The 42,708-nt window shown below is 65.8% G+C and carries 37 protein-coding genes, 1 other RNA gene and 1 pseudogene (1 of these 39 cut by a window edge); 16 read left to right on the forward strand and 23 right to left on the reverse strand.

What is annotated here, in order from left to right:
- From GM672_RS02205 to GM672_RS02285, 17 genes are all read right to left on the reverse strand, one after another.
- Window positions 1-461: the beginning of a D-alanine--D-alanine ligase gene (locus GM672_RS02205; protein WP_155468896.1), read on the reverse strand. The gene continues 502 nt to the left of window position 1, outside the view; 461 of the gene's 963 nt are visible here — the first part of the coding sequence; its start codon is at window positions 459-461; the stop codon falls past the left edge of the window.
- On the reverse strand, window positions 458-1,861 hold the full coding sequence (gene murC / locus GM672_RS02210) for a UDP-N-acetylmuramate--L-alanine ligase (protein WP_155468897.1): 1,404 nt from the start codon (window positions 1,859-1,861) through the stop codon (window positions 458-460). The genes GM672_RS02205 and murC overlap by 4 nt, the downstream gene beginning before the upstream one ends.
- The gene (gene murG / locus GM672_RS02215) at window positions 1,851-2,954 is read right to left on the reverse strand and encodes an undecaprenyldiphospho-muramoylpentapeptide beta-N-acetylglucosaminyltransferase (RefSeq protein ID WP_229417511.1); all 1,104 of its coding nucleotides are present in this window, start codon (window positions 2,952-2,954) and stop codon (window positions 1,851-1,853) included. Before murG ends, murC begins: the two co-directional genes overlap by 11 nt.
- Window positions 2,951-4,156, reverse strand: coding sequence for a putative lipid II flippase FtsW (gene ftsW / locus GM672_RS02220; protein ID WP_155468898.1), 1,206 nt, complete (start codon window positions 4,154-4,156; stop codon window positions 2,951-2,953). Before ftsW ends, murG begins: the two co-directional genes overlap by 4 nt.
- Complete coding sequence (gene murD / locus GM672_RS02225; protein ID WP_155468899.1) at window positions 4,156-5,655, reverse strand: UDP-N-acetylmuramoyl-L-alanine--D-glutamate ligase; 1,500 nt, start codon at window positions 5,653-5,655, stop codon at window positions 4,156-4,158. Before murD ends, ftsW begins: the two co-directional genes overlap by 1 nt.
- 26 nt (window positions 5,656-5,681) lie before the next feature.
- Window positions 5,682-6,851: a phospho-N-acetylmuramoyl-pentapeptide-transferase gene (gene mraY, locus GM672_RS02230; RefSeq protein ID WP_155468900.1), complete on the reverse strand. Its 1,170-nt coding sequence runs from the start codon at window positions 6,849-6,851 to the stop codon at window positions 5,682-5,684.
- Between the two features lie 2 nt (window positions 6,852-6,853).
- The gene (locus GM672_RS02235; RefSeq protein ID WP_155468901.1) at window positions 6,854-8,254 is read right to left on the reverse strand and encodes a UDP-N-acetylmuramoyl-tripeptide--D-alanyl-D-alanine ligase; all 1,401 of its coding nucleotides are present in this window, start codon (window positions 8,252-8,254) and stop codon (window positions 6,854-6,856) included.
- Complete coding sequence (locus GM672_RS02240; protein WP_155468902.1) at window positions 8,254-9,792, reverse strand: UDP-N-acetylmuramoyl-L-alanyl-D-glutamate--2,6-diaminopimelate ligase; 1,539 nt, start codon at window positions 9,790-9,792, stop codon at window positions 8,254-8,256. Before GM672_RS02240 ends, GM672_RS02235 begins: the two co-directional genes overlap by 1 nt.
- Entirely contained in the window at window positions 9,792-11,558 is a 1,767-nt protein-coding gene (locus GM672_RS02245) for a peptidoglycan D,D-transpeptidase FtsI family protein (protein ID WP_229417513.1), read from the reverse strand. Before GM672_RS02245 ends, GM672_RS02240 begins: the two co-directional genes overlap by 1 nt.
- A gap of 35 nt (window positions 11,559-11,593) precedes the next feature.
- Window positions 11,594-11,866, reverse strand: a complete 273-nt coding sequence (ftsL, locus tag GM672_RS02250; protein ID WP_155468904.1) for a cell division protein FtsL — start codon at window positions 11,864-11,866, stop codon at window positions 11,594-11,596.
- Window positions 11,863-12,846 carry a 16S rRNA (cytosine(1402)-N(4))-methyltransferase RsmH gene (gene rsmH, locus GM672_RS02255; protein WP_155468905.1) on the reverse strand — a complete coding sequence of 328 codons (984 nt, stop codon included), beginning with the start codon at window positions 12,844-12,846 and terminating at the stop codon, window positions 11,863-11,865. Before rsmH ends, ftsL begins: the two co-directional genes overlap by 4 nt.
- An 11-nt stretch (window positions 12,847-12,857) precedes the next feature.
- Window positions 12,858-13,286, reverse strand: coding sequence for a division/cell wall cluster transcriptional repressor MraZ (gene mraZ / locus GM672_RS02260; RefSeq protein WP_170299895.1), 429 nt, complete (start codon window positions 13,284-13,286; stop codon window positions 12,858-12,860).
- 696 nt (window positions 13,287-13,982) lie between these two features.
- Entirely contained in the window at window positions 13,983-15,473 is a 1,491-nt protein-coding gene (gene glpK / locus GM672_RS02265; protein ID WP_155468906.1) for a glycerol kinase GlpK, read from the reverse strand.
- A gap of 60 nt (window positions 15,474-15,533) precedes the next feature.
- Window positions 15,534-15,880: RNase P RNA component class A (gene rnpB / locus GM672_RS02270), an RNA gene on the reverse strand.
- 5 nt (window positions 15,881-15,885) lie between these two features.
- Window positions 15,886-16,323 (reverse strand): hypothetical protein, encoded by a 438-nt coding sequence (locus tag GM672_RS02275; RefSeq protein WP_155468907.1) that lies wholly within the window; start codon window positions 16,321-16,323, stop codon window positions 15,886-15,888.
- Between the two features lie 23 nt (window positions 16,324-16,346).
- Window positions 16,347-16,604, reverse strand: a complete 258-nt coding sequence (locus GM672_RS02280) for a hypothetical protein (protein WP_155468908.1) — start codon at window positions 16,602-16,604, stop codon at window positions 16,347-16,349.
- Between the two features lie 9 nt (window positions 16,605-16,613).
- Window positions 16,614-16,910: an ArsR/SmtB family transcription factor gene (locus GM672_RS02285; protein ID WP_229417514.1), complete on the reverse strand. Its 297-nt coding sequence runs from the start codon at window positions 16,908-16,910 to the stop codon at window positions 16,614-16,616.
- Between the two features lie 179 nt (window positions 16,911-17,089).
- Between GM672_RS02285 and GM672_RS02290 the strand changes: the two genes are divergently transcribed.
- The 5 genes from GM672_RS02290 (at window position 17,090) to GM672_RS02310 (ending at window position 22,725) form a co-directional block, all read left to right on the forward strand.
- A complete protein-coding gene (locus GM672_RS02290) occupies window positions 17,090-18,790 on the forward strand; it encodes a thiamine pyrophosphate-binding protein (protein ID WP_155468910.1) in 1,701 nt (566 codons plus the stop codon).
- A 200-nt stretch (window positions 18,791-18,990) separates the two neighbouring features.
- Window positions 18,991-19,791, forward strand: coding sequence for an HDOD domain-containing protein (locus tag GM672_RS02295; RefSeq protein WP_155468911.1), 801 nt, complete (start codon window positions 18,991-18,993; stop codon window positions 19,789-19,791).
- 249 nt (window positions 19,792-20,040) lie between these two features.
- Complete coding sequence (locus GM672_RS02300; RefSeq protein ID WP_155468912.1) at window positions 20,041-21,204, forward strand: sialidase family protein; 1,164 nt, start codon at window positions 20,041-20,043, stop codon at window positions 21,202-21,204.
- Window positions 21,204-21,929: a hypothetical protein gene (locus tag GM672_RS02305; RefSeq protein WP_155468913.1), complete on the forward strand. Its 726-nt coding sequence runs from the start codon at window positions 21,204-21,206 to the stop codon at window positions 21,927-21,929. The genes GM672_RS02300 and GM672_RS02305 overlap by 1 nt, the downstream gene beginning before the upstream one ends.
- A complete protein-coding gene (locus GM672_RS02310) occupies window positions 21,919-22,725 on the forward strand; it encodes a hypothetical protein (RefSeq protein WP_170299896.1) in 807 nt (268 codons plus the stop codon). The genes GM672_RS02305 and GM672_RS02310 overlap by 11 nt, the downstream gene beginning before the upstream one ends.
- A gap of 21 nt (window positions 22,726-22,746) precedes the next feature.
- Here the strand turns inward: GM672_RS02310 and GM672_RS02315 are convergent, their stop codons facing one another.
- Complete coding sequence (locus GM672_RS02315) at window positions 22,747-23,367, reverse strand: hypothetical protein (protein WP_229417515.1); 621 nt, start codon at window positions 23,365-23,367, stop codon at window positions 22,747-22,749.
- Between the two features lie 134 nt (window positions 23,368-23,501).
- On the opposite strand from GM672_RS02315, the gene GM672_RS02320 reads away from it, so the two are divergent.
- Window positions 23,502-24,470 carry an IS1595 family transposase gene (locus tag GM672_RS02320; protein WP_155468914.1) on the forward strand — a complete coding sequence of 323 codons (969 nt, stop codon included), beginning with the start codon at window positions 23,502-23,504 and terminating at the stop codon, window positions 24,468-24,470.
- A 92-nt stretch (window positions 24,471-24,562) separates the two neighbouring features.
- Here GM672_RS02320 and GM672_RS02325 read toward each other — a convergent pair whose 3' ends face one another.
- A complete protein-coding gene (locus GM672_RS02325; RefSeq protein ID WP_155468915.1) occupies window positions 24,563-25,642 on the reverse strand; it encodes a porin in 1,080 nt (359 codons plus the stop codon).
- Window positions 25,643-25,793: 151 nt separating this feature from the next.
- Complete coding sequence (locus GM672_RS29700) at window positions 25,794-27,434, reverse strand: methyl-accepting chemotaxis protein (RefSeq protein ID WP_155468916.1); 1,641 nt, start codon at window positions 27,432-27,434, stop codon at window positions 25,794-25,796.
- Window positions 27,435-27,783: 349 nt separating this feature from the next.
- Here GM672_RS29700 and GM672_RS02335 point away from each other — a divergent pair, with 349 nt between their 5' ends.
- The 9 genes from GM672_RS02335 (at window position 27,784) to ggt (ending at window position 37,432) form a co-directional block, all read left to right on the forward strand.
- Entirely contained in the window at window positions 27,784-28,758 is a 975-nt protein-coding gene (locus GM672_RS02335) for a TauD/TfdA family dioxygenase (RefSeq protein ID WP_155468917.1), read from the forward strand.
- A gap of 46 nt (window positions 28,759-28,804) precedes the next feature.
- Window positions 28,805-29,722, forward strand: a complete 918-nt coding sequence (locus GM672_RS02340; RefSeq protein ID WP_155468918.1) for an AEC family transporter — start codon at window positions 28,805-28,807, stop codon at window positions 29,720-29,722.
- Between the two features lie 211 nt (window positions 29,723-29,933).
- Window positions 29,934-30,884 carry a MerR family transcriptional regulator gene (locus tag GM672_RS02345; protein ID WP_155468919.1) on the forward strand — a complete coding sequence of 317 codons (951 nt, stop codon included), beginning with the start codon at window positions 29,934-29,936 and terminating at the stop codon, window positions 30,882-30,884.
- Between the two features lie 106 nt (window positions 30,885-30,990).
- Entirely contained in the window at window positions 30,991-32,061 is a 1,071-nt protein-coding gene (ftsY, locus tag GM672_RS02350) for a signal recognition particle-docking protein FtsY (protein ID WP_155468940.1), read from the forward strand.
- A gap of 6 nt (window positions 32,062-32,067) precedes the next feature.
- Window positions 32,068-32,727 carry a cell division ATP-binding protein FtsE gene (locus GM672_RS02355; protein WP_155468920.1) on the forward strand — a complete coding sequence of 220 codons (660 nt, stop codon included), beginning with the start codon at window positions 32,068-32,070 and terminating at the stop codon, window positions 32,725-32,727.
- Window positions 32,724-33,638 carry a permease-like cell division protein FtsX gene (gene ftsX, locus GM672_RS02360; RefSeq protein WP_155468921.1) on the forward strand — a complete coding sequence of 305 codons (915 nt, stop codon included), beginning with the start codon at window positions 32,724-32,726 and terminating at the stop codon, window positions 33,636-33,638. Before GM672_RS02355 ends, ftsX begins: the two co-directional genes overlap by 4 nt.
- A gap of 462 nt (window positions 33,639-34,100) precedes the next feature.
- The gene (gene rpoH, locus GM672_RS02365; RefSeq protein WP_188915897.1) at window positions 34,101-35,000 is read left to right on the forward strand and encodes an RNA polymerase sigma factor RpoH; all 900 of its coding nucleotides are present in this window, start codon (window positions 34,101-34,103) and stop codon (window positions 34,998-35,000) included.
- A 283-nt stretch (window positions 35,001-35,283) separates the two neighbouring features.
- Window positions 35,284-35,679: a hypothetical protein gene (locus GM672_RS02370; protein WP_155468922.1), complete on the forward strand. Its 396-nt coding sequence runs from the start codon at window positions 35,284-35,286 to the stop codon at window positions 35,677-35,679.
- 1 nt (window position 35,680) lies between these two features.
- The gene (ggt, locus tag GM672_RS02375; protein ID WP_155468923.1) at window positions 35,681-37,432 is read left to right on the forward strand and encodes a gamma-glutamyltransferase; all 1,752 of its coding nucleotides are present in this window, start codon (window positions 35,681-35,683) and stop codon (window positions 37,430-37,432) included.
- A 7-nt stretch (window positions 37,433-37,439) separates the two neighbouring features.
- Here ggt and GM672_RS02380 read toward each other — a convergent pair whose 3' ends face one another.
- A complete protein-coding gene (locus tag GM672_RS02380; RefSeq protein ID WP_170299897.1) occupies window positions 37,440-39,560 on the reverse strand; it encodes a 3'-5' exonuclease in 2,121 nt (706 codons plus the stop codon).
- A gap of 147 nt (window positions 39,561-39,707) precedes the next feature.
- On the opposite strand from GM672_RS02380, the gene GM672_RS02385 reads away from it, so the two are divergent.
- Complete coding sequence (locus GM672_RS02385) at window positions 39,708-41,849, forward strand: TonB-dependent siderophore receptor (protein ID WP_155468925.1); 2,142 nt, start codon at window positions 39,708-39,710, stop codon at window positions 41,847-41,849.
- Window positions 41,850-41,859: 10 nt separating this feature from the next.
- Here GM672_RS02385 and GM672_RS02390 read toward each other — a convergent pair whose 3' ends face one another.
- Together GM672_RS02390 and GM672_RS28210 are read right to left on the reverse strand one after the other, a co-directional pair.
- Window positions 41,860-42,216, reverse strand: coding sequence for an antibiotic biosynthesis monooxygenase family protein (locus tag GM672_RS02390; RefSeq protein WP_155468926.1), 357 nt, complete (start codon window positions 42,214-42,216; stop codon window positions 41,860-41,862).
- Window positions 42,213-42,708, reverse strand: a pseudogene (locus GM672_RS28210) (cytochrome P450); the annotation flags it as partial. The pseudogene GM672_RS28210 and the gene GM672_RS02390, both read right to left, overlap by 4 nt.

The raw sequence follows: 42,708 nt of genomic DNA on the forward strand, positions 1-42,708 counted from the left end.
GAACCCTCGTGGGGCGGCTTGACGATCAGGGGCAGGCCCAGTTGCGCCGCCGCCGCACCCAGGTCGGTATCGGCGTGCAGCACGGCATAGGCCGGCGTCGGGATGCCGTCGTCGAGCCACAGGATCTTCGTCGTGATCTTGTCCATCGCAATGGCGCTGGCCATCACGCCGCTGCCCGTGTACGGAATGCCGAGCAGTTCCAGGGCGCCCTGCAGGCTGCCGTCCTCGCCGAAGCGGCCGTGCAGCGCGATGAAGACGCGGTCGAACTTCTCGGCCGCCAGTTCGGCCAGCGAGCGCTCGCCCGTGTCGAAGGCGTGGGCGTCGATGCCCTGGCTTTGCAGCGCGGCCAGCACGCCCGTGCCGGACATGATCGAGACGTCGCGTTCGGCCGAGCGGCCGCCCAGCAGCACGCCGACCTTGCCGAATGCCTTGGCTTCCTGTGCGGAGATGGTGTCGTTCATTGAGAGACCTTCTGGTAGCTTGTCAGTTTCGCGGGGACGGCGCTGATCGCGCCCGCCCCCATGGTCAGCACGACGTCGCCGTCGCGCACCACGTTCATGATGGTTTCCGGCACGTCGGCGATGTTCTCCACGAACACCGGTTCGGTCTTTCCGCGCGCCCGGATCGCCCGCACCAGCGCGCGGCCGTCGGCGCCGACGATGGGCGCTTCACCGGCCGGGTAGACTTCCGTCAGCACCAGCACGTCCACCGTCGACAGCACCTTGGCGAAGTCCTCGAACAGGTCGCGCGTGCGGCTGTAGCGGTGCGGCTGGAAGGCCAGTACGAGGCGGCGTCCCGGGTAGGCGGCGCGCGCGGCGGCCAAGGTCACTTCCGTTTCGACCGGGTGGTGGCCGAAGTCGTCGACCAGCGCGAACGTTCCGGTGTGGCCGTTGACGATGGCGACATCGCCATGGCGCGTGAAGCGGCGGCCGACGCCGGCGAAACCGGCCAGGCCGGCCTGCGTATCCTTGTCCTCGATGCCGATCTCGCGCGCAATGGCGATGGCCGAGCAGGCGTTCTGCACATTGTGCAGGCCGGGCTGGTTCAGCACAAAGTCCGTGTCCGGATAACCTTCCTGCAGCACGGTGAAGTGCATCTGCGTGCCGACCGCGTGGGCATTGATGGCGCGCACTTCGGCTTCTTCCGAAAAGCCGTAGGTGGTGACGGGTTTCGTCACCTGGGGCAGGATGCTGCGCACGTGCGGATCGTCGATGCACAGCATGGCGCGGCCGTAGAACGGCAGCCGGTGCGTGAAGTGCACGAACGCCGCCTTCAGCTTCTCGAAGTCGTGCTCGTAGGTCTCCATGTGGTCGGCATCGATATTGGTGATGACTTCGATCATCGGCGCCAGGTTCAGGAACGAGGCATCCGATTCGTCGGCCTCGGCCACCAGGTATTCGCCCGAGCCCAGCCTGGCGTTGGCGCCGGCCGCCGTCAGGCGTCCGCCGATGACGAAGGTGGGATCGAGCCCGCCCTGGGCCAGCACGGAGGCCACCAGCGACGTCGTCGTCGTCTTGCCGTGGGTGCCGGCAATGGCGATGCCGCGCTTCAGGCGCATCAGTTCGCCCAGCATGACGGCGCGGGGCACGACGGGAATCTTGCGGGCGCGCGCGGCCAGCACTTCCGGATTGTCGGACTTGACGGCCGTGGACGTGACGACGGCATCGGCCTGTCCGATGTATTCGGCGGCGTGGCCCTGGTGCACCGTGGCGCCCATGGCGGCCAGGCGCTGCGTCACCGCATTGCTGCCCAGGTCCGAGCCGGACACGTTGTAGCCCAGGGTCACCAGCACTTCGGCGATGCCGCTCATGCCGCTGCCGCCGATGCCGACGAAGTGAATGTTCTTGACTTTATGCTTCATGACTGTTGTTCTTTTTCGATACCCGGTTCAATACATCGGCAATGGCGTCGTTGGCATCGCGCTTGCCTACCGCGCGCGCCGCCGCCGCCATGTTCTCGCAGGCGCTCCGGCCCAGGCTTTGCAGCAGCGCCGCCAGGCTTTGCGCGCTCAGTTCCGTTTGCGGCAGGTGGATTGCCGCATTCTGTTTCGCCATCCACTGCGCGTTGTCGCGCTGGTGGCTGGTGGTCGACGCCACCAGCGGCACCAGCACGCTGGCCACGCCCGCCGCCGTCAGTTCCGACACGGTAATCGCGCCGGCGCGGCAGATGACGACGTCCGCCTCCGCATAGGCGGCGGCCATGTCGTCGATGAAGTCGACCACGTTGGCCGTCACGCCGGCACCCTGGTAGGCGGCCCGCAGCGCGTCGATATTCTTCTTGCCCGACTGGTGCGTCACCAGCGGACGCTCGCCGGCCGGCAGCAGGGCCAGTGCGGCCGGCAGCGCGTCGTTCAACGCCCTGGCACCCAGGCTGCCGCCGACGACGAGGATGCGCAACGGACCCGTGCGGCCGGCGAAGCGCTCGGGCGGCGCCGGCAGGTCGAGGATCTGCTGGCGCACCGGGTTGCCCGTGACGGTGGCCTTGCCGGCGGCGCTGCCGAAATCGGCCGGGAAGCCGAAGCAGACCTGCGATGCCAGCGGCGCCAGGGTCTTGTTCGACAGCAGCAGGGCCGCGTCGGCGTTGACCAGCACCAGCGGCACGCCGCGCAATCTGGCCATCATGCCGCCCGGCACGGTGACGTAGCCGCCCATGCCGAGCACGACGTCGGGCTTGCGCCGGCCCAGGTAGCCGAAGCAGTCGGCAAAGGCCTTGACCATCTTGAAGGCTCCGGACACCGTATGCCCCAGGCCCTTGCCGCGCATGCCGCTGAAATGGATCACATCCATCGGCACGCCCTGCTTCGGCACCAGTTCCTGCTCCATGCCGTGGGAGGTGCCCAGCCACGTGACGGTCCAGCCGCGCGCGCGCATCGTGTGCGCGATGGCCAGGCCGGGGAAGATATGGCCGCCCGTGCCGGCCGCCATGATCATCAGGTGCTTGCCGGGGGCGCTCATACGCGGCCTCCCCGCATCAGCACGCGGTTTTCATAGTCGATGCGCAAGAGGATGGCCAGGCCCACGCAGTTGATGACGACGCCGGAGCCGCCATAGCTCATCAGGGGCAAGGTCAGGCCCTTGGTGGGCAAGAGGCCCAGGTTTACGCCCATATTGATAAAGCACTGCACGCCGATCCAGATGCCGATGCCCTTGGCCACGAGGCCGGCGAAGGTCTGGTCGATGGCGATGGCCTGGCGGCCGATGTCGAAGGCGCGCTTGACGATCCAGTAGAACAGCGCGATGACGACCAGCACGCCCACCAGGCCCAGTTCCTCGCCGATGACGGCCAGCAGGAAGTCCGTGTGGGCTTCGGGCAGGTAGTGCAGCTTTTCCACGCTGCCGCCCAGGCCCACGCCGAACAGCTCCCCGCGGCCGAAGGCGATCAGGGAGTGGGTCAGCTGGTAGGCCTTGTTCAGCGCATTTTCTTCTTCCCACGGATTGAGGTAGGCAAAGAAGCGGTCGCGACGGAATTTCGACAGGGCGATGATGGTCACGAAGATCGTCACCAGCATCGAAGCGATGCCGCCGAACCAGATGGCATTGACGCCGCCCAGGAACAGGATGCCCATGGCGATGCAGACGATGACGCCGAAGGCGCCCAGGTCGGGTTCGAGCAGCAGCAGCAGGCCCACAAAGCTGACGGCCAGCGCCATCGGCAGGAAGCCCTTGGTCAGCTTGTGCATGTATTCCTGCTTGCGCACCGTGTAATCGGCCGCGTACAGCACCATGATCAGCTTCATTACCTCGGACGGCTGGCCCAGGCCGAAAGGCAGCCAGCGGCGCCCGCCGTTGACGACGATGCCGATGCCGGGAATAAGCACCAGCACCAGCAGCACCAGCGTGGCGATGAACAGGTACGGCGACGCCGCCTGCAAGGTGGCGATGGGAATACGGAACGTAAACGCCGCGATCAGTGCCGCGATCAGGATGAAAGTGCCCTGGCGCTGCAGGAAATAGGTATTCGAGTAGGCCGAGAACTTGGGCGAATCGGGCAGCGCGATCGAGGCCGAATACACCATCACCATCCCCAGCAGCATCAAGAGGATGACGACCCACACGAGCGGCTGGTCGTATTCCATCATGCGCGACTGGCGCGCACGGATGTCGATCGGCGTGGTGGTGGCGTCGCCCAGGAATTTGAATGGGAGCTGGAAGGCCATCAGAGCTCCTGTCCCGCGTCCAGCGCCAGTTCGCGCACGGTGTCGACGAACACCTGCGCGCGGTGCGCATAGTTCTTGAACATGTCCAGGCTGGCGCATGCGGGCGACAGCAGTACCGCGTCGCCCGCGTGGGCCAGTGCGGCGGCACGCTTCGTTGCTTCTTCCAGGCTGGCGCAATCTTCCAGGCGCACATTGGTATCGGCCAGCGCGGCGCGGATGGCCGGCGCATCGCGGCCGATCAGCAGCACGGCGCGCACGTAGCGGGCTACGGGACCGGCCAGCGGATCGAACTGCTGGCCCTTGCCGTCGCCGCCGGCGATCAGCACGAGGCGCTGGTGCTCGCCGCCGAAACTCTTGCCAAGCCCGTCGATGGCGGCCACGGTAGCGCCCACGTTGGTGCCCTTGCTGTCGTCATAGAATTCGACGCCTTCGATGGCTGCCACCAGCTCCACGCGGTGCGGCTGGCCACGATAGTCGCGCAGGCCGTGCAGCAGCGGCGCGAACGGCAGGCCGATGGCACGGCACAGGGCAAGCGCGGCCAGCGCGTTCGACGCATTATGGGTGCCGCGGATCTGCAGCGCGTCGGCCGGCATCAGCTTCTTGACAGCCCATTCAACTTCGGGCGCCGGCTCGTTCTTGCGGCGCTTCTTCGGTTCAGGCTCTCCCAGCGCTTCGCCCGTGGCCAGCCAGAAGATGCCCCGTTCGTTGACGAGACCGAAACTGCCCGGACCCGCCGGCGCATCCGTGCCGAAGGTGACGTTCTCGCCCGCGGGGTCCTGCATGCGCAGGGTGACCGCATCATTGCGGTTCAGCACGCGCACCGTGCCGGCACCGAAGATGCGGGCCTTGTCGCCGGCATAGGCATCCATCGTGCCGTGCCAGTCCAGGTGATCCTGCGTCACGTTCAATACCGTGGCCGCATCGGCCTGCAGGCTGTACGTCGTGTGCAGCTGGAAGCTGGACAGCTCGAGCACCCATGCCTGCGGCAAGGTGTCGCTTTCCATCGCACCGCGCAGCACGTCCAGCGCGGCCGGGCTGATATTGCCGGCCACGCAGGTCGAAAGGCCGGTGCGCTCGCACAGCTGGCCCGTCAGGGTGGTGACGGTGGTCTTGCCGTTGGTGCCCGTGATGGCGATGACCTTCGGCGCATAGGCCCGGTCCTGCTTCAGCCAGGCCAGGGCCTGGGCAAAGATTTCGATCTCGCCCCAGACGGGAATATTCTTTTCCAGCGCGGCCGGCATGATGTCGGCCAGTTCGCGGTTCGGCGCCAGGCCGGGGCTGACGGCGACGAAATCGACGCCATCGAGCAGTGCGGCATTGAACGATCCGGACACGAACTGGGTGCCCGGCAGTGTTTCGCGCAGCACGGGCAGGCGCTCGGGCACGGGACGCGTGTCGGCCACGCGCAGCAGCGCGCCGCAGCGGGCCAGCCACTGCGCCATCGCCAGGCCGGATTCTCCCAGGCCCAGTACCAGTGCGATTTTGCCGTTGTAGATCATGTTCCGCTATTCCAGTTCGATACGGTTCAACGCAGTTTCAAGGTCGACAGGCCAAGCAGCACCAGCATCATCGTGATGATCCAGAAGCGCACGACGACCTGGGTTTCCTTCCAGCCCTTCTGTTCGAAGTGGTGGTGCAGGGGTGCCATCAGGAACACGCGGCGGCCCACGCCGTAGCGCTTCTTCGTGTACTTGAACCAGCCCACCTGGATAATGACTGACACCGTTTCGGCGACAAAGATCCCGCCCATGATGAACAGGACGATTTCCTGGCGCACGACGACGGCGATGGTGCCCAGCGCGCCGCCCAGCGCCAGCGCGCCGACGTCGCCCATGAACACTTGCGCGGGGTGCGTGTTGTACCAGAGGAAGGCCAGGCCGGCACCGGCCATCGCGCCGACAAAGATGATCAATTCACCGGCACCGGGAATGTGCGGGATGAACAGGTATTTCGAGTACGTTGCGCTGCCGGTCAGGTAGGCGAACAGGCCCAGGCCGGAACCGACCATCACGGTGGGCATGATGGCCAGGCCATCGAGGCCGTCGGTGAAATTGACGGCGTTGGACGTGCCGACGATGACGCAGTAGGTCAGCGCGATGAAGCCCCACACGCCCAGCGGGTAGCTGATGGTCTTGAAGAACGGGACGATCAGGTCGGCCTTCGGCGGCAGGTCCATCGAGAAGCCGGACTGCACCCAGGCGAAGAACAGGCGGAACACTTCGGCCGGCGTCGGCGCCGATACGGAGAAGGCCAGGTACAGCGCGGCGGCCACGCCCACCAGCGACTGCCAGAAGTATTTTTCGGCCGAACGCATGCCTTCCGGGTCCTGGCGCACCACCTTGCGGTAATCGTCGACCCAGCCGACGATGCCGAAGCCGATCGTGACCACCATCACGGGCCAGATCAGGCGGTTCGACCAGTCGCACCACAGCAGGGTGGAAATGCCGATGGCGATCAGGAGCAGCACGCCGCCCATGGTGGGGGTGCCGTGTTTTTTCAGGTGCGTCTGCGGACCGTCCGTGCGCACGGCCTGGCCGTACTTCATCAAGGTCAGCTTGCGGATGACGGCGGGACCGGCCAACAGGCCGATCAGGAGCGCCGTGATCGTCGCGAAGACGGCCCGGAAGGTGATGAAGTTAAAGACGCGGAAGGCGCCGATATCGTCCTGCAGGTACTGTGCGAGCCAGAGCAGCATGATTAGTGTTTGTCCTTGTTATCTTGTTGCGAACCAATCAAATGCTGCACGACCCGTTCCATCTTCATGAAGCGGGAGCCCTTGATCAATACGGTGGTGCTTGGGGTGACGGCAGCCGTCACGGCGGCCAGCAGCGCGTCGAACTGCTCGAAGTGCCGAATCCGGCCAGCACCTTGGGCCTGCATGTGCAGGGCCAGCTCGCCCGTGACGAACACCTGTTCGATGCCCCGGCTTGCCGCGTAGGCGGCAATCTCTTCGTGGAACTCGCGTCCCTGCGTGCCCACTTCGCCCATGTCGCCCAGCACCAGCACGCGCGGCGCCGGCGCGCTGGCCAGCACGTCGATGGCGGCGCGCACGGAATCGGGATTGGCGTTGTAGGTGTCGTCGACGACGACGGCGCCGTTGGCGGCCTGCTTGCGCTGCAGCCGGCCGCTGACGGGGGCGAAAGTATCCAGCCCTGCCTTGATATGTTCCAAGGCGATGCCGGCCGCAAAGGTGCAGGCAATCGCCGCCAGGGCGTTGCGCACATTGTGCTCGCCGGCGGCCTGCAAACCGACGTAGAACTGCGCCGGCTCGCCTTCCGTGCGGATCGTCACGAACATCTGGTTGCCGAAGGCGTCCGCGCGGAAGGTGCAGCTCACGTCCGCTTCCCTGGTCAGGCCGAAGGTCAGCACCTTGCGTCCGGCCGCCAGCTCCTGCCAGATCGGCGTGAATTCGTCACCCGCCGGGAACACGGCCACGCCGTCGGCCGGCAGGGCCGCCAGCACGCTGCCGTTCTCGCGCGCCACCGCTTCGACGGTGTGCATGAATTCCTGGTGTTCGCGCTGGGCGTTGTTGACCATGCCGATGGTCGGCGCGGCAATGGCCGCCAGCCGGCCGATCTCGCCCGGATGGTTCATGCCAAGTTCCACCACGGCGGCGCGGTGCGCGTCCGTCAGCCGGAACAAGGTGAGCGGCACGCCGATTTCGTTATTCAGGTTGCCGCGCGTGGCCAGACGGGCGTCTTCGCCGTGGGCGGCGGCCAGGATGGCGGCGATCATTTCCTTTACCGTCGTCTTGCCGTTGCTGCCGGTGACGCCGATCACGGGCAGCTCGAAGCGGCGGCGCCAGGAGTTGGCGATCCGGCCCAGGGCGACGAGTGTATCGGCAACGACGATGGCAGGCGTCGTGAATCCTTCTGGAATGGTCTCGACGACGACGGCGGCCACGCCCTGCTGCGCCACCTGGGGCAGGAAGGCGTGGGCGTCGAAGGTCTCGCCGCGCAGCGCGACGAACAGCGCGCCGGCGGAGACGGTGCGGCTGTCGGTGGAGACGCCGTCGAAAGCGATGTCAGCCGCGCTGCCGCCACCCGTGAAGGTGGCTCCCGGCAGCGCGTCCAGGATGTCGGCGATGGTGGCGCGCATCAGTTCGGCCTCATCATCGTCAGGCGTGCGGACAGCGCCAGCTGGGCGTGCTCAAAATCCGAGAACGGCAGCTTCTTGCCCTTGATCTCCTGGTACGGTTCGTGGCCCTTGCCGGCCACCAGGATGACGTCCTGCTTGCCGGCATGCTTGATGGCCGACAGGATGGCGGCGGCCCGGTCCTCGATAGCCTGCACCGAGGCAGGCAGCGCGCGGTCCATGCCGGCGACGATCTGTTCGATGATGCTGTTCGGCTCTTCGCTGCGGGGATTGTCGCTGGTGACGAGCACGTGGTCCGCCGCCTGGGCGATGCGGCCCATCTGCGGGCGCTTGCCCGGATCGCGGTCGCCGCCGCAGCCGAACACGCACCACAGCTGGCCATTGCGCTCCTGCGCGACGCCGCGCAAGGCTTCGACGGTCTTTTCCAGCGCATCGGGCGTGTGGGCATAGTCGACCACCACCATCGGCACGTCCGCGCCGCCGACCAGCTGCATGCGGCCCGGCGCGGGATTCAGGGCTTCCACCGCTTCCACCGCCGCGCGCAGGGTCAGTCCCTTGGCCAGCAGCGCGCCCAGTACGCCCAGCGCGTTGCTGACATTGAAGGAACCCACCAGCCGCGTCTTCACCGTGGCGCTGCCCTGGGGGGACTCGACGTGGAATTCGGTGCCGGCGCTGCGGGTGCGCACGGCGCCGGCGCGCAGCAGGCTGGCGCCGGCGATGTCCGGCTGTGTGACCGCGTCCTTCAGGGTATAGCCGATGACGGCGGCCTTGCCTTGCCCCGCCACGTGCGCCGCCAGGCGCTGGCCGGCCGGGTCGTCCAGGTTGATGACGGCTGTCTTCAAGCCGGGCCAGTCGAACAGGCGGCGCTTGGCGGCCTCGTAGTCTTCCATGGTGCCGTGGAAGTCCAGGTGGTCGCGCGTCAGGTTGGTAAACAGCGCCACGTCGAAATGCATGCCGTCCACGCGGCCCTGTTCCAGGCCGATCGACGACACTTCGATGGCCAGCGCCGCGGCACCCGCGTCGCGGCATTCGGCAAGCGTGCGGGCCAGCAGCACCTGGTCCGGCGTCGTGTAGCCGGTGGCGTCGAAGCGGGGCTCGCTGCGGCCCTGGAACAGCGCCACGCCCAGCGTACCGACGACGGCGGCCGTGTCGCCGCCGCGTGCCAGGGCGCTGCCCAGCCACACGGCGCTGGACGTCTTGCCGTTGGTACCCGTCACGCCGACGGTAAACATGGCGGCATCCGGTTCATCGTAGAAGGCGTGGGCAATAGGGCCGGCCAGGCGTTTCAGCTCGGGCACGGGCAAGGCGGCCACGGACCACGCCGGATTCCAGTCGAAGCCGGCCGGGTCGTAGACGACGGCGGCCGCGCCCTGGGCGATGGCTGCCGGGATGAAATTGCGGCCGTCTGCGGCACCGGTGCCGGCATACGCGAAGAAGACGTCGCCCGCCTTGATGCGGCGCGAGTCGGAGGCCAGTTGCCCGTGGGGGGCGGCCTGCCTGATCCAGTTCTTGATATCGTTTTTATTAGTCATGTGGCTCATTACATGGCCTCCGATCCGGTGTCGGCCGGCGCGACGATTTCCGTCACGGTGGAATCGGGAGGCACGTTCGAGGCGCGCAGCGCGTTCTCTGCGACCTTGGCGAAAGTCGGTGCGGCGACCTGGCCGCCGAAGTGGCCGCCCTGGGTCGGCTCGTCGATCATGACGGCGATGACGAAGCGCGGCGCCGACAACGGCACGATGCCGACGAAGGTACCGATGTATTTGCGCGGCATGGCGTAGCGGCCGTTCTCCACCTTGTAGGCGGTGCCCGTCTTGCCGCCCACGCGGTAGCCCGGGATGCGGGCCTGCTTGGCGGTGCCGTCCTTGCCGGAGACGACCATCTCCAGCATCTCGCGCATCTCGCGCGCCGTCTTCGGCTTGATGATGGGCTGGCCGGCCGGCAGCGCGGTGCTCTTCTGGAACGTCAACGGAATGGTGTCGCCGTCGCGGGCGAACATCAGGTACGAGCGGGCCAGCTGGATCAGCGACACGGAAATGCCGTTACCGTAGCTCATGGTGGCCTGTTCCACGGGGCGCCACGATTTATACGGGCGCACGCGGCCGGCCACGGCGCCGGGGAAGCCCCACTTGGGCTGCTGGCCGAAGCCGACCTTGGTAAACATCTCCCACATGTCCTGGGCCGGCATCGACAGGGCGATCTTGGACGTGCCGATATTGGACGACATCTCGACGATCTGCTGCACCGTGATGACGCCGTGCGCCTTCGTGTCGGTGATGGTGCGGTCGAGGATCTGCAGGCGGCCGTTGCCCGTCTCGATGGCGGTGTGCGGGCTGACCTTGCCCTTGTCCAGCGCCAGCGCCACCGTGATGGGTTTCAGCGTGGAGCCGGGCTCGAAGGAGTCCGTCATGACGCGGTTGCGCAGCTGGGCGCCAGTCAGCGCGCGGCGGTCGTTCGGGTCGTAGCTGGGGTAGTTGGCCAGGGCCAGCACTTCGCCCGTATGCACGTCCAATACGACGGCGGCGCCGGCCTTGGCCTTGAATTTTTCCACCGCGCCTTTGAGCTGGGTAAAGGCGATGTACTGGATTTTCGAGTCGACCGACAGCACCAGGTCCTTGCCGTCGTGCGGCTCGTGCTTGGCGCCGATATCCTCGACGATGTGGCCCAGACGGTCCTTGATGACGCGGCGCGAACCGGTCTGGCCCACGAGGTTCTTCTGCTGCGCCAGCTCCATCGATTCCTGGCCGACGTCTTCCACGTTGGTGAAGCCCACCACGTGCGTCATCACTTCGCCCTGGGGGTAGAAGCGCTTGTATTCCTTGCGCGTATCGATGCCGTCGATCTTCAGCTTGGCGATCTGGTCGGCCACGTCCTGCTCGACCTGGCGTTTCAGGTAGACGAAATTGCGGTCCGAGTCCAGCTTCTTGCGCAGCTCGGCCTCGCTCATGTCCAGCAGGCGCGCCAGCTCGCGCAGTTTTTCCGGCGGGGCTTGCAGCACGTCGTCCGGGATGGCCCAGATGGCCTTGACGGGAATCGACGAGGCCAGCACCTGGCCGTTGCGGTCCGTGATCTTGCCGCGCGTGGCTGGCAATTCGATGGTGCGGGCGTAGCGGATCTCGCCCTGCTTCTGGAGGAACTGCGTGCTCAGGCCCTGCAGCCACAGTGCGCGCCCGGCCAGCGCCGCGAAGGCGGCGAACAGCACGAACAGCACGACGCGCGAACGCCACGTGGGCAGGCGCACGGCCAGCACGGGACTCTTCGAGAACGACACGCCCTTCGACGCGGCCACTCTCGACCCGGCGTTCATTGATGTACGGCTGCTGGCACGACTGGTGGCACGATTCATTGACCGCCCTCCGTCAGGTACTGCGTTCGGGCCGGCGTCAGCTGCGTCATCTCAAGATCGCGCCGGGCAATTTCCTCGATGCGGGCATGCTTGCCCAGGGTCGACTGGTCCAGCTGCAGCTGGGCCCATTCGATATCGAGCTGGCGCGCCTGCGACTGCGCCCGTTCCAGCTCGATGAACAGATGGCGTGCCTGGTACTGCGACTTCACCAGCGACAGGGCGCAGATGACGAGCAGCGCCGCCAGCACGGCATTGATCTTGCCGCTCATCGCGGCCCTCCGACAAGGCGCTGGCCGGCCGGCTGCGCCAGGCGCTGGGCCACGCGCATCACGGCCGAACGGGCACGCGGATTGGCATCGACTTCCGCATCCGAAGGTTTGATCTTCGCGATCAGCTTCAGTTCCGGCTGTGGCAGGTCGATTGCGCGAATCGGTAAACGGCGATCGGGCTGCTCCACGTTGGCGCGGGCGGCGAAGAAGCGCTTGACGATGCGGTCTTCCAGCGAATGGAAGCTGATCACGCTCATGATGCCGCCCACGGCCAGTGCGTCGTAGGCCTGCTTCAGACCTGCTTCGAGGTCTTCAAGCTCTTTATTGACGAAAATCCGGATAGCCTGAAAGGTGCGAGTGGCCGGGTCCTTGCCCTTCTCCCGGGTTTTGACCGCGCCTGCCACGATGCCGGCAAGCTGTCGTGTGCTTGAAATTGGTTCGACTGCCCGGCGAGCAACAATCGCCTTTGCAATCTGAAAAGCAAACCGTTCTTCCCCATATTCCCTGATCACCTTTTCCAGTGTCTGTTCTGTTTCCGTGGCGAGCCACTGTGCCGCCGAGATGCCGCGCGTGGTGTCCATGCGCATGTCCAGCGGGCCGTCGTTGCGGAAGGAAAAACCGCGTGCCGCGTCGTCCACCTGGGGCGACGAGATGCCCAGGTCCAGCAGCACGCCATCCACCTGCGCGATTCCGCGGTCGGCCAGCTGCGCCGCCATCGTGGCGAAGCTGTCGTGGACAATGGTGAAACGGGGGTCGGTGATACCCTGCGCGGTGGCGATGGCCTGCAGGTCCTTGTCGAAGGCGACCAGGCGCCCGTTCGGGCCGAGGCGCGACAGCAGCAGGCGGCTGTGGCCACCGCGGCCGAAGGTGCCGTCGACGTAGATGCCGTCCGCGCGCGCGCCGGCGATGGCGAGAGCGTCGACCGCTTCGTCTAGCAGCACCGTACGATGCTGGAATTCTGGCACCGCAGTATTCGTCATGGGGCGGGCCTTTAGAAGGAGAAATCGGACAGCGTGTCGGGCATGCCGACATCGATGGTGGCTTGTTCGTTTTCGGTGCGCTTGACCGGATCCCAGATCTCGAAATGCGTCAACATTCCCGACAGCACGACTTCGCGGCCCAGGCCGACGGCATCGCGCAGTTCCGGCGCGATCAGGATGCGGCCGGCCGAATCCATTTCCACGTCGCTGGCATTGCCCAGCAGGATGCGCTGCCAGCCCCGGGCCGCCATCGGCCACGCGGCGATCTGGTCGCGCTTGGCTTCCCAAACTTGTCGTGGATACATCAACAGGCAACCATCGGGATGTTTCGTCAGCGTAAGGCGTCCTTCGCACTGAATGCTCAGTGCGTCACGATGCTTGGCGGGAATAGACATCCTGCCCTTCGCATCGAGAGTAATTGCGGACGCGCCCTGGAACACGGCTAAACTTTCTCTTCAGAACCCTGATTATTGTTCGGTGTTATGTTGGCCATGCAAGTTTCGCCGAAACATCCCACAAAACCACACTTTTTCACACAGATGCCCACTTTAGAGTATGGCAAGAACGTGGTCAAGCGCTTTCCGGCTTGCAAAACGCCATTTTTATTAATGAAATTAAGGACTTAGCGCCGTTCCTTGAAGCAGCCTCGAGTGAAAATAACTCTAGAAATCAGGCACCTAGGAAGGAATTTGAAAGTGCTACCTCATCTGCATGGCAGCAGTCTGATGTTCTCGAAAGAACAAAAGAAATTAGAATTAGATCATCATATTTCCGTGAAACAAGAACAACGTCGCAGGCCGGCAACGCTATCAAAATGGCCGTCGCCCGTTTCGATGTTTCCTTGTCATTACTGCTCAGCCATAAGCCCGCGGGGCCTTCGCGGCTGAGTAAGCACTCTCCCCCGATAATGGCGAAAACATTACCGAGCTGACAAAAACCCAACCCGTCACTCCGGAACGCCCAGAGTTTACATGCTTCTGGGCAAGTAGTTGTCTATACAAATCAGCGTAGGTGCGTCGATGTTGCAGTGCGGGATTATACGCCGTTCGGCGTTCCGTCCAGAAATTTCGCGCCGCAGCAGCCACCGTCACGGCCACGGCTCCATGCGGCCTGCGGGCGAAGTACTTGCTTTTTCGCTACAGGGGCTGTTCCCACGCTTGTGCGCGCTCAACGGCCCTGCCCCAGCGCGCCAGCAGGGCCGCGCGGCGGTCCGCGTTCATGGCCGGATCGAAGCGGCGTTCGCACCGCCACTGGGCGGCGATTTCCTCCTGCGAGGCCCAGAAGCCCACGGTCAGGCCGGCCAGGTAGGCCGCGCCCAGCGCCGTCGTCTCCGTCACCTTCGGGCGCAGCACGGGCACGCCCAGCAGGTCGGCCTGGAACTGCATCAGCATGTCGTTGCGGGCGGCCCCGCCGTCGGCGCGCACTTCAGCCACGGGCACGCGCGCGTCCTTCTGCATGGCCTGCAGCAGTTGCGCGCTCTGGTAGGCGATGGCCTCCACGGCGGCGCGGGCGATGTGGGCGGCCGTGCTGCCGCGCGTGAGGCCGACGATGGTGCCGCGCGCATACGGGTCCCACTGGGGCGCACCCAGGCCGACGAAAGCCGGCACCAGCAGCACGCCGCCGCTGTCGGGCACACTGGCCGCCAGCGGTTCGACGTCGCTCGACTGCCGGATGATGCCCAGCCCGTCGCGCAGCCACTGCACGGTGGCGCCGCCCATGAAGACGCTGCCTTCGAGCAGGTAGCACGTTTCCGTGTGCAGGCGCCAGCCGACGGTGGACAGCAGCCGGTTATGCGACACGGCCGGCTGCGCGCCCGCGTGCATCAGCATGAAGCACCCGGTGCCGTAAGTGTTCTTGACCATGCCGCTGTGGTGACAGGCCTGGCCGAAGGTGGCAGCCTGCTGGTCGCCGGCGATGCCGGCCAGCGCGATGGGCGCGCCGAACAGGTCCGCATGGGTCATGCCTACGTTGCCGCAGGACGGCACCACCTCCGGCAGCAGCGCTGCCGGAATGTCGAACAGGGCCAGCAGGTCGGCATCCCAGCGCAGCAGGTGGATATTGAACAGCATCGTGCGCGACGCGTTGCCCACGTCCGTCACGTGCGCGCCGCATAACTTATAGGCCAGCCAGCTGTCGACGGTGCCGAAACACAGCTCCCCCGCCGCCGCGCGGGTGCGCGCGCCGGGCACGCGATCGAGCAGCCAGGCCAGCTTGGTGGCGGAAAAATAAGAGTCCAGTTCCAGGCCCGTGCGCTCGCAGATCATTGCCGCCTTGCCGGCCGCGCGCAAGGCCTCGCAGGCGTCGGCCGTGCGCCGGTCCTGCCACACGATGGCGGGGGCGATGGGGCGGCCCGTGGCGCGCTCCCATATGACGGTGGTCTCGCGCTGGTTGGCGATGCCGATGGCGGCCACCTGGTGCGCCGCCACGTGCGCCTCGCGCAGCACCTGGCGCGCCACGGCCAGCTGGCTGTTCCAGATATCGTCGGGATCGTGCTCGACCCAGCCCGGCTGGGGGAAGTGCTGGGGGAATTCCTGCGACGCGCTGGCGCACAGGCGGCCGGTACGGTCGAACAGGATGGCGCGCGAGCTGGTGGTGCCCTGGTCGAGCGCCAGGATGTAGTCGGTCATGGCAACCTCGCAAGAATATCGACAACGGATAAACGTGCAGGTTACCGACAAGGGGGAATAAAGTGAAGCAAGCCGATAGGCCGGATTCTGTTACGGCGCGGTCGCCCGCGCTATGACAGCCATTCCTCTAGGCGGCGGATTACTCCGCCGCTCAAGCTTTCTACCCGCACGCTCCGCGAGCAGCATCATCGCGTGCCTATTTGAAATTGCACCAGGTGGAGGTTACCGCGTTTCACCGTAACTTAATACGCTCGTCTCTGTGGCCCTATTCCTCGCCTTATACCTGCCGGCTTGCGCCGGCAAGGCTTTCGGCGGACGGCCGTTAACCGTCACCCCGCTCTGTGGAGTCCGGACCTTCCTCCCGCCAGTGCATTGCTGCACCGGCCAGCGGCTGTCTGGCTTGCTTCGGCCGCTATTGTACCGTATGTGGGGCCGCCCCCTGGCCTTTCGCGCCGCGCCACGGTTCGCCACGCGCCGTGACGTAGCGGCGGATCACGTAGGACCACGGCAACGCCAGCGGCACCACGACGCCCATGGCGCAGGCAAACAGCGTGGCCGCCGTGCCTTCGTCGAGGGGACCGGCGCGCCAGGCCGGCAGCGCCACCAGCAGCAGCCACAGGGATTTCCACGCCAGCTCCCATAGCAGCAGGGGCAGCATCCGCAGCGGATAGCGCACGCCGACGAAGGCCAGCGCGCCCACCGCCGCCAGCATGCAGTTGACGACGCCCTGCATCAGGTCCGCCGGCGCGGGTCGCAGCAATTGGGGCCCGACATTGACGGCAAGGCCGACGCCGATCAACAGGTAGACGGCGCGCAGCAGGTTCAGGCGAAACGGCGATACGTGGTGCATGGCAGCTCCTTCAGGGTGAATTGTCAGCCGACTTCCTTCAACACGTTTTCCACCGACACCAGGCGGCCGTTGACTTCGGCCAGCGTGGCCTGCAGCGCCTTCAACGTGGCCGCCGTCTGGGCCTGGGCATCGAGGGCCTGCTGCGACAGGTGGCGGTAGGCCTCGTCGTTGACGTGGCGGTACTTGGCCTGGGCAATGACGGACAGGTAGCGCATGCCGAACACCAGCAGGATGGTGAGGCAGAATGCGCCGATGGAGATCAGGTATACGGGTTCCGACATGGTGCGCCTCTATGGTTCAGGATTGGTGGTCAAAGAGCTTGCCGCCGCCGCGATGGCCGCCGGCGTCAGGGCGACGTCGAAAGGACTGACGTCGAAATAGTTCAGGGCCTTGCCGTCGCTGGAGAGCTCCATCTGGCTGACGACCAGGCCCGCATCCTCCAGCTTCTGCAGGTGCAGGTGCAGCAGCGGGCGGCTGATGCCGATCTCGCGCGCCAGCTGGCTGACGTAATTGCGCCCGCCCGTGGCCAGCGCCGCCAGGATGCGCAGGCGGTGGGGGTTGGCCAGGGCCGCCAGCATGAGCAGCATGCGGTCGCCCTCACTTCGTTCAGTTTCGCGTTTCATGTGTAAAGATTATCTTACAGGTGTAAGCATGTCAATAGCCATGGCCGGGGAAGTGGCAAAACGTAAATTTGGTGTCGCCTATCCAAAAGCCAGCCCTGCCCCGCCCCTCTAGAATGCGGGGATATTCATTCCACGAGGCAGACATGACGCATCCAACCCGTTCCGGCGGCCAGATCCTGGTCGATGCACTGAAAATCCACGGTGTCGACACCGCCTTCGGCGTGCCGGGCGAGAGTTACCTGGACGTGCTGGATGCGCTGCACGAATCGTCGATCCGCTTCATCATCAACCGCCAGGAAGGCGGCGCCGCCTTCATGGCCGATGCCTACGGCAAGATGACGGGCAAACCCGGCATCTGCTTCGTCACGCGCGGCCCCGGTGCCACCAATGCGTCGATCGGCGTGCACACGGCCTTCCAGGATTCGACACCGATGATCCTCTTTATCGGCCAGGTCGGCAGCGACTTCATCGACCGCGAAGCCTTCCAGGAAGTGGACTACCGCCGCATGTTCGGCCAGATGGCCAAGTGGGTGGCGCAGATCGACCGGGCCGACCGCATTCCCGAATACCTGGCACGCGCCTTCCAGGTCGCCACCAGCGGCCGCCAGGGTCCCGTCGTGCTGGCGCTGCCGGAAGACATGCTGGTGCGCCAGGCTGCCGTGGCCGACACGCGCCGTTACCAGGGCGTGCAGGCCGCGCCGGCCCGGACCCAGATCGACCAGCTGCGCGCCATGCTGGCCCAAGCCAAGCGCCCCATGCTGCTGCTGGGCGGCAGCGGCTGGACGGGCGCGGCCTGCGCCGACATCGTCCGCTTCGCCGAAGCCAATGCGCTGCCGGTGGCCTGCGAATTCCGCTACCAGGACCTGCTGGACAACGACCATCCACACTACATCGGCGACGTCGGCATCGGCATCAATCCGAAGCTGGCCGCGCGCGTGCGCGATGCCGATCTCCTGATCGCCGTCGGCCCGCGCCTGGGCGAAATGACCACCAGCGGCTACGCGCTGCTGACCGCACCCGTGCCGCAACAGCGCCTGGTGCATATCCACCCCAGCACCGAGGAACTGGGCAGCGTCTACCAGGCCGACCTGATGATCGCCAGCGGCATGCCGCAAGTGGCCAGCATGCTGGCTGCGCTCGACCCGGTCGACAGTGCTGCCTGGGCCGGCAGCGTGGCCGAAGCAAAGGCCGAACTGCAGGCGTGGCAGCGCAAGCCCGCCATCTTCCAGGACGGCACCGCGCCGCTGGACCTGTGGCAGGTGGTGCAGGACATCGACACCCTGACGCCGCGCGACACCATCATCACGAACGGCGCCGGCAACTACGCCACGTGGGCGCACCGCTTCCACCGCTACGGCGGAATGCGCACGCAGTTGGCTCCCACCAGCGGCGCCATGGGCTACAGCGTGCCGGCCGGCGTGGCGGCCAAGATCGTCGACCCGGAGCGCACCGTCATCACCTTCGCCGGCGACGGCGAATACCTGATGAACGGCCAGGAACTGGCCACGGCCGTGCAGTACAACGCAGGCCTCGTCATCATCGTCTTCAACAACCAGATGTTCGGCACCATCCGCATGCACCAGGAGCGCGAGTACCCGGGCCGCGTTTCCGGCACGACCCTGCACAACCCGGACTTCGCCGCGCTGGCCCAGGCCTGCGGCGGCCAGGGCGAAGTGGTGGAGACGACGGCCGCCTTCGCCCCCGCCCTGCAACGCGCCCTCGCCTTCACCCGCGAACGCAAGCTGCCGGCCATCATCGAACTGCGCTACGACGGCAACCTGATCACGCCGGGCGCCACGCTCGAGACCATCCGCGCCACCGCCGCCGCGGCGAAGGCGAAGTAAGGCAGTCCATTGCCGAGCTCGTGTCCACCATGGGGTCAGACCCGGACATGGACACGAGCTCAAGCGCCAAGTACACACGGGTGCGACCGTTCTCGGCATCCGCGCAACACTTCTTACTGATTTAAAACAAACATTCCGTAAAACAAGAAAATCGGGCATTACACTGGATCAACAGCTCCACCGATCCCTGAAAGTGCCCCATGACCAGCCTTACGATTTTCTTCGACAACGTCAAACTGCCCACCATTTCCGAAGTGGGCCACGCCCTGATCGCCACCCTCGACAACGACGACGCTTCCTCCAAGGACGTGGCGGCCATCATTGCACGCGATCCGGCCCTGACGGCCAAGCTGATGCGCCTGGCCAACAGTGCCCGCTTCGGGTCCAGCCGCAACGTCAGCTCGCTGGACGATGCCATCTCGCTGGCCGGCATGGCCCATATCCGGACGCTGGCGCTGGCGGCCTGCTTCGCCGACTCCTTCCCCGCCCTGCCAGGCCTGGATTCGGACGAATTCTGGAAGAGCAGCATGGCCTGCGCCGGCTACGCCAAGTGGCTGGCCGGTGGCCTGGGCATCGATGGCGGCGAAGCGTGGCTGGCGGGCATGATGCTGCGCCTGGGCGAACTGCTGATCTACCAGGTCTCGCCCGTGGCCTTTGCCCAGATCGAACAGCTGCCCCACTTGCCGGGCGGCCGCTGGGAGCGCGAACAGAAACTGCTGGGCTTCTCCGAAGGCCAGATCACGGCCGAGCTGGGCCGTCGCTGGAATTTCCCCCTGAAGATCGTGCGGGCGCTGGAATGCTCGTCCGACCCGATGGCGGCCCATCCGTTCTGCCAGCTGGCCGGCATCATCCACCTGGCCAGCCTTCTTGCCGACACGCCCAGCGACGACCCGGCCATTCTCGACACCTTGCCGGCCGACGTGATGAGCGCCCTGCAAGTGCGCAAGGAATGGCTGGGCAAGCGCTTCCCGTCGCACGATTCGTTCTCCGCCGCACCCTGAGGCGATGGAGGCCGCGCCCGTCACCGGCGCGCGGCCGGGTGAAACTTTCGGCATGAAATTGATGAGGAATGCCGATTTCCTGTAGGATATTGCCTTTGCGCGTTTCCGGGCAGAACCCGGGCGCAGTCCGCCGCCACCGCGACACGATCCGGCCGCCGGCCCGGCGCGGCGATGGTTGCGCTAACGCCTTGGAATATCTGGTGCCCCTACGACGCATGCTTGCCGTGACCGGGCCCTCTACGGAAGAATATGGAGAGTTCCCGAATCGTGCAGTTCAGTTCGCGTCAACGCACTGTACTCGCCTGCCTGCTGGCAGCGCTGTGCGTGCTGGCCGCCGAAGGCATCCGCTGGGCCCGCGCCCACGACGGCGTCGTCCGGCCCACCACGGTCGACGTGCTCACGCCCGGGACGGCAAGCCTGACGGAAATCTCCAACAGCCTGATCCCCATGCCGCGCGACGTGCCGTCCGCCCACGCCAGTGCGCTGACCACACTCCCGGGTGACCGCATGCTGGCTTTCTGGTGGGCCGGCAGCCGCGAGAGCGGCCCCAACGTCAAGGTTTACGCGGCGCGCTGGACCAACGGCAAGTGGGGCCAGCCGTGGGAAGTGGCCAGCCGTGCATCGCTGGGCAAGGCCCTGGGCTTCGGCGTGCGCCGCATCGGCAATCCGGTGGCGTGGACGGCGCACGACGGCCGCATCCACCTGTATGTCGTGGCCACGGGCCTGGGCGGCTGGGCCGCCTCGCGCCTGGTGCACCTGGTGTCGAACGACCAGGGCGTCAGCTTCGACGTCAAGCGCCTGCTGCCGATGTCGCCCCTGTTCAATACCAGCGTGCTGGTGCGCAATGCGCCCGTCGGCCTCGTCGACGGCGGCTGGTGGCTGCCCGTGTATTTCGAGATCGGCCTGAAGTACCCGATGCTGATGGCGTCGAATGCCGACGGCGACCCGTCCTGGCTGGCCCGGATCGGCCGCCGCACCACCACCCTTCAGCCCACCCTCGTGCCCGTTTCGGCCACGGAAGTGCGGGCGTGGATGCGCGACGCCAGCGACGAGCAGCGCGTGCAGCAGGCCTACAGCCGCGACGGCGGCGCCAGCTGGGAGGACCTGCCGGCGCTGGACCTGCCGAACCACAGCACGTCGCTGGCCGCGATCCGGCTGCGCAACGGCGAATTCCTGATGCTGCACAACCACGTGGCCGATGGCGCCAGCTCGCGCAGCATGCTGCGCCTGTCGCTGTCGAAGGACGGCCGCACGTGGCGCAAGCTGGCCGATATCGCCAACGGCGCGGCCGGCGACGAATTCTCCTACCCCACCATGCAGCAGGTCGGCAATGAGCTGCATGTTGCCTACACCCACCAGCGGCGTGCCATCGCCCACCACCGCTACCGCATTGCAATCGGAGACAACATCTGATGAGCCTGCCCGATCTCGCCTGGCAAGTCATGTATGGCCGGCTGGCCTGGGCCATCGTCGCCGCCACCGTGTTGCTGGCGCCCCTGCCGGCCGCGCGCACCTTGTCGGGCCGACGCTTCGCCGCGCTGCTGGCCGGCCTGGCCGCGCTGTTCCTGCTGCCCGGCGCGGCGTCGCCGGCACACTGGCTGGGCCTGGCATTCCAGTATCCCAGCGGCCTGCTGGTGGCCTGCTGCGTGCTGCAACTGCTGCGAAGCCGCCGCCCGGCGCGGAACGACACGGCTGTCATGTCGCCCGTGCTGGCAAGCGTCATCGTTGCCGCCGGTACCATCCTGTACCTGGACGCCATGGGCCTCCTGACCCAGGGCTATTACTATATGGGCTTCGGCCCGGCCGGCGCCCCCGCCCTGGCGGTGCTGGGCGCGCTGGGCTGCGTGGCCGCCATCGTGGCCGAACGGGCCCGCACGCAAGCGGTGGCGCTGCTGGCGGCGATCCTGCTGTTCTCGCTGCTTCGCCTGCCGACGGGCAACCTGTGGGACGCCCTGCTCGACCCGTTCCTGTGGGCCTGGGCCATCGTCACGCTGGCCGTGCTGGCCGTGCGCCGTGCCGCGCGACATGGCGCCGTTGCCGCGCCGGTCCAGGCACCGGCCCCGTTGCTGGTGCCGGACGCCGTGGGCGTGACGATAGAACATTCTTCAACCATCAAGGAGCACGTCAGTGGCAGCTAAGAAATTGCATTCCCATCCGGTGATCGTCATGGCGATCATCATCAACGTGTTCGTGCTGGGCCTGGCCGTGGCCTGGTCCGGCCCGGACCTGACGAAGCTGTGGCGCCTGCTGGGCGAAGACGGCATCGTCGAATGGATGCAGTTCCTGTGCTTTGCCGTGCTGTCCGGCATGCTGGGATTTGCCACCGTGCAACGCTGGCGGCAGTCGCGCCGCTTCAGCCTGGAGCTGCTGGCCCTGGGCGGCCTGACGGCGCTGGTGGCGCTGGCCGCACTGGAAGAAATCAGCTGGTTCCAGCGCATCCTGCAGATCCAGTCGCCAGAGTTCTTCCTGCAAAACAACAAGCAGTCGGAAACGAACCTGCACAACCTGGCCGTCGGCAGCGAGAGCCTGCACAAGGCCGTGCTGCTGAAGATCATCGCCCTGGTGGGCCTGACACACAACCTGGTGCTGCCGCTGCTGGCCCGCGTCAAGCCGGGCGTGCGCCGCTGGGTCGAGGACCTGGGCCTGTACCTGCCGCCGCTGGGCGCGTCGATCGTCTACCTGGTGCTGGTGGCCCTGTCGCACGCGCTGATCGAGCATCCCCGCAAGGGCGAGCTGGGCGAAATGTTCGGCGCCGTGCACTACCTGGCCACCGTGTTCGCCGCCTACTTCACGGGCTACAACTACGGCAAGCCGGCCCTGTTCGAAAACAAGGCCGACGCCTGCCGCCTCTCCGCCCTGTTCGCCATGCAGCTGGCCTTCCTGCTGATGGTGGCATGGATGCTCAGCGCCGGCGCCGGCGCGATGTCGTCCTGATGCACCAGGCCGGGTCGCCCGTCACCCCTGCGACGGCGGCACCGGCTCCCATTTTGGCGATACCGGCTTGACGCCCTCCTCTGGCAATTCCGCCGGCAAGGCTTCCTCCGGCAGCAAGGCCTTGGCCTTCTTGCCGGCCGGACAAGGCTTGCATGCGCCCGCCTTGCGGCCGAAGTCGCGCACCTTCTCCAGCTTCATCGGCACCGTCTCGTCGCCGCAATAGCCGCCGTCCAGGGTCAATACATCGCCATTGGGCGAGAATTTACCGCTCACCGTGCGCGGCTCGCCTTCGGCCGGCTGCACGGTGAAATACATCATTTTCCCCCGCGGATCGACATTGACCTCGCTGGCTACCAGCGGCCATGACAATCCACCGGCCGTGTACTCGTAGATCACCGTATCGACTTCGGCAAAGCGCTGCAAGGTGATGCGCTGGCCGCCGAACTCGCCACTGTCCGGATTCACGCACAAATCGGAGTACACCACCATGCCGTGGCGGGGCACGCCGCCCCGCTCGGCCGCGCGGCCGTTCGGCGCGGCGGAAGCGGCCGACAGCGCGGCACAGGAGGCGATCAGAATGGCGCCGGCGGCGGCGCGGTGGCTGGTTTTCATGGCAGGCAGGGTGAAATGAACTGGCGCCATTCTACCTGCTTCACCCGCCGCGCCGGCCTGGCGGAACGGCAGGCGAAAAAAAGGCGCTGTGCCCCGGTCGCAAGGAACTTGTTGGCTCGACCATTGTCATACCGTAAGTTGGCATCAGCCAGACGGAGGCGGGCATGGAAATCGACGAGTACGCGGCGGTGCGGACGCAGTGCCTGGCGTGGCTGACCAGGCTGACCGGAGAGCAGGGAGATGGGTTGCGCCGTCTGTTCGAACGTTGTGCCTCGCTGGCCGATTGCCTGGCCATCATCGAGGAACGGGGCGCGCGCCTGCGCCGATGCCCGCACTGCGACGGCGACAAGCTGTACCGCCACGGCATCCTGCGCGGCCTGCAGCGCTACCGCTGCCGGGATTGCCACCGAAGCTTCAATGCGCTGACCGATACCCCGCTGGCGTTTATCCGCCTGCGCGAAAAATGGCTACCGTTCCTGCAGTGCATGCTCGGTTCGATGACCGTGCGCGCGGCAGCGGAAACGACCGGCATCCACCGCAACACGAGCTTTCGCTGGCGCCACCGCTTTCTTGCCATGGCCAAGGACGATCGGCCCCAACCCTTGAGCGGCATCGTCGAGGCCGACGAAACGTATTTACTGGAATCGCAGAAGGGCTCGCGTCACATGACGCGTCCTCCCCGGCGGCGAGGTGGTCATGCGAAAAAGCGGGGCATCAGCGGCGAACTGGACTGCATTCTCGTGGCGCGCGACCGGCAAGGGCGTACCTGCGATTTCGTCCCGGGGCGCGGGCCCGTCACGGCGGCGCAGTTGCAGCAGCATTTGTTACCCGTGCTGGACAAGGCCGTCCTGCTGGCCACCGATGCGGCGACAGCCTATCGGGATTTTGCGAAAGATCACGGCATCGCACACCGGGCCGTCAATTTGCGCCAGGGCGAGCGGGCGCTGGGGGAAATCCACGTGCAGAACGTGAACCGGTATCACGCCGTGTTCAAGAGCTGGCTGATCCGCTTTCACGGCGTGGCGAGCCGCTACCTGCCCCACTACCTGGGCTGGATACACGAGCTCGACTGTCGGCACCTGAGCACGCCGCAGCAATTTTTACGGGCTGCATTATTCCCGGCAGGAAGTTGAATGCTGAGTGGACAGTTCACTGCGACCGGGTGACAGCGCCAAAAAAAAAACCGGCTGCCGAAGCAGCCGGTTCTCATCAACCAAGCAGAAGCTTAGAAGGAGTGACGGATACCGACGTTGAACGCGGTGTCGCCCGTACCGACTTCGGAATTGCCGCCAACCGTGTAGGAAGCGCCATTCTTGTTGTCGATCTTGGCGTACGACGCGTAGGCGGTCGTGCGCTTCGAGATGTCGTGCATGTAGCCGATGGCCCACTGGTTGGCATCGCGGTTGAACGATTCGCGGTCATCCGTGTGGATGACGGAAGCGATGACTTTACCGGAAGCGGCGACAGGGATCTGCACGCCGACCAGGCCGTTGCGGGTGTCGGTCGATGCGGTGATCGGCGCGGTCGTGTAGGCAGCGGCGTTCGGCAGCGTCGAGCTGTTCAGGCCCTTGTTCTGACCGTAAGCGAAGAATGCCTTGGCGACTTTGAAGTCATAGTTCACGGCCAGCAGGCTGTTGTGGCCGATGTCGCGTTGCTGGGTCGGTGCCACGCCGGTGGCGGTGTCGTTGTTGCGGTTGTTGTAGGCCAGACGGGCGTTCAGGGGACCGTTGGCGTACGACAGGGCAGCGCTCAGCTGGCGGCCAGCCGACGATTCGGACTGCTCGCCGAAGCCGTAGAACACTTCGCCGGAGAAGCCATTGAACACTGGGGTCTGGTACACGACAGCATTGCTGTTGCGCAGGTTGGCGCCGTTCGCTGGGAACAGGTTTTTCGCCGAACCGGCCAGGCCGGCTGCGAACGGGTCGGCAACTTGTGCCAGCGCGTTGTACCAAGGGGTGTACTGGCGGCCGACGGTGATCGTGCCGGCGGTTGCCGAACGCAGACCGACGAAGGCTTGACGGTTGAACAGGGTGTTCGACGCGTCCAGCTGGCCGTCATCGACCTTGTAGCCCGTTTCCAGGGTGAAGATTGCGGACAGGCCGCCACCCAGGTCTTCCGTACCGCGGAAGCCGATACGTGAAGCGTTGGCGTTGCCGGAGGAGACCTTGGTCACATTGCCTGCTTTACCGCCGCGTTCGCTGACAATGCCAGCGTCCACGATACCGTAAATCGTTACATTCGACTGTGCAAAAGCGGCGCTGCTCATTGCGCCCAGAACTGCGACGGAGATTAGAGTTTTTTTCATTACAGGTTCCTTCAGTTGTGTTGCATGCAAAAAAAGAAAAGCAACGGCTTAACTCGGTCTTGCGGCGCCTTGCCGAACCTACCGGCCGGCACCGCTTATGGTGAGGGCAAACCCCGATTTGCCACTGTGCCGTCAGACGGCGCTCACTCTTTTATTGTCGCGGCCGATTCAATCGTGCCGGCTTCGAATCAGTGCGCGAGGCACTGGAGGCGGCACTATACTGATGGTTTGGCAATCCATCAAGTGTAAAGATGCTCACAAGCTGGGCCAGGCTGGCAGCCTGGTCCTGCATGCTGTGCGATGCGGCGGTGGCTTCTTCCACCAATGCCGCGTTCTGTTGCGTCACTGCGTCCATCTGGGCGATCGCTTCGTTCACCTGCACGATGCCGGCGCTTTGCTGCTGTCCGGCGACCGTGATTTCACCCATGATATCGGTGACCCGGCGCACGCTGACCACCACTTCCTCCATCGTGCTGCCGGCCTGGTTGACCAGCTTCGTGCCCGCTTCGACCTGCTCGACGGAATCGCCGATCAGTTCCTTGATCTCGCGTGCCGCCGATGCCGACCGCTGTGCCAGGTTACGCACCTCGGAGGCGACGACGGCGAAGCCACGTCCCTGCTCGCCGGCACGGGCCGCTTCCACGGCCGCGTTCAGCGCGAGGATATTGGTCTGGAACGCGATGCCGTCGATGACACTGGTAATGTCCGAAATCTTCTTCGCCGACTCGTTGATCGTGCCCATCTTGTCGACCACCTGCGACACCACCTGGCCGCCCTGTTCGGCGATCGACGACGCATTCAGCGCCAGCTGGTTGGCCTGGCGCGCGCTGTCGGAATTGTGACGCACGGTGGTGGTCAGTTCTTCCATCGACGCCGCCGTTTCTTCCAGCGAGCTGGCCTGCGACTCGGTACGACCCGACAGGTCCAGGTTGCCGGCCACCACCTGCTGTGCCGCGCTCGCGATCGTGTCGGTTGCGTGGCGTACCTGGCCCACAATATTGGACAGGCTGTCGCGCATCGACTTCATCGCGAACAGCAGGCTGGTCTTGTCGCCCGGACGGGTATCGACCGCCACATTCAGCTGGCCGGCGGCAATCATGTTGGCCAGCTTCACCGCGTACTGCGGTTCGCCGCCCAGGGTATTGACCAGCCAGCGCGTAATCACCAGCGCACCCAGGGCACCAAGGGCAACACTGATCACCAGCAAACCGAAGATCCAGTTGCGGGAGGCATTGTATACCTGATCACCAAATTCTGCTGCGCGGTTGCCGCCGTCGCCATAAAGCTTGACCAGCTTGTCCACCTGGCCGCGCAGGGAAACGATCAGTTTGTTCGATTCGCCGCGGATCAGCTTCTTCGCCAGGGCCTGGTCGCCGGCACGCACGGCGGCGCGCAGTTTCGCGTCCTCGACCATGTAGCGGTCCCACATCGACAGGAATTCGTCATACAAGGCCTGCTCTTCCGGCGTCTTGATCAGCTTGACGAAATCGTCCTGCATCTTCTTCAGGTCGACCAGGTCGTTGGCGATGACCTTGTCGTATTTGTCGAGGTCGGCCACGTCATCGGAAATGATGTACTGCAGTTCGCGGGTGCGGACCCGGGCGATCTGCGACTTGATGTCCTGGATCACGCGCATGGCCGGCATCCAGCGCGAGGACAGGTCCGTGGCCGTGTCGTTGACCTTGGACAGCTGGTTGATGGAGAACAGGCCGACGAAGGCCGTCATGACCAGAACGGCAGCAAAAGCCAGTCCCAGCTTGGTTGAGAGCTTGCGCTCGGTGAGCCACTTCATTGTGAGGTCCTTGACGAAATCAGGTTTAAGCAACGATATTGCCGCATGGCAAAATTCTAGCGCATTGTAACAATCCGTGCCTTGCCCCACGAGGAAAACGGCCCTATCCGGGCACATCTGTCGTTTTTGTGGGTGTACAAAACTTCATTCTGAAAGTTCCGTCAAGCTCTGACGAAACAGGCAACTAAGCCTACGGTTGAGGGCGCTCTGCGGAGAAAGCTTTAGAAATGAATGAACTGGAAGCAATCTTGCCAATGCTGCAACGCAACAAATTGTTCTTGAATGTAATAAAGAACTGGTCCAGAATGCAGTTTTTATTGCCGTACGGCAATTCAAACAAAGGACCACCATGTTTTCGACCATTGAACAAAGCGGCAACATCTCTGTCGTAAAAACCAACTTCTCGTGGGGCGAAGATCTGGCCCACATCATTGCCATCATCGACCGCTACTTCGACGACTTCAACGGCAACGGCTTCTACCCGCACCCGGACGAGGAAGCGCTGCAGCGCGAGCTGCTGGCCGTGCCAACCCTGCGCGATTTCGCCGCCCACCTGGCCATCAGCAAGGCGCGCGGCGTGGCCATCACCGACCTGGGCCTGGCCGGCCTGTCGGAGGCGCACCGTAACGCTGCCCTGTACGCCATCGCGCTGACGCAGGGCTTTCCCACGTCGACCGACCAGCGCACCCACCGGGTGGCATGGGATGTGCGGGCACGCCAGGGCGTACAGTCGAAGTTCGTCACCTTCTCGGAGCGCACGGGCACGGCCGACATGCATACCGATTCCTCGTTCTACCCGATGCCGGAAGAACAATTCCTCCTGTACGTCGTATCGTCGGCCCGTTGCAACGGCGGCGAATCGCTGCTGATCGACGTCGAGGACATCGTCGCGGAACTGCAACGCACTCCCGAAGGCAGCGCGGCCTACACCCTGTTGCGCACGGCCCAGGTACCGTTCCGCGTCCCGTCCGTGTATGCGGCCCAGGACGAACAGGTCGAGCTATTCTACGCGCCCGTATTCCACGGCGATGGCCTTTCGATGCGGTGGCGCTACGATTCGATTGAAAAAGGTCTTGCGGCGCGTCCCGATATGGCGACGCCGGAACTGGTGGCGGCCGTCCAGCTGCTCAACAGCATCATCGAAAAGAACGCGCCCCGCTTCACGCGCCAGCTGCCGGACGATACACTGCTGTGGGCGGACAACCACCGCACCCTGCACGGCCGCGCCATGTATACGGACCCGGGCCGTCACCTGATCCGCATCCGTGTCTCGAGCACGCCGAACGCCCTGCGCGTCGGCCCGTCCGGCATTTCGGCCGACTGATCGGCCCGACACCGGACCGACCTTGCCGCTCCTTCGATAGAATTTCATGCTTGCTTCCATCATTCCCGTCTTCGTCATCATCCTGCTGGGCGTGGCCATCCGCCGCTTCGGCTGGATGCCGGCGGACTTCTTCCCGTCCATCGAGAAGTTTTCGTACAACATCGCCTTCCCGGCCATGCTGTTTGCCGGCACCGCCCGCCTGAGCTTCCACGGCAGCCAGGTCGGCGAGCTGGCGCTGGCAACCTTGCTGCCCACCTTCCTGATCGTGGCATTGACCCTGGCGTCGCTGCTGCTGTGGCCGGCCCTGCCGGGCGCCAGCCGCTCGTCCGTGATGCAAGGCGCGATGCGGCCGAACACGTATTTCGGCCTGGCCGTGGCCGGCCTGTTCTTCGAAGCGAAGACGGCGTCGCTGGTGATGCTGTCGCTGGCGCTGTGCCTGCCCGTCGTCAATGCCCTGTCCGTCATCGCGCTGGCCTGGTGGAGCGGCAGCAAGCCGAACCTCGTCACGGTCGGCAAGACCTTGGCGCGCAACCCCATCATCCAGGCCACGCTGGCCGGCGTGCTGGTCAGCCTGTCCGGCCTGCAGTTGCCCGTGGAACTGATGAATACGCTCGACATCCTCGGCAAGTCGGCCACGGCGCTGGGCCTGCTGTGCGTGGGCGGCGGCCTGGTGTTCTCGCTGGAGGGCGCCCGTCCCGCCGCGCTGACCGTCACGTCCGTGCTGAAATTGCTGGTGATGCCGCTGATCGCCGCGCAGATCTGCCTGTTCTTCGCCGTGTCGCCGCAGGTGGCCATGGCGGCCTGTTTCTACTGCGCGCTGCCGACGGCGCCGAATGCCTACATCATGGCCAAGCAGCTGGGCGGCGATACCCGGCTGATGGCTTCGCTGATCACCTTGCAGACCTTGCTGGCGCTGGTGACGGTGCCGCTGTCGCGGCAGTTCATGCCGTGGCTGGCGGCGTAAGATGATAAATATTTCCTACTATCGTTTGTCCATGGCAGAACTACAATAAATCAATAGCGGAGGGCCGGCTGCAAGGCTCAGGCCCGGGTCTGTGGCTTGCTGTCATGGACAAGCCATTTCGCGGAGACTTGCTAGTAAACAGTAAGCAACTTACACAGGCGCAATCGCCTGTAGAATGCAGCTCGCCTAATCTTAGGAACGTTTTCGCCTGATGAACACCACCGACATGGCCCCGCCCCCGCCGTGCACGATCAGCGACGTCGAGCGCGATACCGGCGTCGCCAAGGAAACCTTGCGCGTCTGGGAACGCCGCTACGATTTCCCCCAGCCGCAGCGCGATCCCTTCGGCGAACGGCTGTATCCGTTCGAGCAGGTGCAGAAGCTGCGCCTGGTGAAACGCCTGATCGACCTGGGCTTCCGCCCCGGCAAGGTGATCGGCCACAGCACGCAGGAGTTGCGCGCGCTGGCCGAACAGGCCGCCGGCGCCGCCAAACCCCGCCTCCGCCCGGCCACCGACCTGCAACCGTACCTGGACCTGTGCCGGGGCCGCCAGGGCGATGCGTTGCGCCGCAAGCTGTCGCAGGCACTGCTCGTGATGGGCCTGAAGAACTTCGTGCTCGACCTGATGGCCCCGCTGACGACGGCCGTCGGCGACGCCTGGGCCTGCGGCGAACTGGCCGTGTTCGAGGAACATCTGTTTACCGAGGGCCTGCAGACGGTCATCCGCAGCGCCATCTTCTCGCTGCCGCACCCGGGCGCCGGCCAGCCGGCCCCGCGGCCGCGCATCCTCCTGACCACGACACCGCAGGAAAAGCATGGCCTGGGCCTGCTGATGGCCGAGGCGCTGATGGCGGCCGATGGCGCCGACTGCGTGTCGCTGGGCACGCAGACGCCGCTGCCCGATATCGTCGATGCGGCCTGCCGCCAGGGCTGCGACATGGTGGCACTGTCGTTTTCGTCGACGATGAATCCCCGCCACGTGCTCGATGCCCTGAAGGAGCTGCGCGCCCGGCTGCCCGCGGAGATCGGCATCTGGGCGGGCGGCGCCAATTCGGCGCTGCGCCGCCGCGCGCCCGCCGATGTCACCGTACTGGCGCTGGCCGATATTCCCGCGGCGCTGGCCGGCTGGCGTGCACGCGCGGCGCTGGCGACAGCCGGGTAATGTTGTCTGGAATACAGCAGGGTTGACGCAGGTTGACACGCGCGCTCTGGTAGAATAGCCGGTGATCCCGGCCCGCCATGGCCGCGGCGCCTTCTACAGCACACCAATGTTCAGCTTCTTCAAGAAAAAACCCGTTACCCCGGACGTACCCGTTACGTCCACGCCGACGCCTGCGCCGGCCGTTCCCACCGTTGCGCCCGCCGTGCCCGCTGCCGCGCCGGCCCCGCAGGCCGAGCCGCTGCTCGACTTCGAGATGGAGACGGCGGCCCGGCCCGAGGCGAAGCAGTCGTGGATGAGCCGCCTGAAGGCGGGCCTGTCGAAGACGTCGGCCAACCTGTCCGTGCTGTTCGTCGGCGCCCGCATCGACGACGAGCTGTACGAGGAACTGGAAGCGGCCCTGCTGATGGCCGACGCCGGCATGGATGCCACCCAGTACCTGCTCGACGCCCTGAAACGCAAGGTCAAGGAAGACAAGCTGCTCGACGCCGCCGCCGTCAAGGCCGCGCTGAAGGTCTTGATGATCGACCTGCTGCGTCCGCTGGAAAAATCGTTCGAGCTGGGCCGTCATCAGCCGACGGTGATGATGATTTCCGGCGTCAACGGCGCCGGCAAGACCACCACCATCGGCAAGCTGGCCAAGCACATGCAGGCGCATGGCCAGTCCGTGCTGCTGGCCGCCGGCGACACCTTCCGCGCCGCCGCCCGGGAACAATTGATGGTGTGGGGCCAGCGCAATAATGTGACGGTGGTATCGCAGGAGTCCGGCGACCCGGCCGCCGTGTCGTATGACGCGGTGCAGTCCGGCAAGGCCAAGGGCACGAATATCGTCATGATCGATACGGCCGGCCGCCTGCCGACCCAGCTGCACCTGATGGAAGAGCTGAAGAAGATCAAGCGCGTCATCGGCAAGGGCATGGATGGGGCGCCGCACGAGACGTTACTGGTTATCGACGGCAATACTGGCCAGAACGCACTGGCCCAGGTGAAGGCCTTCGACGAGGCGCTGCAGCTGACGGGCCTGATCATCACGAAGCTGGACGGCACCGCCAAGGGCGGCGTCATTGCCGCCATCGCCCGCGTGCGCCCCGTGCCCGTGTACTTTATCGGCATCGGCGAGAAAATCGAGGATTTGCAGCCCTTCAATGCGGCCGAGTTCGTTGAAGCCCTGCTCGGTTAAGGCCACATGATCGAATTCCACGACGTTTCCAAGCAATACGCCGCCGATACCACGGCCCTGCGCGCCGTCACCTTGACGATCAACAAGGGCGAACTGGTCTACCTGGCCGGCCCGTCCGGCGCCGGCAAGTCGACCCTGCTGAAGATGATCGCCGCGATGGAGCGCCCCACGTCCGGCAAGGTGACCGTCAACGGCACCGATATCGGCAAGCTGAAGTCGGCCGGCGTGCCCTTCCTGCGCCGCAACCTGGGCCTGATCTTCCAGCAGCAGCGCCTGCTGACGGACCGTACCGTTCTTGCCAATGTGATGATGCCGATGCTGGTGACGGGCCTGTCCCGCGCCCAGGCCGAGGAGCGGGCCCGCGCCGCGCTCGACAAGGTGGGCCTGCTGGCCCGCGCGAATGCCCAGCCGATGGCCCTGTCCGGCGGCGAGCAGCAGCGCGTGTCGATTGCCCGCGCCATCGTCAACCGGCCCCAGATCATCCTGGCTGACGAACCCACCGCCAACCTGGACCGCGACAGCGCCAACCAGATCTTCGACGCGCTGCGGGCTTTCAACAAGGTCGGCGTGACCTGCCTGATTTCCACCCACGACGAACATGTGCTCGACAGCGGCGCCCGCGTTATCCGCCTCGTGCAAGGCCAACTGCAGGCGGAGGCGGCATGAGCGTGTGGCTGCGTCAACACGGGTTCGCCCTCGGTTCGGCCCTGGTGCATGTGCGCCGGGCGCCGGGCAGTTTCCTGTTCAATATCCTCGTCGTCGCCATCGCGCTGGCCCTGCCCTTTGCGGGCCTGACCGTGCTGGACAACGTCCGGCCCATGTCGGAGCAATTGTCCGTCGACCCGGAGCTGTCCGTCTTCCTGAAGCAGGACCTGCCGCGCGAACAGGCACAGGGCCTGGCCGGGTCGCTGCGCGCCGTGGCGAAGGATGCCAAGATCGTGTTCGTACCCCGCGAAGGGGCGCTGGCCGAGCTGCAGGACCGCAACGGCCTGGCCGGCGTCATCGACACGCTGGGCGACAACCCCCTGCCGGACAGCTATGTCGTCAAGCTGAACGCCTTCCAGAGTGCGGCGCAGAGCGCCCACGTGGATGATGTGGCCGAGCAGTTGCGCGCCATTCCCGGCGTGGATTCCGTGCAGGTCGATTCCAGCTGGGTCAAGCGGCTGGCCGCCCTGCTGGGCGTGCTGCGGATGGCCCTGCTGCTGCTGGCTGCCACCCTGGGCACTGTCGTTGTCGCCGTTGTGTTCAACACGATCCGGTTACAGGTGCTGACGCAGCGGGAAGAAATCCTCGTACTGCGGCTGATCGGTGCCACCGATACGTATATCCAGCGTCCCTTCTATTACACGGGCGCGCTGCTGGGCCTGTGCGCCGGCGTCGTGGCATTGGGCGCCGTCACCCTGGCCCTGCGGCCCCTGAACCTTTCCATTGCCGAGTTCGCGCGCCTGTATGCATCGGAATTCCAGCTGGCACCGCTGGAGCCGCTGGCCATGGCCCTGCTGCTGGCCCTGTCGGCCGGCCTGGGCCTGATCGGCGCGGCGCTGTCCGTGCGGCGCCAGCTGAAACGACTGTCTTGAACTGTTGGCAGGGTGCCCGCGCGCCCGGCCTGACTCGACAGTCAATTGCCCTGCGTGCCTGTCGGAGCCTTCCCACAGTGCCCCGGCGTCGCCCCGCAGGCATGGGGACGCCGCCCTGCAAGCGTGCGTTCACGCACAGAGCACGGCTTTCCCGGCACGATAATCTGGCCTCTCCATTTGATCTGCCACAAACACTGACAATATCGTCGGAACTTCGGGTTTCTCTCGTGTACTGTGGGATCTGCGTTTCCGATAGCCTTAATGCTATCAGGGTCATAGAATCGCAGCGATTGGCACTCACCGATGGAGAGTGCTAATATATGTTCATACGCAATGTTGGAGCGCTTGTCCCGGTTGTCAAGGTTAAGACGAGATTAAGTTCCACACTGCATGCTGTACGCCATACAGTGCCCTCTGCAATCCCGCACGGCCTATTGCACCACCTTCAAGCGAGGAACGAAAATGAACATGATGTCCGCACCTACCGCCCTGGTTCCAGCCGGCACGAGTGCTTTGGGCCTCGGCTTCAGTGGCAACCTGGGCAACCTGGATGCCTACATTTCGGCCGTCAACCGCCTGCCCATGCTGACTCATGAAGACGAGATGCAGCTGGGCCGCCGCCTGAAGGAAAACAACGACCTGAAGGCCGCTGAAAAGCTGGTCCTGTCGCACCTGCGCCTGGTGGTGTCGATCGCCCGCGGCTACCTGGGCTACGGCCTGCCGCACGCCGACCTGATTCAGGAAGGCAATATCGGCCTGATGAAAGCCGTCAAGCGCTTCGACCCGGACCAGGGCGTGCGCCTGGTATCGTACGCGATGCACTGGATCAAGGCCGAGATGCATGAGTACATCCTGAAGAACTGGCGTCTGGTCAAGGTGGCGACGACGAAGGCACAGCGCAAGCTGTTCTTCAACCTGCGCAGCCACAAGACGGGCCTGGACGCGATGACGCCGACGCAGATCGACCAGCTGGCCAAGCTGCTGGACGTCAAGCGCGAGGAAGTGATCGAGATGGAAACGCGCCTGTCCGGCCGTGACATCGCGCTGGAATCGCCGACGGATGACGAGGACGACAAGTTCGCCCCCATCGCCTATCTGTCGTCGGATCAGACCGAGCCGACCAAGGTGCTGGAAGCGGAACAGGTCACGCGCCTGCAGTCCGAGGGCCTGGAAACGGCGCTGGCCAAGCTCGACCCCCGCTCGCGCCGCATCGTCGAGGCGCGCTGGCTGGCCAACGACGACGGCTCCGGCGCCACCCTGCACACGCTGGCCGACGAATTCGGCGTCTCGGCCGAGCGCATCCGCCAGATCGAATCGGCCGCGCTGAAAAAGATGAAGGGTTCGCTGGCCGCCTTCGTCTAAGCGCCACCGCTCCACCAAAACCGGGCTTCCGCCCGGTTTTTTATTGCCTGAAAATGGGGACAGACCCCATTTTTTGAGCAATAGTTGCTTAGAAAATGGGGTCTGTCCCCATTTTTGAAGCAACATCGGCTCTGCCGTGCGGCCCGCTTGATGCTTTTTCGATAATATCCTCCCTCAGTCACGGCATGGAGGATTCATGCAAGCAAGAATTTCAACAATGGTGGCGGTGGCGCTGGTACTTGGCGTCGTCGCCGCCTGCAGTGCAACCCAAAGTCCCCTAGATATGACCACCTCAGGCAACGGCACCGCCGGCACGGCCGGCAACAGCGCTTCCGCGCCCCGCACCAGTGCCAGCTATGCGCTGCGCCAGGGCGAGACCGTCACCCTGGGCCCCGGCACCACATTGACCCTGCAGAGGATCAACGACAGCCGCTGCAAGAAGGGCGCCGTGTGCGTGTGGGCCGGCTATATCAGCTATGCCTTCAGCTTGACGAACGCGGCCGGCAGCCGTAACTTCGTGCTGGCCGAGAACATGCCCAATGCCAGCCCCAAGGTCACCCAGGATGGCCTGACCTTCGCACTGGAGCAGCTCGAACCGCCCGAGCCGCCCGCCCTGCACGCCACGGCGGCGCCGGATTACCGCATCAACGTGCGCGTCACCATCGCCCAGGCCAAATGACATGATCGTCCGCCCCGCCCTCTGCACCATCGTCCTCACGCTCGTCACCGTCGCCGTCCACGCCAAGACCCCCGTCGCCACCGGCACCGGCGGCGCCGTGGCCACCATCAGCGAACAGGCCTCGCAGTCGGCGCTGGCGATCCTGGACCGCGGCGGCAACGCCATCGATGCAGCCGTGGCGGCGGCCGCCACCCTGGGCGTGACGGACCCGTTCAGCTGCGGCATCGGCGGCGGCGGCTTCATGGTGGTCTACCTGGCCAAGGAAAAAAGAGTCATCACGATCGACCACCGCGAGACGGCGCCGGCCAGCTTCACGCCTTCGAGTTTCACCGCCAACGGCAAGGAACTCGATTTCGACACTACCGTGGCGAGCGGCCTGTCGGTGGGCGTGCCCGGCACGGTGCGCGGCTGGCACGAGGCGCTGCAGCGCTACGGTACCATGTCGTTCGCCCAGGTGCTGGCGCCGGCCATTCGCGTGGCCGGCGACGGCTTCACCGTCAACGACAACTTCACGCGCATGGTGACGGAAAATACGGCCAAGTTCAGCCGGTTCCCCGCCACCGCGGCCCTGTACCTGGAGGACGGCAAGGCAATCCCGGCCGGCACCCTGCTGCGCAATCCCGACATGGCCAAGGCCTACCGGGCGCTGGCCACGGGCGGCGTACGCGCCTTCTACGAAGGGCCCCTGGCGCAGGCCATCGTCGACGCCGTCAACCGGCCCGCCACCAAGGCAGGCAGCGCGGTGATGGGCGGCGCCATGACCCTGGCGGACCTGGCCAACTACGAAGCGCGCCTGCGTCCCGCCGTGCGCACCACCTACCGGGGCTACGAACTGTATGGCATGCCCCTGCCTGGCAGCGGGGGCGTCGCGGTAGGCGAGGCCTTGAACATCCTGGAAGGCTTCGAGCTGGGCAAGCTGCCCCGCGCCCAGGCCGAGCACCTGTACCTGGAAGCGAGCCGGCTGGCCTTCGCCGACCGCAATGCCTACCTGGCCGACCCGGAATACGTGGAAGCGCCCGTGGCGGGCCTGCTCAGCAAGGACTACGCGGCGAAGCGGCGCGCCCTGATCGACGGGCGCAAGGCGCCCACGGCAAGCGTCGCGGCCGGCGACCCGTATGCCTTCCAGCGCGACGCCAGCGTGCCGTTGCGGCCACTGCCCGCCAAGGGCAAGCTGCTGCGCGAAGGGGCCCACACGACGCACCTGACGGTGGCCGACAAGGAAGGCAATATCGTCGCCTACACCTTCACCATCGAATCGTGGGGCGGCAGCGGCATCGTCGTGCCGGGCTACGGCTTCCTGCTCAATAACGAGCTGACCGACTTCGATTTCACGGGACCGCACCCGAACGTGCCGGAAGCGGGCAAGCGCCCCCGCAGCAGCATGGCGCCCACCATCGCGCTACGCGACGGCAAGCCGGCCTTCACCGTCGGCAGCCCGGGCGGCGCCACCATCATCACCACCGTGCTGCAGACCATCGTCAACCACGTCGACTTCGGCATGCCGATGGATGACGCCATCGCTGCGCCCCGCCTGTCGCAGCGCAACGGCGCCACCACCGACGTCGAACCGGGCTTCGCCGGCACGGCCCAGGCCCACGCGCTGGCCCGCTACGGCCACCGATGGAGCAGCGCGCCGGAGGAAATCGGCGCGGCCAATGCCATCGTCTTCAATCCGGACGGCACCGTCACGGCCGTCAGCGAACGACGCCGCCACGGCATAGGCAGTGCCCTGGTGCAGAACAAGGCCCACTGAAGCCGGCTCAGTTCAGCCAGCGGCGGAATGGCGCCGTATCCTGGCCGGACTGGATGAACCACTTCTTGCGCACCGGGTCGTACTGCGCGCCCAGCTGGCGCACTTCCTCGCGATCCTCGTAGCGGGCCGTCAGGTAGGTGCGCTGCACGCCGTCAACGACGGCCGTGTCCTCGATCTGGCGCAGCGCGTGGTCCGCCTTCGGCGCCACGGCCGCGATCTGCATCTGGCGCAGGTAGACGCTGCGCCGCTCCGGCTGCGCGGGCGAGATCAAGGTCAGCCGCTGGCGCGTGCGGCTCACGCCCACGTAGAACAGGTTGCGCTCCGTCTTGGGCGGCATGGCCGGGTCGGGGAATTCGCCCTGCTCCAGCCAGGGCATGATGACGTGGCCGAACTCCTTGCCCTTGACGTCGGCGACGATGTCGAGAAAGACGAAGTTCTTGTCGCGCTTCCTGGTCGCGAAGACTTCGGCGGCATTGATCTTCTGCCAGAACGCGGCCAACCCCAGGCCCGATTCGCCCGCCGTGTCGATAAAGCCCTGCACCGAGCGCGTCACCACGGATGCCTCATGCGGATTGACGTACACCCGCTTGGCCACGGCCGCCAGGTCCATGCGCGCCGCCACCTCCCGCAACACGTCGCCGGCCGGGCTGTCCGCCGGCACCGCCAGCAGGTAACGCATCACGTCCGCGAACGCCGTCCCCGAGCCGGCCAGCGCGTCGCCGCCCAGGTGGCCCTGGAAGAAGCCCACCAAGAGCTGCGGCTCCTTGGCCAGGTCGTACTTGACCTTCTCGAAACCGTCCGCCGCCTCCATGCCGGAAAACACGGCCAGCGCCTCGACGATGGCCGTGCGCACCTCGTAGGATTTCACGGCCTGGAAGTCGGCCAGCGCGATGGCAAGCACGCCGCGCAGGAACAGGATCTCCTCGCGCTGCATATAGCCCTTCATGACGGGCGTGCGGTAGGCGATATTGGCCCCGATCAGCGCGTTCTCGATGGCGACGGACTGGTGCCGGTCGCGCATCAGCACGGCGCAGTCTTCCAGCCGGTACTTGTCGTCCTTCCACTGCTTGATGGCCGCCACCACCTGGCGTGCGCAGTCGGCTGCGCCGTCGTAATGGAGCTGGCGGATTTCCGTATGCTCGGCCACGCCGGAGCTGGCGTTGTTGTCCATCAGCTGGGCTATCGCCATCGTCAGGTGCGGGCCGTGGCGATAGGTCGTCGTCAGCGGATAGGCGCGCAGCGCCGGGAATGCCTGCTTGAAGCGGAAGTCGAGGAACGCGTGGCTGGCGCCCAACTGGTCGTGGATGACCTGGTGCTTGTCGCCCACGCCCGTGAAAAAGGCGCCGGTGGCGCGGATCAGCGCCTCGACGATAAGGAAGCTGGCCTCGTTCATGTCGTGCAGCTCGTCGCAGACGACGACGCGGTAGCGCGGGAACACGCCGGCGCAGTCGGGTGAACGCTGCAGGCTGCGCGCCAGGTCGTAGGTGGGGTCGAAGGCGGTGCGGAACACCGCGCGTTCCTCGCCATCGAGCCGCGCGCTCTCGTAGGCCTGCGCCACCAGCCAGTCCGTCAGCGGCACGCCGGCCAGCTCGGCCGCTTCGACCGGATCGTCCTCGCCGTAATAGTCGCTGGCCAGCTTCATGCCCGCCTTCAGGCGCAGCAGCGCGTCCAGGAAGGCCGAGACGGCGATATCGGACTTGCGCAGGTCCAGCGTGTCGTAGCGGCCCACGTAGCGCTCCGCCACGGTGTCGATGGCGGACCACACGTGGGCCTTCAGCCGGCGCGGCTGCAGGGTGAGCTTCACTTCGCCCCCTTCGAGCTGCGCCAGCGAACGCATGGCCAGCTCCTCGATGGTGAGGATGTCGACCTGCGCCACGGTCTCCCACGGCACGCCGATATCCTGCAGGCGCTGGCGCAGCACGTCGCGCGCCTCGGGCGTGAAGGCCAGCGCCAGGATGCGCGCCGGATCGACCTTGCGCGCGATCGACTCGGCAATGCGCAGGGCCAGGGTCGTCGTCTTGGCGGCGCCGGCATTGGCCTCGCCCAGCACGACCGGCTGCGTGGCCGTCTGCAGGTCGAGCTGCTCCCCGGTAGGGCGGATACGGTTGGGGATGAAATAGGCGGTCATGGCAGTCTCGAAATACATGGCGTGAAGCGCGCCATCGTATCAGGTCGCCCGGGGTGGCGGGCCGGCTCCTGGGCAGCTTCGCCCGGTTCGATATACAATACGAATCATTCTCATTTGCGTTAACAACTTTTACCTGGAAGGAAGTACATGTTTGCCACCGCCCCGGCCCGCCGCGCTCTGCGCCTCACCCCCCTCGCCTTCGGTGCCGCCCTGCTGTGCGGCCTGGCCCATGCAGCGCCGGCCGACGGGGCGGCAGTGGACGCGCCCGCGCCGGCAGCGGCCGATGCACCGGTGGCCACCGTTGTCGTCAAGGGCGAACAGGACGCCGGCTACACCACCCGCAGCAGCGCTTCGTCGGCCCGCCTGGACCTGAGCCTGCGCGAGACGCCGCAGTCGGTCTCCGTCGTCACGCGCCAGCAGATGGACGACTTCCGCCTCGACTCGGTCAACGACATGCTGGCCAACAGCACCGGCGTGACGGTCGAGCGCATCGAGACGGACCGCACCTACTACACGGCGCGCGGCTTCGACATCACCAACTTCCAGTATGACGGCGTCGGTTCGCCCTTCGTGTTCGGTAACGTCAGCGGCGAGCTCGATACGGTGCTGTACGAGCGGGTCGATATCGTGCGCGGCGCGAACGGCTTGATGTCCGCCACGGGCAATCCTTCGGCCACTGTCAACTTCATCCGCAAGCGCCCCACCGCCGCGGTCAAGGCTTCCGTCTCGGCCACCTACAGCTCGTGGCAGAAGCGTCGCATCGAAGGCGACCTGTCCGGCGCACTGAACGAAGCGGGCACCTTGACCGGACGCGTGGTGGCGGCCTACCAGAAGGGCGACTCCTACCTGGACCGCTACTCGGCCGACCGCAAGGTGATCTACGGCGTACTGGAAGCGAAACTGTCCAGGGACACGACGCTGACGGCCGGCCATACCAACCAGACCGGCAAATCGAACGGCGCCATGTGGGGCGCCATTCCCCTGTACTACACCGACCTGACGCCGACCGATTACGACGTGGGCACCAGCACGGCGACCGACTGGACCAGCATGCGCGTGGAGCACAACCGCAGCTTCGTGGAACTGGCACACCGGTTCGGCAACGGCTGGCGCGCCCAGGCCACGCTGTCGCGCAACAAATCCGAAACCCGCAGCAAGCTGTTTTACACCTACGGCACGCCGGACCGCGCCACGGGGCTGGGCCTGTACGCCTACCCGTCGATCTACAACTCGGACATCAAGCAGACCCTGTTCGACGCTTCCGCTACGGGCAAGTTCACCCTGGGCGGGCGCGAACACGACCTGACCTTCGGCGCCAACTGGTCCAGGTCCACCATCGACGACCTGTCCTACTACGGCCAGGGCATCGGCAATCCGCTGCCGTCGCTGGCCGGCTGGAACGGCGCCTACCCCGAACCCACCTTCGACGCGTCGACCAACGGCAGCGAGTACGAGGACAAGCGCAAGTCGGCCTACGTGGCGGCACGCTTCAGCCTCTCCGACCCGCTGCACCTGATCACGGGCGTCACCACCACCAAGGCCGACAGCGCCGGCACGGCCTATGGCGACAGCCGCTTCAAGTCGGCCAGCAAGACCACGCCCTATGTCGGCCTGACCTACGACCTGTCCGCCAACGTCACCGCCTACGGCAGCTACACGGCCATCTTCAATCCGCAAAGCGAGACCGACGCCACCGGCGCGACGCTGGCGCCGATGGAAGGCAAGACGGCCGAACTGGGCGTGAAGAGCGAATGGTTCAACCGCAAGCTCAATGCGTCGGCCGCCATCTTCAAGACGAAGCAGGACAACACCGCCGAGCAGGCCGGCATGATCGGCACCCGGGCCTGGTATCGCGGCGTCAACGCCGAATCGCGCGGCGTGGAACTGGACTTGTCGGGCGAACTGGCGCGCGGCCTGCAAGCGAGCGCCGGCTTCGCCGTGCTGAAACTGGAGGACGAAGCGGGCAACGCGGCCAAGACCTACCTGCCGCGCCGTACCTTGCGCCTGTTGACCACCTACCAGGTGCCGGCCCTGCCGCAACTGACGGTGGGCGCCAGCGCCAACTGGCAGGATGACATCTACCGCAACGAGGCCGACGGCGCCGTCATCCGCCAAAGCTCGTATGCGGTGCTGGGCCTGATGGCACGCTACGACATCAACAAGCAGCTCAGCGTGTCGGCCAATGTCAACAACCTGGCCGACAAGAAGTACCTGACCAGCCTTTACTGGAGCCAGAGCTACTACGCGGCGCCGCGCAATGCCAGCGTCACGCTGAACTGGAAGTACTGACGCGGATCGGTCAACCGTGCCTGGCGCGGCTGTCCACGGGCGCCTGGGCACGGTCTTCCAGGCCGTAGTCGCGCACGACGCCGGCGATGCGCAGCCGGTAATCGGCGAACAGCCCTGATCCTTCCACGCCGCGCCCCGCGGCCTGGGCCGCCCGGTGCGCTTCCAGCGCGCGCCACCGGGCGACAGCCGCCTCGTCGCGGAAGAACGACAGCGACAGCAGCTTGGCCGGGTCGGAGAGGCTCTGGAAGCGCTCGATGGAGATGAAGCCGTCGACGCTGTCCAGCAGGGGCCGCAAGGATGCAGCGATGTCGAGGTAACGCTGGCGGCCCTGCGCGTGCGGGGTCACTTCAAAGATCACGGCGATCATGCTTTTTCCCTTCCATCGAGAAATTCCGGCATGCGCGCATTGGGCGATGCCCGGTAGCGCCAGCCCACGTCGGGTAAACAGCCTTCCAGCGCGACCACTGCCTGCACCGTGACCGCGCGTGCCAGCGCCTGGCCCGGGCACGCATGGCGGCCATGGCCGAACGGTTCGCGGGCCGCCGCCAGCACCAGCAGGATGGCCTGACCGGCGTCGACCTCCACGCCTTCGATGTCGATGGCGCGCGCCGTGTAGCGCCGCGTGTTGTGGATGGCGGGATCGTCGCGCATCACCGCGTCCACCAGGGCTGCCGGATCGTCCTTCGCGCCCCGCAGCCGCGCCACGATGCAATTGCCGATCAGCCCCGCCGTCGCCTCGTACGACTGCGACAGCAGCCCGAGAAGGTTCGCCAGCAAAACGTCGGCATCGACGGCGCCGGCCCGCGCCAGCACCGCGTGCAGCAGCGGCGCGTCCGCCGGCGGCTCGGCGACCAGCCGG

Source organism: Pseudoduganella buxea (assembly GCF_009720835.1).
Taxonomy (GTDB): domain Bacteria; phylum Pseudomonadota; class Gammaproteobacteria; order Burkholderiales; family Burkholderiaceae_D; genus Rugamonas; species Rugamonas buxea.

Bases quoted from the DNA above. Each gene is read 5' to 3' on its own strand.
- GM672_RS02355 (WP_155468920.1), top strand. From the start codon at position 32,068: ATGATCGAATTCCACGACGTTTCCAAGCAATACGCCGCCGATACCACG.
- GM672_RS02240 (WP_155468902.1), bottom strand. From the start codon at position 9,792: ATGAGCCACATGACTAATAAAAACGATATCAAGAACTGGATCAGGCAG.
- GM672_RS02385 (WP_155468925.1), top strand. From the start codon at position 39,708: ATGTTTGCCACCGCCCCGGCCCGCCGCGCTCTGCGCCTCACCCCCCTC.
- GM672_RS02280 (WP_155468908.1), bottom strand. From the start codon at position 16,604: ATGTCGGAACCCGTATACCTGATCTCCATCGGCGCATTCTGCCTCACC.
- GM672_RS02290 (WP_155468910.1), top strand. From the start codon at position 17,090: ATGACGCATCCAACCCGTTCCGGCGGCCAGATCCTGGTCGATGCACTG.
- glpK (WP_155468906.1), bottom strand. From the start codon at position 15,473: ATGACCGACTACATCCTGGCGCTCGACCAGGGCACCACCAGCTCGCGC.
- ftsY (WP_155468940.1), top strand. From the start codon at position 30,991: ATGTTCAGCTTCTTCAAGAAAAAACCCGTTACCCCGGACGTACCCGTT.
- ftsL (WP_155468904.1), bottom strand. From the start codon at position 11,866: ATGAGCGGCAAGATCAATGCCGTGCTGGCGGCGCTGCTCGTCATCTGC.
- rsmH (WP_155468905.1), bottom strand. From the start codon at position 12,846: ATGACGAATACTGCGGTGCCAGAATTCCAGCATCGTACGGTGCTGCTA.
- GM672_RS02390 (WP_155468926.1), bottom strand. From the start codon at position 42,216: ATGATCGCCGTGATCTTTGAAGTGACCCCGCACGCGCAGGGCCGCCAG.
- GM672_RS02235 (WP_155468901.1), bottom strand. From the start codon at position 8,254: ATGCGCGCCACCATCGCCGACATCCTGGACGCGCTGCCGGGAGCCACC.
- GM672_RS02295 (WP_155468911.1), top strand. From the start codon at position 18,991: ATGACCAGCCTTACGATTTTCTTCGACAACGTCAAACTGCCCACCATT.
- GM672_RS02305 (WP_155468913.1), top strand. From the start codon at position 21,204: ATGAGCCTGCCCGATCTCGCCTGGCAAGTCATGTATGGCCGGCTGGCC.
- ftsW (WP_155468898.1), bottom strand. From the start codon at position 4,156: ATGGCCTTCCAGCTCCCATTCAAATTCCTGGGCGACGCCACCACCACG.
- GM672_RS02335 (WP_155468917.1), top strand. From the start codon at position 27,784: ATGTTTTCGACCATTGAACAAAGCGGCAACATCTCTGTCGTAAAAACC.
- murC (WP_155468897.1), bottom strand. From the start codon at position 1,861: ATGAAGCATAAAGTCAAGAACATTCACTTCGTCGGCATCGGCGGCAGC.
- GM672_RS02245 (WP_229417513.1), bottom strand. From the start codon at position 11,558: ATGAACGCCGGGTCGAGAGTGGCCGCGTCGAAGGGCGTGTCGTTCTCG.
- GM672_RS02285 (WP_229417514.1), bottom strand. From the start codon at position 16,910: ATGCTGCTCATGCTGGCGGCCCTGGCCAACCCCCACCGCCTGCGCATC.
- GM672_RS02315 (WP_229417515.1), bottom strand. From the start codon at position 23,367: ATGGCGCCAGTTCATTTCACCCTGCCTGCCATGAAAACCAGCCACCGC.
- GM672_RS02325 (WP_155468915.1), bottom strand. From the start codon at position 25,642: ATGAAAAAAACTCTAATCTCCGTCGCAGTTCTGGGCGCAATGAGCAGC.
- GM672_RS02370 (WP_155468922.1), top strand. From the start codon at position 35,284: ATGACCACCTCAGGCAACGGCACCGCCGGCACGGCCGGCAACAGCGCT.
- rpoH (WP_188915897.1), top strand. From the start codon at position 34,101: ATGAACATGATGTCCGCACCTACCGCCCTGGTTCCAGCCGGCACGAGT.
- ggt (WP_155468923.1), top strand. From the start codon at position 35,681: ATGATCGTCCGCCCCGCCCTCTGCACCATCGTCCTCACGCTCGTCACC.
- GM672_RS02345 (WP_155468919.1), top strand. From the start codon at position 29,934: ATGAACACCACCGACATGGCCCCGCCCCCGCCGTGCACGATCAGCGAC.
- mraY (WP_155468900.1), bottom strand. From the start codon at position 6,851: ATGCTGCTCTGGCTCGCACAGTACCTGCAGGACGATATCGGCGCCTTC.
- GM672_RS29700 (WP_155468916.1), bottom strand. From the start codon at position 27,434: ATGAAGTGGCTCACCGAGCGCAAGCTCTCAACCAAGCTGGGACTGGCT.
- GM672_RS02300 (WP_155468912.1), top strand. From the start codon at position 20,041: ATGGAGAGTTCCCGAATCGTGCAGTTCAGTTCGCGTCAACGCACTGTA.
- GM672_RS02340 (WP_155468918.1), top strand. From the start codon at position 28,805: ATGCTTGCTTCCATCATTCCCGTCTTCGTCATCATCCTGCTGGGCGTG.
- GM672_RS02275 (WP_155468907.1), bottom strand. From the start codon at position 16,323: ATGCACCACGTATCGCCGTTTCGCCTGAACCTGCTGCGCGCCGTCTAC.
- GM672_RS02320 (WP_155468914.1), top strand. From the start codon at position 23,502: ATGGAAATCGACGAGTACGCGGCGGTGCGGACGCAGTGCCTGGCGTGG.
- GM672_RS02380 (WP_170299897.1), bottom strand. From the start codon at position 39,560: ATGACCGCCTATTTCATCCCCAACCGTATCCGCCCTACCGGGGAGCAG.
- murG (WP_229417511.1), bottom strand. From the start codon at position 2,954: ATGAGCGCCCCCGGCAAGCACCTGATGATCATGGCGGCCGGCACGGGC.
- ftsX (WP_155468921.1), top strand. From the start codon at position 32,724: ATGAGCGTGTGGCTGCGTCAACACGGGTTCGCCCTCGGTTCGGCCCTG.
- murD (WP_155468899.1), bottom strand. From the start codon at position 5,655: ATGATCTACAACGGCAAAATCGCACTGGTACTGGGCCTGGGAGAATCC.